At 49.5% G+C, this 57,671-nt stretch carries 53 protein-coding genes (2 of these 53 cut by a window edge); 24 read left to right on the forward strand and 29 right to left on the reverse strand.

The window, feature by feature from the left end:
* From hutH to hutC, 5 genes are all read right to left on the reverse strand, one after another.
* Window positions 1-1,233 carry the 5' portion of a histidine ammonia-lyase gene (gene hutH / locus EHW56_RS01070; protein ID WP_152795202.1) on the reverse strand. It extends 312 nt beyond the left edge of the window, so only the first 1,233 of its 1,545 coding nucleotides appear in the window; the start codon lies at window positions 1,231-1,233; the stop codon falls past the left edge of the window.
* 10 nt (window positions 1,234-1,243) lie between these two features.
* Window positions 1,244-2,932, reverse strand: a complete 1,689-nt coding sequence (gene hutU / locus EHW56_RS01075; protein ID WP_152795200.1) for a urocanate hydratase — start codon at window positions 2,930-2,932, stop codon at window positions 1,244-1,246.
* A 2-nt stretch (window positions 2,933-2,934) separates the two neighbouring features.
* Window positions 2,935-3,945, reverse strand: a complete 1,011-nt coding sequence (gene hutG, locus EHW56_RS01080) for a formimidoylglutamase (RefSeq protein ID WP_152795198.1) — start codon at window positions 3,943-3,945, stop codon at window positions 2,935-2,937.
* Window positions 3,942-5,165: an imidazolonepropionase gene (hutI, locus tag EHW56_RS01085; RefSeq protein WP_152795196.1), complete on the reverse strand. Its 1,224-nt coding sequence runs from the start codon at window positions 5,163-5,165 to the stop codon at window positions 3,942-3,944. Before hutI ends, hutG begins: the two co-directional genes overlap by 4 nt.
* 275 nt (window positions 5,166-5,440) lie before the next feature.
* A complete protein-coding gene (hutC, locus tag EHW56_RS01090) occupies window positions 5,441-6,145 on the reverse strand; it encodes a histidine utilization repressor (RefSeq protein WP_046073262.1) in 705 nt (234 codons plus the stop codon).
* Window positions 6,146-6,397: 252 nt separating this feature from the next.
* On the opposite strand from hutC, the gene thrS reads away from it, so the two are divergent.
* The 6 genes from thrS to EHW56_RS01120 all read left to right on the forward strand — a co-directional run bounded on the left by thrS (window position 6,398) and on the right by EHW56_RS01120 (window position 10,815).
* Complete coding sequence (gene thrS / locus EHW56_RS01095; protein ID WP_152798923.1) at window positions 6,398-8,326, forward strand: threonine--tRNA ligase; 1,929 nt, start codon at window positions 6,398-6,400, stop codon at window positions 8,324-8,326.
* A 3-nt stretch (window positions 8,327-8,329) separates the two neighbouring features.
* Window positions 8,330-8,875, forward strand: a complete 546-nt coding sequence (gene infC / locus EHW56_RS01100) for a translation initiation factor IF-3 (protein ID WP_077459463.1) — start codon at window positions 8,330-8,332, stop codon at window positions 8,873-8,875.
* A gap of 96 nt (window positions 8,876-8,971) precedes the next feature.
* Window positions 8,972-9,166: a 50S ribosomal protein L35 gene (rpmI, locus tag EHW56_RS01105; protein WP_025673304.1), complete on the forward strand. Its 195-nt coding sequence runs from the start codon at window positions 8,972-8,974 to the stop codon at window positions 9,164-9,166.
* 36 nt (window positions 9,167-9,202) lie between these two features.
* Window positions 9,203-9,556: a 50S ribosomal protein L20 gene (gene rplT, locus EHW56_RS01110; protein ID WP_152798926.1), complete on the forward strand. Its 354-nt coding sequence runs from the start codon at window positions 9,203-9,205 to the stop codon at window positions 9,554-9,556.
* A gap of 168 nt (window positions 9,557-9,724) precedes the next feature.
* Window positions 9,725-10,015: a hypothetical protein gene (locus EHW56_RS01115; RefSeq protein ID WP_152798929.1), complete on the forward strand. Its 291-nt coding sequence runs from the start codon at window positions 9,725-9,727 to the stop codon at window positions 10,013-10,015.
* Window positions 10,012-10,815: a PhzF family phenazine biosynthesis protein gene (locus EHW56_RS01120; RefSeq protein WP_152798932.1), complete on the forward strand. Its 804-nt coding sequence runs from the start codon at window positions 10,012-10,014 to the stop codon at window positions 10,813-10,815. The genes EHW56_RS01115 and EHW56_RS01120 overlap by 4 nt, the downstream gene beginning before the upstream one ends.
* A 63-nt stretch (window positions 10,816-10,878) precedes the next feature.
* On the opposite strand, the gene EHW56_RS01125 is transcribed toward EHW56_RS01120, so the two are convergent.
* A complete protein-coding gene (locus EHW56_RS01125) occupies window positions 10,879-12,267 on the reverse strand; it encodes a peptide MFS transporter (RefSeq protein ID WP_152798933.1) in 1,389 nt (462 codons plus the stop codon).
* 322 nt (window positions 12,268-12,589) lie between these two features.
* The gene (locus tag EHW56_RS01130) at window positions 12,590-13,618 is read right to left on the reverse strand and encodes a lipoate--protein ligase (protein WP_046073256.1); all 1,029 of its coding nucleotides are present in this window, start codon (window positions 13,616-13,618) and stop codon (window positions 12,590-12,592) included.
* A 439-nt stretch (window positions 13,619-14,057) separates the two neighbouring features.
* Here EHW56_RS01130 and pheS point away from each other — a divergent pair, with 439 nt between their 5' ends.
* The 6 genes from pheS to btuD all read left to right on the forward strand — a co-directional run bounded on the left by pheS (window position 14,058) and on the right by btuD (window position 21,192).
* Window positions 14,058-15,041 (forward strand): phenylalanine--tRNA ligase subunit alpha, encoded by a 984-nt coding sequence (gene pheS, locus EHW56_RS01135; RefSeq protein WP_152798935.1) that lies wholly within the window; start codon window positions 14,058-14,060, stop codon window positions 15,039-15,041.
* Window positions 15,042-15,060: 19 nt separating this feature from the next.
* Window positions 15,061-17,463 carry a phenylalanine--tRNA ligase subunit beta gene (gene pheT, locus EHW56_RS01140; protein WP_152798937.1) on the forward strand — a complete coding sequence of 801 codons (2,403 nt, stop codon included), beginning with the start codon at window positions 15,061-15,063 and terminating at the stop codon, window positions 17,461-17,463.
* A gap of 405 nt (window positions 17,464-17,868) precedes the next feature.
* Window positions 17,869-18,165: an integration host factor subunit alpha gene (gene ihfA / locus EHW56_RS01145; RefSeq protein WP_046073253.1), complete on the forward strand. Its 297-nt coding sequence runs from the start codon at window positions 17,869-17,871 to the stop codon at window positions 18,163-18,165.
* Window positions 18,166-18,335: 170 nt separating this feature from the next.
* Window positions 18,336-19,376: a succinylglutamate desuccinylase gene (locus EHW56_RS01150; RefSeq protein WP_152798938.1), complete on the forward strand. Its 1,041-nt coding sequence runs from the start codon at window positions 18,336-18,338 to the stop codon at window positions 19,374-19,376.
* A gap of 62 nt (window positions 19,377-19,438) precedes the next feature.
* Window positions 19,439-20,422, forward strand: a complete 984-nt coding sequence (btuC, locus tag EHW56_RS01155; RefSeq protein ID WP_046073251.1) for a vitamin B12 ABC transporter permease BtuC — start codon at window positions 19,439-19,441, stop codon at window positions 20,420-20,422.
* Complete coding sequence (btuD, locus tag EHW56_RS01160; RefSeq protein WP_052707987.1) at window positions 20,419-21,192, forward strand: vitamin B12 ABC transporter ATP-binding protein BtuD; 774 nt, start codon at window positions 20,419-20,421, stop codon at window positions 21,190-21,192. The genes btuC and btuD overlap by 4 nt, the downstream gene beginning before the upstream one ends.
* A 16-nt stretch (window positions 21,193-21,208) precedes the next feature.
* On the opposite strand, the gene EHW56_RS01165 is transcribed toward btuD, so the two are convergent.
* Window positions 21,209-21,676: a TerB family tellurite resistance protein gene (locus EHW56_RS01165; RefSeq protein ID WP_152798940.1), complete on the reverse strand. Its 468-nt coding sequence runs from the start codon at window positions 21,674-21,676 to the stop codon at window positions 21,209-21,211.
* A gap of 280 nt (window positions 21,677-21,956) precedes the next feature.
* Here EHW56_RS01165 and hrpA point away from each other — a divergent pair, with 280 nt between their 5' ends.
* The 3 genes from hrpA to EHW56_RS01180 all read left to right on the forward strand — a co-directional run bounded on the left by hrpA (window position 21,957) and on the right by EHW56_RS01180 (window position 27,640).
* Window positions 21,957-25,793 (forward strand): ATP-dependent RNA helicase HrpA, encoded by a 3,837-nt coding sequence (gene hrpA, locus EHW56_RS01170; protein ID WP_253912631.1) that lies wholly within the window; start codon window positions 21,957-21,959, stop codon window positions 25,791-25,793.
* 181 nt (window positions 25,794-25,974) lie between these two features.
* Window positions 25,975-26,610 (forward strand): murein L,D-transpeptidase catalytic domain family protein, encoded by a 636-nt coding sequence (locus EHW56_RS01175; RefSeq protein WP_152798944.1) that lies wholly within the window; start codon window positions 25,975-25,977, stop codon window positions 26,608-26,610.
* A 172-nt stretch (window positions 26,611-26,782) separates the two neighbouring features.
* Window positions 26,783-27,640, forward strand: coding sequence for a DNA ligase (locus EHW56_RS01180; protein WP_152798947.1), 858 nt, complete (start codon window positions 26,783-26,785; stop codon window positions 27,638-27,640).
* Window positions 27,641-27,710: 70 nt separating this feature from the next.
* On the opposite strand, the gene dld is transcribed toward EHW56_RS01180, so the two are convergent.
* Both dld and EHW56_RS01190 read right to left on the reverse strand, forming a co-directional pair.
* Window positions 27,711-29,504, reverse strand: a complete 1,794-nt coding sequence (gene dld, locus EHW56_RS01185) for a D-lactate dehydrogenase (protein ID WP_152798948.1) — start codon at window positions 29,502-29,504, stop codon at window positions 27,711-27,713.
* Between the two features lie 103 nt (window positions 29,505-29,607).
* Window positions 29,608-31,299 carry an L-lactate permease gene (locus EHW56_RS01190; RefSeq protein WP_152798950.1) on the reverse strand — a complete coding sequence of 564 codons (1,692 nt, stop codon included), beginning with the start codon at window positions 31,297-31,299 and terminating at the stop codon, window positions 29,608-29,610.
* 177 nt (window positions 31,300-31,476) lie between these two features.
* On the opposite strand from EHW56_RS01190, the gene EHW56_RS01195 reads away from it, so the two are divergent.
* Window positions 31,477-32,379 carry a LysR family transcriptional regulator gene (locus EHW56_RS01195; protein WP_046073247.1) on the forward strand — a complete coding sequence of 301 codons (903 nt, stop codon included), beginning with the start codon at window positions 31,477-31,479 and terminating at the stop codon, window positions 32,377-32,379.
* Between the two features lie 53 nt (window positions 32,380-32,432).
* On the opposite strand, the gene EHW56_RS01200 is transcribed toward EHW56_RS01195, so the two are convergent.
* Window positions 32,433-33,257 carry an HDOD domain-containing protein gene (locus EHW56_RS01200; protein ID WP_152798952.1) on the reverse strand — a complete coding sequence of 275 codons (825 nt, stop codon included), beginning with the start codon at window positions 33,255-33,257 and terminating at the stop codon, window positions 32,433-32,435.
* Between the two features lie 67 nt (window positions 33,258-33,324).
* A complete protein-coding gene (locus EHW56_RS01205) occupies window positions 33,325-34,044 on the reverse strand; it encodes a DUF3581 family protein (RefSeq protein ID WP_046073807.1) in 720 nt (239 codons plus the stop codon).
* A 189-nt stretch (window positions 34,045-34,233) separates the two neighbouring features.
* Here EHW56_RS01205 and cobB point away from each other — a divergent pair, with 189 nt between their 5' ends.
* Window positions 34,234-34,950, forward strand: a complete 717-nt coding sequence (cobB, locus tag EHW56_RS01210) for a Sir2 family NAD+-dependent deacetylase (protein WP_152798954.1) — start codon at window positions 34,234-34,236, stop codon at window positions 34,948-34,950.
* Window positions 34,951-35,010: 60 nt separating this feature from the next.
* Here cobB and potC read toward each other — a convergent pair whose 3' ends face one another.
* Genes potC through potA form a run of 3 tightly spaced genes read right to left on the reverse strand, consistent with a single transcriptional unit; the run spans window position 35,011 to window position 37,734 of the window.
* Window positions 35,011-35,781, reverse strand: coding sequence for a spermidine/putrescine ABC transporter permease PotC (potC, locus tag EHW56_RS01215; RefSeq protein WP_046073244.1), 771 nt, complete (start codon window positions 35,779-35,781; stop codon window positions 35,011-35,013).
* Entirely contained in the window at window positions 35,778-36,632 is an 855-nt protein-coding gene (potB, locus tag EHW56_RS01220) for a spermidine/putrescine ABC transporter permease PotB (RefSeq protein WP_152798956.1), read from the reverse strand. Before potB ends, potC begins: the two co-directional genes overlap by 4 nt.
* Window positions 36,619-37,734 (reverse strand): spermidine/putrescine ABC transporter ATP-binding protein PotA, encoded by a 1,116-nt coding sequence (gene potA / locus EHW56_RS01225; protein ID WP_069362398.1) that lies wholly within the window; start codon window positions 37,732-37,734, stop codon window positions 36,619-36,621. Before potA ends, potB begins: the two co-directional genes overlap by 14 nt.
* Window positions 37,735-38,005: 271 nt before the next feature.
* Here potA and EHW56_RS01230 point away from each other — a divergent pair, with 271 nt between their 5' ends.
* Together EHW56_RS01230 and EHW56_RS01235 are read left to right on the forward strand one after the other, a co-directional pair.
* A complete protein-coding gene (locus EHW56_RS01230) occupies window positions 38,006-38,833 on the forward strand; it encodes a hypothetical protein (RefSeq protein ID WP_227486462.1) in 828 nt (275 codons plus the stop codon).
* 30 nt (window positions 38,834-38,863) lie between these two features.
* Complete coding sequence (locus EHW56_RS01235) at window positions 38,864-39,514, forward strand: DUF2987 domain-containing protein (RefSeq protein ID WP_152798958.1); 651 nt, start codon at window positions 38,864-38,866, stop codon at window positions 39,512-39,514.
* Between the two features lie 152 nt (window positions 39,515-39,666).
* Here EHW56_RS01235 and ttcA read toward each other — a convergent pair whose 3' ends face one another.
* From ttcA to ccoN, 11 genes are all read right to left on the reverse strand, one after another.
* Window positions 39,667-40,596, reverse strand: a complete 930-nt coding sequence (gene ttcA / locus EHW56_RS01240) for a tRNA 2-thiocytidine(32) synthetase TtcA (protein ID WP_046073239.1) — start codon at window positions 40,594-40,596, stop codon at window positions 39,667-39,669.
* A 145-nt stretch (window positions 40,597-40,741) separates the two neighbouring features.
* A complete protein-coding gene (gene uspE / locus EHW56_RS01245; protein ID WP_046073238.1) occupies window positions 40,742-41,689 on the reverse strand; it encodes a universal stress protein UspE in 948 nt (315 codons plus the stop codon).
* A gap of 145 nt (window positions 41,690-41,834) precedes the next feature.
* Complete coding sequence (locus tag EHW56_RS01250; protein WP_046073237.1) at window positions 41,835-42,584, reverse strand: FNR family transcription factor; 750 nt, start codon at window positions 42,582-42,584, stop codon at window positions 41,835-41,837.
* Window positions 42,585-42,649: 65 nt separating this feature from the next.
* Window positions 42,650-43,324 (reverse strand): sulfite exporter TauE/SafE family protein, encoded by a 675-nt coding sequence (locus EHW56_RS01255; RefSeq protein ID WP_046073236.1) that lies wholly within the window; start codon window positions 43,322-43,324, stop codon window positions 42,650-42,652.
* Complete coding sequence (gene ccoS / locus EHW56_RS01260; protein WP_152795170.1) at window positions 43,311-43,526, reverse strand: cbb3-type cytochrome oxidase assembly protein CcoS; 216 nt, start codon at window positions 43,524-43,526, stop codon at window positions 43,311-43,313. Before ccoS ends, EHW56_RS01255 begins: the two co-directional genes overlap by 14 nt.
* 4 nt (window positions 43,527-43,530) lie before the next feature.
* On the reverse strand, window positions 43,531-45,909 hold the full coding sequence (locus EHW56_RS01265; protein WP_152795168.1) for a heavy metal translocating P-type ATPase: 2,379 nt from the start codon (window positions 45,907-45,909) through the stop codon (window positions 43,531-43,533).
* 2 nt (window positions 45,910-45,911) lie between these two features.
* Entirely contained in the window at window positions 45,912-46,397 is a 486-nt protein-coding gene (locus EHW56_RS01270) for a FixH family protein (protein WP_046073233.1), read from the reverse strand.
* A gap of 72 nt (window positions 46,398-46,469) precedes the next feature.
* Window positions 46,470-47,450 (reverse strand): cytochrome-c oxidase, cbb3-type subunit III, encoded by a 981-nt coding sequence (gene ccoP / locus EHW56_RS01275; protein WP_046073232.1) that lies wholly within the window; start codon window positions 47,448-47,450, stop codon window positions 46,470-46,472.
* Window positions 47,450-47,632: a cbb3-type cytochrome c oxidase subunit 3 gene (locus EHW56_RS01280; protein WP_077459068.1), complete on the reverse strand. Its 183-nt coding sequence runs from the start codon at window positions 47,630-47,632 to the stop codon at window positions 47,450-47,452. Before EHW56_RS01280 ends, ccoP begins: the two co-directional genes overlap by 1 nt.
* 12 nt (window positions 47,633-47,644) lie before the next feature.
* A complete protein-coding gene (gene ccoO, locus EHW56_RS01285) occupies window positions 47,645-48,256 on the reverse strand; it encodes a cytochrome-c oxidase, cbb3-type subunit II (protein ID WP_077459067.1) in 612 nt (203 codons plus the stop codon).
* 13 nt (window positions 48,257-48,269) lie between these two features.
* On the reverse strand, window positions 48,270-49,697 hold the full coding sequence (ccoN, locus tag EHW56_RS01290; protein WP_046073229.1) for a cytochrome-c oxidase, cbb3-type subunit I: 1,428 nt from the start codon (window positions 49,695-49,697) through the stop codon (window positions 48,270-48,272).
* 277 nt (window positions 49,698-49,974) lie between these two features.
* On the opposite strand from ccoN, the gene EHW56_RS01295 reads away from it, so the two are divergent.
* Complete coding sequence (locus EHW56_RS01295; protein WP_152798960.1) at window positions 49,975-50,394, forward strand: hypothetical protein; 420 nt, start codon at window positions 49,975-49,977, stop codon at window positions 50,392-50,394.
* A gap of 87 nt (window positions 50,395-50,481) precedes the next feature.
* Here the strand turns inward: EHW56_RS01295 and EHW56_RS01300 are convergent, their stop codons facing one another.
* A complete protein-coding gene (locus tag EHW56_RS01300; protein WP_069362409.1) occupies window positions 50,482-51,042 on the reverse strand; it encodes a hypothetical protein in 561 nt (186 codons plus the stop codon).
* A 142-nt stretch (window positions 51,043-51,184) separates the two neighbouring features.
* Here EHW56_RS01300 and EHW56_RS01305 point away from each other — a divergent pair, with 142 nt between their 5' ends.
* Window positions 51,185-52,375, forward strand: a complete 1,191-nt coding sequence (locus EHW56_RS01305; protein WP_152798962.1) for an FIST signal transduction protein — start codon at window positions 51,185-51,187, stop codon at window positions 52,373-52,375.
* 2 nt (window positions 52,376-52,377) lie between these two features.
* On the forward strand, window positions 52,378-54,498 hold the full coding sequence (locus EHW56_RS01310) for an ATP-binding protein (RefSeq protein WP_077577811.1): 2,121 nt from the start codon (window positions 52,378-52,380) through the stop codon (window positions 54,496-54,498).
* Between the two features lie 269 nt (window positions 54,499-54,767).
* Here EHW56_RS01310 and EHW56_RS01315 read toward each other — a convergent pair whose 3' ends face one another.
* Window positions 54,768-55,058, reverse strand: a complete 291-nt coding sequence (locus EHW56_RS01315; RefSeq protein ID WP_046073224.1) for a DUF3634 family protein — start codon at window positions 55,056-55,058, stop codon at window positions 54,768-54,770.
* A 31-nt stretch (window positions 55,059-55,089) separates the two neighbouring features.
* The gene (matP, locus tag EHW56_RS01320) at window positions 55,090-55,539 is read right to left on the reverse strand and encodes a macrodomain Ter protein MatP (protein WP_046073223.1); all 450 of its coding nucleotides are present in this window, start codon (window positions 55,537-55,539) and stop codon (window positions 55,090-55,092) included.
* A 183-nt stretch (window positions 55,540-55,722) separates the two neighbouring features.
* Between matP and EHW56_RS01325 the strand changes: the two genes are divergently transcribed.
* Both EHW56_RS01325 and fabA read left to right on the forward strand, forming a co-directional pair.
* On the forward strand, window positions 55,723-57,378 hold the full coding sequence (locus EHW56_RS01325) for a Lon protease family protein (RefSeq protein ID WP_152795160.1): 1,656 nt from the start codon (window positions 55,723-55,725) through the stop codon (window positions 57,376-57,378).
* Window positions 57,379-57,446: 68 nt separating this feature from the next.
* Window positions 57,447-57,671, forward strand: the 5' portion of a protein-coding gene (fabA, locus tag EHW56_RS01330; RefSeq protein ID WP_046073221.1) for a bifunctional 3-hydroxydecanoyl-ACP dehydratase/trans-2-decenoyl-ACP isomerase. The gene runs 291 nt beyond the window's last position; the window shows 225 of its 516 coding nt (coding positions 1-225); the start codon lies at window positions 57,447-57,449; its stop codon lies beyond the right edge, outside the window.

Below are 57,671 nucleotides of genomic sequence, written 5' to 3' on the forward strand. Positions count from 1 at the left end.
TGAGGTGGGTAGGCTGTCAATTGACGCTGGGTGAGCCAGGGTTTTGTTTTCACTTGCCAACGCGGCAGCAGTGACCTGTGCGATCATAAACCCAGAGTTAACGCCACCGTTGTTAACCAAAAACGCCGGGAGTTTGCTGAGGTTGCTATCGATGAGCAGTGCCATGCGGCGTTCCGATAAGCTGCCAATTTCTGCAATCGCCAATGCCAGGTTATCCGCGGCCATGGCAACGGGCTCGGCGTGGAAATTCCCCCCAGATATGATGTCGCCATCGTCTGGAAACACCAGTGGGTTATCGGATACCGCATTAGCTTCCGTAATGAGCACGTCGGCGGCTTGGCGAATTTGCTGCAAGCAAGCGCCCATCACCTGTGGTTGGCAGCGCAGCGAGTAAGGGTCTTGCACTTTTTCACAGTTTTGGTGGCTATCGCCAATTTCACTGGATTCATTCAACAGATGGCGATAGGCGGCAGCGGCATCCATTTGGGTTTGGTGGCCGCGTACGGCGTGAATGCGTGGATCGAAGGGGCGTCGGCTGCCGAGGGCTGCTTCCACTGATAATGCACCACAAACCGTGGCGGCGGCGTACAGATCTTCGGCCTCGAACAGACCTTCGAGGGCAAAGGCCGTAGACGCCTGCGTACCATTAAGTAGCGCCAGCCCTTCTTTTGGCCCCAGCGTGATAGGAGACAGCCCAGCGATTTTTAACGCGGCTTCACCGGAGATCACTTCGCCTTTATAACGCGCTTGGCCTTCCCCCAGTAATACCGTGCTCATATGCGCCAGTGGGGCAAGGTCGCCTGAAGCGCCCACGGAGCCTTTTTTGGGAATACAGGGATACACCTCGCGGTTGACCAACTCTGCCAGCGCTTTGACAACCTCAAAGCGGATCCCTGAATAGCCGCGCGCCAAGCTCGCAATTTTGAGCACCATCATCAAGCGCACGGTGGCATCGTCCATAAATTCACCAATGCCCGCCGCGTGAGACAGTACAATAGAGCGCTGGAGCGTTTCGAGATCGTCAAGCTCAATGCGGGTATTGGCTAATAAGCCAAAGCCAGTATTGATTCCATACACCACCCGTCCTTGTTCAAGGATATCGGTGACGGTGTCGGTGCTGGTTTTCATGGTGGCTTCAATGCCGTCAGCAAACGCCAGTTGAACGGGCTCTCGGCTAACTTGTCGCAGTTGATCCAGGGTGAGCTCACCAGGTTGTAGCGTTAATGTGTACATCTTGCTCTCCTTAGCGCAGCGGTTGGTTAGGTAAGTCCAACAGCGGCAGATCGAGTTGTTCTTCTTTGGCACAATCAATGGCAATGTCATAGCCGGCATCGGCGTGGCGCATGACGCCGGTCGCGGGATCGTTACGCAGCACGCGTGCCACACGTTGGTGTGCATCGTCGGTACCGTCACACACTATGACAACGCCAGAGTGTTGTGAAAAGCCCATACCAACACCGCCACCGTGGTGCAAAGATACCCAGGTGGCCCCTGATGCTGTGTTTAGCATCGCGTTGAGCAATGGCCAATCTGACACCGCATCTGAGCCATCAAGCATGCCTTCGGTTTCACGGTTCGGGCTCGCCACTGAGCCTGAGTCTAAGTGGTCACGGCCAATCACAACGGGCGCTTTGAGTTCGCCATTTTTCACCATTTCGTTAAAGGCAAGGGCCAAGCGGGCACGGTCTTTGACACCCACCCAACAAATACGTGCCGGTAAGCCTTGGAATTGAATGCGCTCTTTGGCCATATCAAGCCAGTTGTGCAGGTGTGGGTCGTCCGGGATCAGCTCTTTGACTTTTTGGTCGGTTTTATAGATATCTTCCGGATCGCCCGACAGGGCCGCCCAGCGGAACGGACCAATTCCTTGGCAGAATAACGGACGAATGTAGGCAGGGACAAATCCTGGGAAATCAAAGGCATTGTTAACCCCCATTTCGAGTGCCATTTGGCGAATGTTATTGCCGTAATCCAAGGTCGCCGCGCCGCGCGTTTGCAAATCAAGCATCGCTTTTACTTGTACGGCCATTGACGCTTTCGCCGCTTTCACGACCTCTGCTTCGCTTTCTTTGCGCTGAGCAGCGGCTTGTTCCATGGTCCAGCCCTGCGGTAGGTAACCGTTAAGGGGATCGTGGGCTGAGGTTTGGTCGGTGACCACATCAGGGGTGATATTGCGCTTCACCAGCTCTGGGAAAATATCAGCCGCATTGGCCAGTAACCCAATGGAAACGGGCTTACCAGCTTGATTGGCTTGCTCAATCATCTCCAGGGCTTCGTCAAGCGAGGTGGCTTTACGATCGACATAGCCGGTGCGCAAGCGATAATCGATGCGGCTTTCATCACACTCAACCGCAATCATTGAAAAGCCAGCCATGGTGGCTGCTAGCGGCTGTGCGCCACCCATGCCACCCAGACCACCGGTCAAGATCCAACGTCCCTTGGCTTCACCATCGAAATGCTTCTTAGCGACGGCAACAAAGGTTTCGTAAGTGCCTTGAACAATGCCCTGTGAGCCGATATAAATCCAGCTCCCCGCGGTCATTTGGCCATACATCATTAACCCTTGCTTATCGAGCTCATTGAAATGTTCCCAGTTTGCCCAATGCGGCACCAAGTTTGAGTTGGCAATAAGCACACGGGGCGCATCTTTGTGGGTCGGGAATACCCCGACAGGCTTACCGGATTGCACCAACAAGGTTTGGTCGTCATCAAGACGTTTAAGCACCTCGACAATTTTATCGAAACATTGCCAATTACGGGCGGCCCGACCAATACCTCCGTAAACAACTAAGCCATTAGGGTGTTCGGCCACGTCTGGATGTAGGTTATTCATTAGCATGCGAAGGGGGGCTTCGGTTAGCCAGCTTTTAGTATTTAGCTCTGGCCCGGTTGGGGCTTTAACCGTGCGTGAATCAAAACGTGGATCCGTCATGGTTACTCTCCTTGTTGGTGAATATGGTGCGATGCCGCGTGTAGCATGGTCCAAGCCATGCGAGCCGCTAATCGACTGGTTTGCTGGTCGCGATCGTAGTGAGGATTAACTTCAGTGATGTCGCACACGGGAACACGAACGCGCTGCCGGTCGGCTTCACTAAAAATGGATTGAATCAGTGGTTCAATAACTTGCACTGGGACGCCGATTGTTGCTGGTGCGCTCACACCTGGCGCGGCACTGGCGGGAAAAACATCCATATCGAGCGTGAGGTATAAGTAATCACATCCTTGGATGAATTCGCTTAATTTCGCTTTGAGTGCCGGTAGCGCAGCCACCTGCATGTCGGTATCTTCTTCTACCCAGCATCCAAGTTGTGCGGCTTTATCAAAGAGTGCCTGGGTGTTGCTGGTTCGGCTTACGCCTAGGCAGGCATAGTGAAATGGCCAGCCTTTTTGCTGACAAAGCTGGGCGATCTGCGCAAAGGGTGTCCCTGAGCTACCGGCTTCGCTGATCCCTTGTGGCGTGCGCAAGTCAAAGTGCGCATCAAAATTAATGATACCGATTGTTGGTGCGTGTGTTGGTGACGTGTGGCGAGAAACATAACTGGATAAGCCTTGAAAGCTTGCCCACGCCGTTTCGTGCCCGCCCCCCAGCACCAAAACATTATGCTGTAATAGTGTTTGGTGAATGTGTTGACTTAGCCCTTGCTGTGCAAGGATGAGGTCGGTGTCATCACAGACAATGTTGCCGCCATCATAGAGGGCAGGGGCGTTGTGCCAAGCTAAATTCGCCAATGCCTGCCGGATTGTATCCGGTGCCAGAGCTGCCCCCTGACGACCTTTGTTACGAGCGACACCTTCATCACAAGCAAAGCCGTAGATCACCACGCCGCCTTGTTCACACGACGGCGTGTACGAGGTAACCGTTTGGTGCAAGCGCAGTCCGCGCTCGCCGTCCTCTGGGTCAACGCGCCCTTGCCACACACTCATGTCTGCAGGTAGATGTTTCATCCTCGTACCCCTTGATTGTCGTACCATGTTCCGCCAACGATGCGCCCGGCAAGTGGCGCGGTGCCCACCATGTAGCTAAGCTCAGCCGGTGAGTCGCAGTGCCAAACAGCACAGTCCGCGTCAAAGCCAGGTGCTATTTGGCCTTTTTGGCTCAACCCCATCGCTTGCGCGGCATGGCGGGTTACGCCGTAAAGGTTCTCTTTGGGCGTCAAGCTAAAAAAGGTGGAGGCCATATTCATCATCAGGGTTAAAGACGCAAACGGTGATGTGCCCGGATTAAAATCGGTGGCGATCGCCATTGGCACATGATGATCACGAAGTGCTTGAATAGGTGGTTTCTGGGTTTCTCTCAAAAAGTAAAACGCGCCAGGAAGCAAGGTCGCAACCGTGCTGAACGCGGCCAAAAGCTGAGCATCAGCTTCTGACAAGTATTCAATATGATCAACGGACAAGGCGCCTGCCTTTGCGGCTGCCACACTGCCGCCAAGGTCACTGAGCTGCTCGGTGTGGGCTTTAATGTTTAAGCCATAGGCATTGGCCGCGGCATACACCTTTTCTGCTTGGTCGACGCTAAAGGCTATTTTTTCACAAAAGACGTCTACGGCGTCAGCCAGTTGCTGTTCTGCCGCGGCGGGGATCACCGAGTGACAAACATAATCAATATAATGGTCGGCATCGTGTTGATACTCAGGCGGTAATGCATGCGCCGCTAACAAAGTCGTTGAGATATTGATAGGCAAGTGCTGTTCAATGGCTCTTGCTACACGCAACATTTTGAGCTCGTCTTCGAGGGTAAGCCCATAGCCTGATTTGATTTCGATTGTTGTGACACCGTCACGCATTAACGCCTCTGCCCGAGGGAGAGCAAGCGCCAGTAATGTCTCTTCGCTGGCCGCACGGGTGGCATTCACGGTCGATAAAATCCCCCCACCTTGTTTTGCAATGGTTTGATAGGGCACACCGTTGAGGCGCTGCTCGAATTCATCGGCGCGGTTACCTGCAAACACGAGGTGGGTATGACTGTCGATCAGTCCCGGGGTGACGAGACACCCTTTTAACGACTGCGTAGGCCAATCGAGCTGCTTGGCTTGCTGTCCTACCGCAACAATTTTGCCGTTCTCGACGGCGATCGCTGTATTGGGTTGGCACTGGTAGCCAGTACTGTCACGAATATCGCTCGCCATACTGACCACATTTGCGTCGGTAAATACCTTCTTCATGGCGAATCCCTTGCTGCTTCATAAATGTCTATACAAATGTATAGACAAATAAGGGCACGAGCACAAGAGGGATTGTAAAGGTTTTGTGATCGGCTCGATCGTTTTGGCGAGATTAGAGAGATTAATGGCGCGGAAAGCGAACCGTTAGTCGTAAGCGCCGTTTTCAAAATCCGCGATCAGTTCATCGTAGCGTCCGGATTGATGCAATTGTTGTAAATCTTGATTTAGCGCTGAGAGGTATTCATCCAACAAGCATCGCCTAACGAGACGCTAGGCTATCTGTCTGTACGTGATGTTAGCTTATAACGTGAACCAGGATGGTAGAGTAATGCGGCGCTGACCAGCGTTTGCTGACTCCAGGTGCGGCGGTGGAGTAAAAGGCAGGGCTCATCAGACTTCATCGCCAATGCCTCTTTGACTGCTGCTGATGGATTAATCGCTTCGACACTATGCTCAATGGTGTTAACTGGGCATACTGAAGACAAGTACTCATTGGGGGTGGTCTGGTTGAAGTCTTGTTCCAGATAGGCAGGCGCAAGCGCCGGGTTCACCCAGCGCTGCTCGAGCTGGAGCGGTATCTCATCACCGTAGTGGACAATTTCGCTGTAGTAGACGTCGGTGCCTAACATCACACCCAAGCGCATTGCCACATCAACGGGCGCAGAGAGGCGTTTCAATGCATGGATGACGCTGTGATAGTGCTGACCGCGTGCAGTGACTTCATCGGCAATATTGCGAATGTCCATCAACGGTGATTCCGCTTTGGGTTCAGTAACAAACGTGCCTAGCCGCGGCGTGCGTTCGAGTAGCCCATCAGTCACCAAGTCACGAACCGCCTTATTGACCGTCATCCGGCTAACGTTAAATAGATCGCACAGCTCGTATTCGGTGGGGATACGCGTACCAACCGGCCAAACCCGTGTCTCAATTTTTTCTTCAATGTAGGCTTTGATTTGTTGATAACGAGGCGCGTTGGCCATACGGTTTCCTTGTCAAAATTGTGTATACAAATCAGGATTGATGAAGTCTCGCGTAAAATCAAGTGAATGATAGAAACTTGATTGTTTATCACGCTGATTCTCGCGCAGAAATTATTGTTGGGATGACTTGCATCACAAATGCGGGATCTTCATAATCGTCATTCTACTCGCACTGTGCGGTTACTTACTAATCGCCAAAATACACTTCATGTGCCACTTGGTGTGTGGCACCACTGAGAAGGATTGTTATCAATGCCTCTAATTACTCTCCCTGACGGCAGTCAGCGTGCTTTTGACCATCCGGTTTCTACTTACGATGTCGCCAACGATATTGGTCCAGGCCTTGCTAAAGCTTGCATTGCCGGCCGTGTAAATGGTGAACGTGTTGACGCGTGTGATCTTATCGAGCAAGACGCCCAACTGGAAATCATCACTGCGAAAGACGAAGACGGGTTAGAAATCATTCGCCACTCATGTGCGCATCTTTTAGGTCATGCGATTAAGCAGCTTTTCCCTGACACTAAGATGGCGATTGGCCCAACCATCGACAACGGTTTCTATTACGACATAGACATGGATCGCTCGCTCACCCAGGATGACCTGGACGCCATTGAAAAGCGTATGAAAGAGTTGGCGAAAACTAAATATCAAGTCGTGAAGAAAAACGTGAGCTGGCAAGAGGCGCGCGACACGTTTGAAGCGCGTGGTGAGTCATACAAGATAGAGATCTTGGATGAGAATGTATCACGTGACGACCGTCCGGGCTTGTACCACCACGAAGAATACATTGATATGTGTCGTGGCCCACACGTGCCAAACATGAGCTTTTGTCAGAACTTCAAAGTCCTGAATGTGGCTGGCGCTTACTGGCGTGGGAATAGCGACAACAAAATGCTACAGCGTATCTACGGCACAGCATTTGCGGATAAAAAACAACTTAAAGCACACCTGGTGCGCTTGGAAGAGGCTGCCAAACGTGACCATCGTAAACTGGGTAAGCAACTTGACCTGTATCATATGCAGCAAGAAGCGCCGGGTATGGTCTTCTGGCATCACAACGGCTGGACGATTTTCCGTGAGCTAGAGCAGTTTATTCGTGACAAACTGGCTGAGTATGATTACCAAGAAGTCAAAGGGCCGCTCATTATGGATCGCGTGCTTTGGGAGCGCTCAGGCCATTGGGACAAGTATGCGGATTACATGTTCACGACGAATTCTGAGAACCGTGAATACGCACTCAAGCCAATGAACTGCCCTGGTCATGTCCAGATCTTTAACCAAGGCCTTAAGTCGTACCGTGACCTGCCGTTACGTATGGCTGAGTTCGGCAGTTGTCACCGTAACGAACCATCAGGCGCATTGCATGGTCTGATGCGTGTTCGTGGCTTTACCCAAGATGACGCGCACATTTTCTGTACCCCAGAACAGGTGCAGCAAGAAGTCAGTGCGTGTATCGAGATGGTCTATGAGACCTATCAGACCTTTGGCTTTAACAACATTGAAGTCAAGCTGTCGACACGCCCTGAAACACGTGTTGGCTCCGATGACATGTGGGACAAAGCCGAGCAAGCCTTAAATGAAGCGTTAACGGCAATGGACATTCCGTTTGAAATTCAAGAAGGTGAGGGCGCATTCTACGGACCTAAGATTGAATTTACCTTGCATGATTGTCTCGATCGTGCATGGCAATGTGGTACAGTGCAGCTTGACTTTGCGTTGCCCGAGCGCCTAAGCGCGACCTATGTAGGGGAAGATAATGAGCGGCACACACCGGTCATGATCCACCGTGCTATCTTGGGCTCACTAGAACGTTTCATCGGTATTCTTATCGAAGAATACGCGGGACACTTCCCCGCGTGGTTATCACCACAACAAGCCGTTGTGATGAATATCACGGATAAACAAGCAGATTACGCGCAAGAGATTGCGAAAAAACTGCAAAAAGCTGGATTTAGAGCCTCTGCGGACTTGAGAAACGAGAAGATTGGCTTTAAAATCCGCGAACACACTTTGAAGCGTGTTCCGTATATGTTGGTTTGTGGTGACCAGGAAATGGAAGCTGGCGAAGTCGCAATACGGACCCGTAAAGGTAAAGATTTGGGTAAAATGAAGATTGATGACTTCTTAGCGCAGTTGCAGCAAGAAGTGCAAGATCGAACACTCAATATTGTGGAGGAATAAGGTATTAAAGGCGCAAGAAAAGCCCCGGCAAAGAAGAACGCTCATCGTCTAAACAACGAAATTCGTGGTGTTAAGGAAGTACGTCTGACTGACGCCGACGGTGAACAAGTGGGTATTGTCCCATTTGATGAAGCACTCGCCAAAGCAGAAGAGGCGACTCTTGACTTGGTAGAGATCAGTCCGAACGCTGAGCCGCCGGTTTGTCGTATTATGGATTACGGCAAATTCCTTTACGAGAAGAGTAAAGCTGCGAAAGAGCAGAAGAAAAAACAAAAGACTATTCAGGTTAAGGAAGTCAAATTCCGTCCTGGCACAGATGTAGGCGACTACCAGGTAAAACTACGCAACCTGGTTCGCTTCATTGAAGAGGGCAATAAGGTCAAGGTCACTATCCGATTCCGCGGTCGCGAAATGGCGCACCAAAGCATCGGTGTTGACGTGCTGAACCGCTTGAAAGAAGACACTGCTGAAATTGCTTCAGTAGAAAGCTTCCCTTCACGCATCGAAGGCCGTCAGATGATCATGGTTCTGGCCCCAAAGAAGAAGTAATTCTGGCTTCCAAGTAACATGCGGCTGCGCCCGTTGGGTGCAGCCGCTTTGTTCGCCAAATTGCTATGTTATTAATACAATGCGGAGTTATTCATCATGTCTAAGATGAAATCCAACAAAGGTGCTGCTAAGCGTTTCAAAAAAACAGCTGGTGGCTTCAAGTACAAGCGTGCAACCAAGCGTCATATCCTGACTAAACGTACTACTAAGAACAAGCGTCAGCTTCGTCCAAATGCGGTTCTTCCTGCGTGCGAAAACGCGCAAGTAGCTCGCATGCTGCCATACGCATAAGTTTTTAGTTTTATTATTTAGTTTAGGAGAGAGACAATGGCTCGCGTAAAACGTGGTGTACAAGCTCGTGCACGTCACAAGAGTGTAATGAAGCAAGCGAAAGGTTACTATGGTGCGCGTTCACGCGTATACCGCGTAGCTTTTCAGGCGGTAACGAAAGCTGGTCAATATGCTTACCGTGACCGTCGCAACAAGAAACGCCAATTCCGTCAACTGTGGATCGCACGTATCAACGCTGCGGCTCGCCAAAACGGTATGTCATACAGCCGTCTGATTAACGGTCTTAAAAAGGCATCTATCGAAATCGATCGTAAGCTCCTTGCCGATATCGCGGTATATGACAAAGCAGCATTCTCTGTGCTGGTAGAAAAAGCGAAAGCTTCACTGTAATTTTTACAGTAAAGAATTGCTGAGAAAGGAGAGCTTCGGCTCTCCTTTTTTATTATTTATCCCTGCCTAAGTAATTTAATTCTGATCATACAAAAGTGTGCACGGCTAACGCCTACCCATTACTCGTATCATGATATAGTGTCTGAAAATACCATTAGGGACATAACGATGAACCAATACGTCTTCTTTTGTCAGCCTAACCACTGTGACCAGTTTACTTATTTGATCAAAGAAGCCCCCAACTACCTTGCCGAAAAAGAAGCATTGTTAGAGCAGGGGTTGATCATCGAAGGGGATGTGATTGTTGCTGATTGTGCGGAGACTGCGATTGAAAAATTCCGCCAGATTAATCTCAATGCAATCGAGGATTACATACAGTACGATCCTACCGTTGGCTTTACGACTTTTATCGTGGAAATGTATCATTCGCTGCGTCGCCGGTTTGGAATGAAATCATGATTGTTGATATTTATCAGGTTGATGCCTTTAGCGCGTCATTGTTTCAGGGAAATCCGGCAGGGGTGTGTATTTCGGCGTCCATGTTGGATGAAGCAGCCATGTTGGCCATTGCCGAGGAAATGGCGCTCTCTGAAACCGCATTTCTTGCCTTAGATACCATGTCCTTACGCTGGTTTACACCGAAAGTTGAAGTCGCACTCTGCGGTCATGGCACACTCGCCACAGCTCATATTTTAGCTGAGCGTGGTGATGTTAAGATGGGTGACAATGTCACTTTTTATACGCAGTCTGGGCCTCTTGATGTGACAATTCAACGCGAGGGTATAGCCATGGCCTTTCCTGTTCCAGAGCTGGTAGAGGTAACGCCAAATCCATTGCGGCTAGAAGGTTTAGGTATACATGGCTCTGTTATCCGCGCGAGTTATTCTTTTGGCGAAAAAGAGCTATTGGTGGTTAATTCTGAAGACGATGTAAAAGCGCTGTCTCCTGATTTTGCTGCGCTAACTACGCAGCCTGGACGTGGCGTGGTGGTGACTGCAGCAAGCTCTGATAACACGGTCGATATTGTCTCTCGCTACTTCGCCCCTTGGGTAGGGGTGAATGAAGATCCCGTGACGGGTTCGGCGCATTGCGCGTTGGCAGTGTATTGGTCACAAGCGTTGAGTAAAAAGCAGCTTATCGGTTATCAAGCATCCGCACGCGGTGGGTATATCAAGATGACGCTTAGCGAAGACCATGCGTTGCTACAAGGCCAAGCAGTAACCGTATTTAGCGGAACGCTGGATTTAAGTAAGATCTAGCAATAATCAGCGCAACTAAAAAAGAGGCCAAATGGCCTCTTTTTCAGTGGTGAAGTGGGCGTGTTAAGCCACTTGCACTTGTTGTTGTTCGATTTCTTCACTTGGTGTGGCGCCGGACTCAGCGCCATGCATCCAACGAATCAGCGTGCCGGATAGCGCGAGTAAGATCACACCGGAAATCGCAGCGGTTGCCGCGATACCACCGAAGATGGCCAAGGCGCCATAATCACCGACATGTGAGCCAATGATGCCGGCCACATAGTTGGCAATCGCGTTGAAGCCGAACCAGGCGCCCATCATCAATGAGGCCAAGCGTAGCGGCGCGAGCTTAGTAACCAAGGATAAACCGATCGGCGAGAGGCAAAGTTCGCCTAACGTGTGGAAGAAGAACGCGCCCACTAGCCAAAACATCGACGTCTTCACTGCGGTATCACCGCCTTGCTCTAACACCGCGCCAATCATGCACACAAACCCCAGTGCCAACATAAATAGCGCCATGGCGAACTTCACGGGCGAACTGGGCTCTTTAGGGCCTAGGCGTACCCACAGCGAGGCTGCGATGGGTGCACAGACAATGATGAAGAAAGGATTAAGTGATTGGAACCAAGCCGCTGGTATCTCAAACCCACCCACCATGCGATCCGTGTACTCCTGGGTGTAAATATTCATCAAGCCACCAGCTTGTTCAAAGCCGGCCCAGAAAATGATCACGAACAAACCCATCAATAAGATAACTTTAAGGCGATCGATTTCTTGCTTAGTCAGTGGGGCATTGGTCTTGGAATGATTGGCGTCTCGCGCTTGCTGTGCGGCTGGGACTCGGCCTATTTCACCTAACCAAGAATTGGCCATGGTTAGCTGGATCAGCAAGCTGAACACCATACCCACACCGGCGGCAAAGAAGCCATATTGCCAGCCGTAAGCGCTGGTCACAGAGCCAGAGACGAAGCCTGCTAACAATGAGCCAATGTTGATGCCCATATAAAAGATGGTAAACGCACCATCACGACGATGATCGCCTTCATCATAAAGGTCACCGACCATCGTCGAAATGTTGGGTTTTAACAGGCCACAACCGGTGATGAGCAACGCGAGACCGGCGTATAACGTATGAACAATGTCTAAACCGTATTGTTGAGCAGGGAAAGCTAAGGTGAATTGTCCAATTGCCATCAGTGCACCACCGACAACGACAGCGCGACGTTGGCCAATGAAGTTATCGGCAATCCAGCCACCAATCAGTGGCGTGATATAGACGAGGCCAGTGTAGTAGCCATAAAGTTCGAGTGCGTCTTTGGTTGACCAGCCTAAACCACCGTTAATGGTTTGATCGGTCAAATAAAGAACGAGGATGGCACGCATTGCGTAGTAGGAAAAGCGCTCCCAAAGCTCAGTGCCAAAAAGTAAGAACAGTCCCCGAGGGTGACCAAGTATTGTTTTTTGGTTTTCCATAACTATCTAATTATTCGTTGAATGATTGTTGGGTCTGCATGGGGCTAGCCGGGTGCAGGGTGTTGGCGTTAACGCCTTTGTAAAATGGCCTCCTGTATTTTGTAACAAAATATGTAAAGCTAGCGTAATGGTTTTTTACCAAAATTAAAAACTATTATTCAAGCCAAATTAGCGTTGATAATAACAGTCTGTCTATTACATGTGGGACATATGACCAGAAGGTGCCTGTCACCTATAGTGACGTGACAGGCGTTTGCGTCTTTGCGTGGGATCAAAGGAGAGGGGATTATGTGATAAAGGTCACTCTAGCCGTGTTCAGCGATCAGGCGATGGCTTGACGTAACCACAGGGCAATATCTTCGTACATCACTTGATGACTTTGGTCTGCGTCGGCCCAGCTCATCACAAAGTGGTAAAGTTTTTCCGGGTGGTAGGCTTGTCCGACCAATTGATTAGCCAGGGTTTCTAGCGGGCCTGGCGTTAAACTATCAGTGAATAACTGGCAATCGATGATTTCTCCATGTTTCACATCCAAGTGCAGCTCAACGCCTCCCCATTCAAAACGCTCATCAAACGTATGCATGAACTGCGGGCTGTTACCGAAATTCCATGCCCAACTGCACTGTTTTTCATAAATCGCGTCAAACCCCTCGACATCGGGCTTGGCGTCGGGAGAAATATACTCAATCTCAGTGGTATGGCCGTAATGGCGGAAAAAGGCGGTTTTAATCGCGTCACACACGCGTTGGTGATCAACGTCTGGGACAAAGTCAGCGATATTGGCCACGCGGGCACGTACAGATGAAATCCCCTTGGCTTGTAGCTTTTTAGGATCAGGGTTGAGGTAGTCACCCAGTCGCGACAAGTTGGCATTAATCAAGAGCGTACCATGGTGAAAGCCGCGATCTTTGGCCTCTTTGTAGGCTGAGCCCGATACTTTTCTTGGGCCGTCGGGTGTATCCATAGTGAGGTCATTTCGGCCACTGGCTGACGCACTGATCCCGAGCGTTTTCAGGGCATCGAGTACAATTTGCGTTGATACTGACTTATCATAACCTGGTTTACCCGCCATAAAGGTAAAATTGGTGTTACCCAAATCGTGAAACACCGCGCCACCGCCGCTTTGTCTCCTCGCCAACACCACGGCATCTTGTTCCATTTTGCGCGTATTACACTCGCGCCATGGGTTCTGTCCGCGTCCAATGACCACCGTATTGTCATTACGCCAGAGGAACAGGACGTTCTGCTGCGAGGACATGGTTCGAAATATGGTGTCCTCCACGGCGAGGTTGAACCAAGGGTGGGTCGACGTCGAAACAAACACACGTAAGGGACGACTGGTGTCTTGCATACTGGCTCCAAGTGTTACGAAAACAAGTTATTAGGGATACGCGGTCGGAGGCCAAGTAGAGAGTGGCCACACAAGCTTGTTTGGCAATATAGGCGCTAGAATACCAAACAATGCTTAGCGAGTTATTCGATCAACGCCCATATGCTCGATTTTTACTGGATTGAAGCGCTGAATGACCAATCTACCACCAAAATGACGCCCCTTGTGACCGGATGGCAAGGAAAAATCGCGTAAATGCTGTTTAGCGTTTGGCATTAGTCGTGGCATTAATTAGTATGTAAGGTCAATTTATTACCTGTTCTCTCAGTCAATTGGCATTGAGGCGTATTATTGAGGCGACTCTGTCAGTTTGCTTAGACAATGGGTGAAACCATGATGTCAGCAGGTATTGTCACGCACCTACCTGATTTGGACTGCCCAACGGGTCGACGAGGAAACAATGCAACAATTAGAAGAAATTCTTGCGAATGCAACCAGTGCGGTGGCCGATGCCGCCTCTGTGGCTGCATTGGATGAAGTCCGGGTTAAATTCCTAGGGAAGAAAGGCGAGCTAACCGCACAATTACAGGCGTTGGGCAAACTGCCACCGGAAGAGCGCCGCGAAGCGGGTCAAAAGATTAACCAAGCGAAGCAAACCGTACAACAAGCGTTTGCTGAGCGTAAAAATGCGCTTGAGCGCGCCGAGTTGGAAGCGAAGCTTGCCGCAGAAACCATTGATGTAAGCTTGCCGGGCCGTCGTATTGAAAACGGTGGTATTCACCCCGTGACGCGTACCATTGAACGTATTGAGCAATTTTTCGGTGAATTGGGCTTCTCTGTCGCTTCTGGACCAGAGGTTGAAGACGGTTTTCATAACTTTGATGCGCTGAATATCGCCCCAGATCATCCTGCACGTACCGATCACGATACTTTTTTCTTTAACCCTGATTTGATGTTGCGTACGCATACCTCTGGCGTACAAATTCGTACCATGGAAGCGGGTAAACCCCCATTCCGTATTATTGCCCCCGGTCGCGTTTATCGTAATGACTATGACCAAACGCATACCCCGATGTTCCACCAAGTGGAAGGGTTATTGGTCGATAAAGACATCACCTTCGCTGATCTCAAAGGGATCCTCAACGACTTCTTACGTAACTTTTTCGAGGAAGATCTGGAAGTGCGTTTCCGTCCCTCTTACTTCCCGTTCACAGAGCCGTCTGCTGAAGTTGATGTACGCCGCAAAGGCGGAAAATGGCTCGAGATCTTAGGCTGCGGCATGGTTCACCCGAACGTACTACGTGCGGTGAATATCGATCCAGAGGAATATCAAGGCTTTGCCTTTGGTATTGGCGTAGAGCGCCTAACCATGCTGCGTTATGGCGTGAATGATCTCCGTGCGTTCTTTGAGAACGATTTGCGCTTTTTGAAACAATTTAAGTAATCAGTGGGGCAAGGTAATAATGAAATTCAGTGAATCTTGGTTGAGAGAGTGGGTAAACCCAGCAAACGACACCGACGCGCTTGCCCATCAGATCACCATGGCCGGCCTCGAAGTCGATGAAATTGCACCCGTTGCTGGCGACTTTAGCGGTGTGGTTGTGGGCGAAGTGGTTGAGTGTGGCCAGCATCCAGATGCAGACAAGCTGCGTGTCACCAAAATCAATGTCGGCGAAGATGAATTGCTTGATATCGTTTGTGGTGCACCAAACTGTCGTCAAGGCCTAAAAGTCGCGGTCGCAATGGTTGGTGCGGTATTGCCAGGTGACTTCAAAATCAAAAAAGCGAAGCTGCGTGGTCAACCGTCTTTCGGCATGCTGTGCTCATTTACTGAGCTAGGGATTGATGTCGAAGCTGACGGCATTATCGAGCTGCCTGCCGATGCACCGATTGGTGCTGATATTCGTGACTACCTCGCGCTAAACGATGTAACCATTGATGTCGACTTAACCCCGAACCGTGCTGATTGCTTGAGCCTGCGTGGTTTGGCGCGTGAAGTCGGCGTATTGAACCGCGCTGATGTCACCGAGCCGACCATCACTCCGGTCGCTGCCAGCATTGAAGATAAGGTATCCGTGCGTATTGATGCGCCACAAGCGTGCCCACGTTATTTAGGGCGTGTGGTAAAAAATGTGGATCTTAATGCCCAGACCCCGCTGTGGATGCAAGAGAAATTGCGCCGCAGTGGCATTCGCGCTATCGACCCTGTGGTGGATGTCACTAACTATGTAATGCTTGAGCAAGGTCAGCCGATGCATGCCTTTGATCTTGGCAAGCTTGAGGGTGGCATTGTGGTGCGAATGGCAAAAGAGGGCGAAACGCTCACATTGCTCGATGGCAACGAAGCAACACTCAATGCGCAAACCTTGGTCATTGCCGATGAGAACAAAGCCTTGGCGATGGCCGGAATTTTTGGCGGGCAAGACTCTGGCGTCACCACAGACACGCAAGATATCTTACTCGAATCAGCGTTTTTTGCCCCTGATGTGATCCGCGGCCGTGCACGTAGCTATGGGCTACATACAGATTCCTCTCACCGTTTTGAGCGTGGCGTCGACCCAGCTTTACAAGCAGCGGCGATGGAGCGGGCGACTGAACTGCTATTAGCGATTTGTGGTGGTGAAGCGGGAGAGATTGTTACCGCTGAGTCGGCAGAAACACTCCCCACCCGTGACACCGTCACTCTCCGTCGAGAGAAGTTAGATGGCCTATTGGGTCATTCTATCGATAACAGTGATGTACAAGCCATTTTGTCTCGCCTTGGCTGTGCGGTAACGGAAACCGAGAAAGGGTGGCAAGCAACGGCACCTAGCTGGCGTTTTGATATTGCCATTGAGCAGGATTTGATTGAGGAAGTCGGGCGTATTTACGGCTACGACAACATTCCAACCCGTGCGCCTAAAGCGGCACTGACGATGCGCGAATACAAAGAAGCAGCGATGCCACTGAAACGTGTCCGCGATTTGTTGGTTGACCGTGGCTTCCACGAGGCGATTACCTACAGCTTTGTTGAACCTAAACAGCAAGCGCTGATTGCTCCCGATGTTGAGCCGCTGATCCTGCCAAGCCCAATTTCTGCAGATATGTCAGCCATGCGCCTGAGCTTGCTTCCTGGGCTTTTAAACACGGTTGCCTATAACCAAAAGCGTCAGCAGCCTCGTGTGCGTCTGTTTGAATTTGGTTTACGCTTTACCCCGGAAGGCGAGGTCGGTGGTGCCGTTCGTCAATCGAGCATTCGCCAAGAAAGCATGCTTGCGGGGGTGATTGCAGGTCCTGGCAGTGAAGAGCATTGGGATCTGGCGAGCGCGACCGTTGACTTTTTTGATTTGAAAGGCGACCTAGAAGCGGTACTGGAACTCACAGGCAAGTTGAAAGACTTCCGTTTCGTGTCAGCATCTCATCCTGCCATGCACCCAGGTCAAACCGCCGCGATAGCGTTTGACGGCAAAGTGGTGGGTCACATTGGTACCCTGCACCCTGAGCTTGAGCGTGAGTTTGGCTTAAATGGCCGAACGGTGGTGTTTGAGCTAGAGTGGCAGGCCATTGACGAACGCTTTATTCCCGAAGCGGCAGGACTGTCTAAATTCCCTGCTAACCGCCGGGATATCGCGGTGATTGCTGATCAATCGCTTGCTTCTGGCGATGTGGTGGACGCATGTTTGCAAAGCGGCAACCCCTTGCTTAAGGACGCACAGCTTTTCGACCTTTACACCGGCAAAGGTGTGGAAGAGGGCAAGAAGAGCTTGGCGATCGCACTGACCTTGCAATCTGATTCGCGCACGCTTGAGGAAGCCGATATCAGTGAAGCCGTGTCTGGTGTTGTCAGCTATTTATCAGAGAAATTAGGCGTTACCTTGCGTGACTAACCTAACGTCATCCCAAAAAGCAGCGGAAACGCTGCTTTTTTTATGCCTAAATGGCCTAACATCTATCCATTTGAAAAACTAAATAAATTCACTATATTTGATGAGAAAGCGTTCAGATATTGATAAAAAAGCCTAATATTAAGCAGCTTAGCCGTCTATTGACTATGCTGGTTGAGAAAACCCTTGTAACATCTTGGTTTGAAAGGTCAATTTTTTGGACATTGTTCTTGCTTTTTTAATGTAAAAAAGTTGGCGCAAATCAGCCAGTTGGCATACACTTGTTTTGAGCTGGCCTTCAAATATCCCTAAAATACAAGGGCTAAAGGCGTATGGGCCAAGTGTAGAATGGTGGTGTCGATACTGCGGTATTGCATATGTGTTCAACAATTCTTGAGGGAAAAACCTATGGCGCTCACTAAGGCCGATTTGGCTGAGAACCTGTTTGAAAATATCGGGATTAGCAAACGGGACGCCAAGGAGACAGTCGAAGCGTTTTTCGAAGAGGTTCGGAAGGCGCTCGAAAGTGGCGAACAGGTCAAGTTATCAGGGTTTGGTAACTTCGACTTGCGAGACAAGAATGAACGTCCCGGTCGAAATCCTAAAACAGGGGAAGATATTCCGATCACGGCGCGCCGCGTCGTGACATTTAGACCGGGCCAAAAACTCAAAGCGCGAGTTGAAAACGCAGACGTTGAAGAATAACGCTGTGTGACCCCGACAGTGGTGACGACACCACACTAGAAAGCCGTGTGCCGATGTGCCACGGCTTTTTAATTTGTCTATACATGATCACATTGTGAGGGGAAAACACTGGGTTTATTGGTTATATCGCTGTAACGTTTTGTTGTCTAGTTGTAATAAAAGGAAGCATTATGCTGACAGCACGCCCAGGTGCCTTTATTGATGCCGCACTCACCGCCCCCCATGCCTTTACGCCAGACTCATGGCGAGTGGGCTCGCTCACCGTCAATCACAGTGCCACCGGTATTATTTCTATACAGCCCGACGTCGCCAAGGTTTCGCGTTGCGTCGTATTGTCATCAGGCATTCATGGTGACGAAACCGCGCCCATCGAGCTTATTGACCGCCTACTCGCCGATATTTTGTCAGGGACATTTATCCCCAATGTGCCGCTATTACTGATTATTGGTCATGCCGAAGCGATTAAAGTGCACACTCGCTTTATTGAAGATAACCTTAATCGTCTATTTGGTGGCTGGAATGAAGAAAAGAATGAAGAGCACTACCTAGCCAATCAGTTGCAACAAGCGGTAAGCGATTTCTTTTCTGCTCAACCGGACAGTATGACTCGTTGGCATCTTGACTTACACAGTGCCATTCGCGAGTCCTATCATTATATGTTTGGCGTGATCCCAACGACGCCAACCCAAAAGGATGTACGTTCATTGGCGGCATTACTCAATGACGCCAAAATGGATGCGACTATTCTGTCTCAATCACCATCACCGACTTTCAGTTGGTATAGTGCCAACCACCATGATGCACTGGCTGCAACCTTAGAAATGGGCCGTGTCGCGCCTTTGTTTGAAAATGATATGCGAGAGTACGAGCCACTTGATCGCACCTTACGAGGCTTACTCAAAGCCGCTACGTTGCCGACTGAATTAGCGCCGATGCGCTTTTATCGTGTGACCCGAACCTTGACCAAGCACACGGAGCAATTTGCCCTCACGTTCCCTTCATCAGCTAAAAACTTCACACCGTTCGAGAAGGGGGCATTATTGGCCACCGACAAGGGACAAGAAATCTATGCCGAGCATGAGGGGGAAGTGGTGATCTTTCCCAATGCCAATGTCCACCTAGGTCATCGGGCTGGATTACTCGCCACGCCCTTTGACCCTAATGTCAATCAGCCACTCTTTGTGCACGCACCACAAAAAGCCTCGGCGTAGCGCTTTTCAAGCTGGCAATCAGTCGGTAAAGTGCGTCACAGTATTGGTTTAATGGATGACGCATGCGAGTGTCAGAACTCACCGCCCGCCAACAGAGCCGTTGGCGGCGCGCGTTACTTACTTTCTCGGCTTTACTGCTGTTGGTGTGTGGGCTTGCGCTGAGTGTGGGCGAGATATGGATCAATCCGTTCGCGCCTGACTCAATATTAGAGCAGCAGTTACTCTTACAGCTTCGCCTCCCTCGTGTACTGGTCAGTGTGATGATAGGGGCCTCACTGGCAATGGCCGGGGCAAGCCTACAAGTGCTATTGGGTAACCCACTCGCGGAGCCCGGTGTCTTAGGCATTTCCGGTGGCGCAAGCATTGCTGTGGTCTTACTGTTATTACTCGCACCAGCTTGGGCGTCGAGTGGCAGTATGGCGGTCACTGCCATGCTGGGCGCGAGCTTGTTTACCTTTATATTAGTGATATTAGCCCGTCGCGCTCTAGCGACGGCACGCATTTTATTGGTCGGTGTTGCTCTGAGCATTTTGGCGGGGGCAGGCGTTACCTTGGCCTTTTATTTCAGTACTGACTTTAATTTGCGCCAGTTAATGGTCTGGTTAATGGGATCACTGTCCGGCATGCGATTGGAGCATGTGGGTATACTGACAATGACCTTACCTTGCATTGCGGTATTGTGGCGATACGGACATAAGCTTGACCAGCTTATGCTAGGAGAGTCTCAGGCGCAGCAGTTAGGGCTAGATACACATCAACTACGTTGGCAATTGATCGCCTTAATTAGCGTTTTGGTCGGGGTATCTGTGGCTGTTGCGGGTGTTATTGGCTTTATTGGCCTCATTGTTCCTCATTACTTACGCCTGTGGCTTGGTAGCCGCAACCGTACCTTGTTGCCCATGTCTGCGTTGGCTGGGGCGCTATTATTGGTCAGCGCCGACACCGTTGGTCGACTTATCCTTCCCTCAGCGGAACTTCCGGTGGGGGTGGTCACCAGTGTGCTTGGTGCCCCATTATTTATTTGGATGTTGGTGAGGGCGGGATGATCGTTCACGCTAAAGATTTGAGCTTATCGCCACGTTTACTACCGATGTCCTTATCGGTTGATGCCGGGCAAGTGGTACACCTTATCGGTCCCAACGGAAGTGGCAAAAGCACCTTACTGGAACTCTTGTCGGGCTTGGAAGTGCCGCAATCGGGGAGTGTTTGGCTGCAAGGCCAACCCGTATCAGGACAAACCCGATACGATTTGGCGCAAGTGCGGGGATACCTAATGCAACAACAGCGCCCTGCGTTTGTCATGGCGGTATTTGAATACCTCAATCTCGTGCTCGATAGTGTGCAATTGGCAACCGGTGAGATTCGAGACAAGACGGTCGCGGACGTGGTGTCTCGTTTGGCCATCAGCGACAAGCTGCACCGAAGAATAGACAGCTTATCGGGCGGAGAGTGGCAACGGGTGCGATTGGCGGGCGTCATGTTGCAAGTTTCAAAGGCGTTAAATCCACATGCGCGTTTGCTTTTGCTTGACGAGCCGTCAACCGGACTTGATGTCGCGCAACAGGAAGTGATTTACCAAGAAATGACCGCCTTGGCGCGAGAGCAGGAAATCGCAGTTATCATGGCTAATCACGACTTAAACCGCACCCTAGAGCACGCGGATACGGTTGTGGTGCTTAAACAAGGTCGTGTTGTGTCACTAGGCCCACCGAAAGCGGTATTGACGGATCAGCTGCTCTCAGATGTTTTTGCCACGCCACTGGAACAGGTATCAACCGCCAATGGCCCAGTGATCATGCGCGCGTCCTCGGCATGAGTTTGAACGTTTTGACCTAACTTTCGCTGTCGTCGTTCTCAATCACGTTAAGCTTGGCGCGAATAAACTCGGCATGATCCACATAAAGCAGCTCGGCGGTTTTACGGATCACCGCTTCTTCGAGCGGGTCGATATTTTCATCGGCATACGCGACTGACCACATCGCCTCGATTAACGCTATCCGGGTTTGTGGGTCAAGGTCGCGTAATTTATCCGTATATTCATACAACGAGGTCGCATGCTCGCTGTGTTGTCTCGCCTCCTCAAGTAATTGCTCGGCTTGTGTCACGTCGAGTGATAGCAACTGGCAAATACGGTTGCGTTTGGTTGTTCTCTCTCGCTCATCAATATCGTGATCGGCCATCGCCACTTCACTTAATAGCCCCGCCATCGCTTGGTGAAGGGATAGCCCGGATTGCTTACCGTTTTGGCCGGTTTCAGCGGCGAGGGCGGATTCGAGTTTTTTAAAAAGCTGTTTTAGCATGGCTGCTCTCCCAAACTGCGGGGTTTGTTGGCCGTCATTATGCGTTTATACGCGACGAACGGCCAATGCGTTTACTTTACGCTGCCACGTTGGTGGTGAGCGCGTGGCTGGCGCGACTTTGATTCTTTTTACTTTGTGATAGGATGCGACACCAATCAACCTTATTTATCGGCTGTGACACTGATAAACGCCTTAAAAGATTAAGCAGTAAGCAGGAATCGCCTTGAGTTCACGTCATCACAACACGCCAGAGACACTGTTTGCAGCGCTAAACGATTGTATGCTGCAAGACCGTTTTCGTTTTAAAAAGCGCATCCATGGCGCGCAAAAAATCAAAAAAGACGACGCCAAACAGGCGGTGTACGATCAAATCGCCGCGGAAATGGCGCAGAGTATGCAGCGTGTGCTCGCCCGTCGTGCCAATGCGCCAACCGTTCGCTATCCAGAAGAACTGCCTGTTAGTCAGAAGAAAGATGACATTGCCGAGGCAATCGCGAACAACCAAGTGGTGATCATTGCGGGGGAAACGGGCTCAGGTAAAACCACTCAGCTGCCCAAAATCTGTATGGAGCTTGGGCTAGGCGTCGGCGGTACCATAGGCCACACTCAGCCACGTCGCTTGGCTGCGCGCTCGGTCGCCTCACGGATTGCTGAAGAGCTTGACGTCGAGTTAGGCAGCAGCGTGGGCTATAAAGTGCGCTTCAACGACAAAGTTTCAGAGTCGACGCAAGTCAAACTGATGACGGACGGGATCTTGCTGGCCGAAATCCAGCACGATCGGTATCTGAATCAGTACGACTGCATCATTATCGACGAAGCCCACGAGCGCAGCCTAAACATCGATTTTATTCTTGGCTATTTGCGCGAGTTATTGCCCAAGCGTCCCGATCTCAAAGTCATCATTACCTCGGCAACTATCGACCCGGAGCGTTTTTCTAAGCACTTTAATAACGCGCCTATGATAGAGGTGTCTGGCCGAACGTATCCGGTGGAAGTGCGCTACCGTCCATTGGTGGAAGAGGACGATAGCGATCGTGACCAGCTGGAAGCGATCAGCGATGCGGTCGATGAACTGTGTCAGGAAGGACCGGGTGATATCCTGATCTTTATGAACGGTGAGCGTGAAATTCGCGACACCGCCGATCATCTTCAGCGTCGTCAACTGCGCGATACCGAAATTTTACCCTTATACGCGCGGCTTTCTGCTGGCGAGCAAAATCGTGTATTCCAATCTCACTCGGGGCGCCGGATTGTATTGGCCACCAACGTCGCCGAGACCTCGCTAACCGTGCCGGGCATTAAGTATGTGATTGATCCCGGCACGGCACGGATTTCTCGCTATAGCTACCGGACTAAGGTGCAGCGACTGCCGATTGAGCCGATTTCACAGGCCAGTGCTAATCAGCGTAAAGGGCGCTGTGGCCGTGTGTCAGAAGGCATTTGTGTGCGTTTGTATAGCGAAGAGGACTTTTTAGGCCGTCCGGAATTTACCGATCCAGAGATTCTGCGGACGAATCTAGCTTCAGTGATCTTGCAAATGACGGCACTAGGGCTCGGTGATATTCAAGCCTTCCCGTTCGTTCAGCCGCCTGATAGCCGCCATATCAAAGATGGTGTCCGCTTGCTTGAAGAGCTGGGGGCGATTAAGCCCGGCCAAGCCAACGACAAACGTAAATTGACCGCCATCGGTAAGACCTTGGCCAAACTGCCAATTGACCCGCGTTTGGCACGCATGGTGATTGAGGCACCTAAGCATGGTGCCTTACATGAGGTGATGGTGATTGCCGCGGCCTTGGCAATCCAAGACCCGCGTGAACGACCTGCCGATAAGCAGCAACAAGCGGATGAAAAACATCGTCGTTTTGCCGATAAAGAATCGGACTTTTTAGCCTATGTAAACCTTTGGGATTACGTTAAAGACCAGCAAAAAGCGCTGTCGAATAACCAGTTCCGTAAACAGTGCAAAAAAGACTATCTCAATTACCTGCGCGTGCGAGAGTGGCAAGACGTCCACTATCAAATCACCCAGGTGATGAAAGAGCAGAAGGTGCAATTTAACCAAGAGCCCGCCAGTTATCAGGCCATTCATATGGCACTGCTTGCCGGGCTATTGAGCCACATTGGCCTGAAAGACCAAGAAAAGAATGAATACCAAGGCGCGCGGAATGCACGATTCCATATTTTCCCAGGCTCTGGGCTTTTCAAAAAGCAGCCTAAATGGGTGATGGTTGCCGAGCTGGTTGAAACCTCGAAACTCTGGGGGCGAATTGTCGCGCGAATCCAACCCGAATGGGTAGAGCCACTGGCGCAACATTTGATTAAGCGCAGCTACAGTGAACCACATTGGTCACGCAAGCAAGCCGCTGTAATGGCCAGCGAGAAGGTCACGCTATACGGGATCCCGATTGTGGCTAGCCGTAAAGTCAATTATGGCGCCATCGACCCGGTGCTTAGTCGTGAGCTGTTTATTCGTTCGGCATTGGTTGAGGGGGATTGGCAAACCAAGCATGCCTTTTTCCGCCAAAATCAAAAGCTGCTGGCGGAAGTGGAAGAGCTTGAGCTGAAATCTCGCCGGCGCGACATTTTGGCAGACGACGATACCTTGTTCGACTTTTACGATCAGCGCCTCGATCATAGCGTCGTCAGCGGGCGTCACTTTGATACGTGGTGGAAAAAGGCACGTCAAGACAATCCCGACCTGCTTAACTTTGAAAAAGCCATGCTACTGCAAGGGGACGCCAGCCATGTCACGGAGCTGGATTACCCCAATTTTTGGCATCAAGGCAACTTGAAACTCAAGTTGAGCTACCAATTCGAGCCAGGCCAAGACCACGATGGGGTGACGGTACATATCCCGTTGCCGATCCTCAATCAGGTGTCAGAAGAAGGTTTTGACTGGCACGTTCCCGGGCTACGTCACGAGCTGATTGTCGCGCTGATTAAATCGCTACCTAAGCCGTTACGTCGTAACTTTGTACCCGCGCCAAACTATGCTGAGGCAATCTTACAGCGCGTGACGCCGATGGAGGCACCTTTGCTCGATAGCATGGAGAAAGCCTTGAAGCAGATGTCCGGTGTCACCATTGAGCGTGACAGCTGGAACTTCAGTCAACTTCCCGAGCATTTGCGTATTCAGTTCCGTGTCGTCGACGATAAGAATCGAACCTTGGCTGAAAGCGAAGACTTAAATGCGCTTAAAGTCTCTCTGAAAGACAAAGTACAAGCGACGTTATCGGATGTGGCGGATGATGATATCGAGCAGCAAGGGATTACCCAATGGAGTTTTGGGGCTTTGCCCCAGTGCTATCAGCAGAAAAAACACGGCTTTGAAGTCAAAGCCTATCCCGCATTAGTCGATGAAAAAGACAGTGTTGCCATTCGTCTGTTCGAAACCGAAGATCAACAATATAAAGCCATGCAAGCGGGGCAGCGTCGGCTTATCTTGCTCAATGTGCCATCACCGATTAAATATCTGCATGCACACTTGCCCAACAAGTCCAAATTGGGGCTCTATTTCAATCCGTATGGTCGCGTGTTGGATTTGATTGATGATTGCATCGCTTGCGGGATCGATAAGCTTATCGAGCAACACGGTGGCTTAACCTGGGAGGCGCAGGCATTCGAATCGCTTAAAGAGACGGTGCGTGCTGAGCTAGGCGATACCGTGGTGGAGATAGCGCAACAGGTCGAGCAAATATTGACGCACGCGTTCAATATCAACAAAAAGCTCAAAGGCAAAGTGGATCTTTCCATGGCGTTTGCGATGTCGGATATCAAAGCCCAGCTAGAGGGGCTTATCTACAAAGGCTTTGCCACCGAATCAGGTTGGCAGCGGCTGCCTGATATTCTTCGCTACATGAAAGCGATCGAGCGACGATTGGAAAAGCTGCCTGTGGATCCAACCCGCGATCGCAACCACATGCTCAAAATTGAATCTGTGATGAATGAGTACAAGGCGTTGCTGAACAAGCTGCCTAAAGGAAAGCCTGTGCCTGATGAGGTGAAAGCGATTCGTTGGATGATTGAAGAGCTACGTGTGAGCTACTTTGCGCAACAATTCGGCACGCCTTACCCTGTTTCGGATAAGCGGATTAAAAACGCCATTGCGGCGGTTTAAATGCGGCAAGCTTATGCCGCTACGGATTAGATGAAGACGGGTAAAACGTCGATGTGAGATAATTTATATAAATATCAATAAATAATCAAAACCGTGTCACATGGCACGGTTTTTGTTTTTGTCAATACGAACGACAGACAGCTTGGTGGTGCGTGTTGCCGTGGCAAGAAAGGAGCAAAAAATGAGACAAGCAGGTGTGGCCCCTTGGTATCGGGTAGTTTTGTATGTATTGGCGCTAAGCATGCCAACCTCGGTTTGGGCCAGTTTTAAAGATGAGGTCAGTGGATTATATCAATCACTCAATCTCGCTGGAGAGGTGTCGTACCAAGCCTTTTCTGATGCGTATCGCCATTTTAAGCACAACCCAAGTAGCAAGCCGGTGATGACACTAATTGATTACGGAAAACCGTCGTCAGAAAAGCGGTTTTGGGTGATCAATGTGAAAAAACGCCAAATGCTATTTCGCTCTTATGTCTCTCATGGCAAAAATAGCGGCGCTTTATATGCAAAGCAGTTTTCTAACAGAATCAACTCGCTAAAAACATCATTGGGGGTCTATCGCGCGGCTGAAACCTACCATGGCAAACATGGCTATTCATTACGCCTCGATGGTTTGTCAAAGGGGTTAAATGACAATGCACGTGAAAGAGCGATTGTTATTCACGGTGCCGATTATGCCCATCCGAACGTGATCAAACAAAGTGGCCAACTCGGTCGAAGTTGGGGCTGCCCAGCGCTACCTAGCTATTTATCGGCCCGCGTGATTGATGCGATAAAAAACGGCACTTTTATCTATGCGTTTGCCAGCCAAGCTTGATGATCAAAGATGTCATAGCGGACGGGCTTTCACGAGTCATTTCACGGTGAGCGATGTAACATCTGCGCATTGTTCACCGTGAACACGCGTTCTCTACCAAGAAAAAATAAAGGCATGTTGATACGCCTTCTATCGCGCTAGCGTATGCTCCTTACCACTAAGGAGCAATGCCATGGCACGCCTAAATCCTTTTACTCTATGCTTACTCTCCGCCTTTACCCTGTTTCCTACCAGTGATGCTGATGCTGCACCGTCGGCGCCAGCGTTGATGCATGGTATTGACGGACAGATTGCCGAACAAGACTATCGTGGTTATTGGGCCAGTGAAAAGCTCGATGGGATCCGTGCTTACTGGACAGGATCTCGATTATTGACGCGGCAAGGCAATCCTATTCATGCCCCTGAAGCGTTTATCCAATCGCTTCCCCAGACACCCTTAGATGGCGAGTTATGGGCAGGACGAGGAGAGTTTCAAGCGGTATTACGCACTGTGCTTGATGATACGCCGGATGAAGATGCGTGGCAGCGTATTCGCTTTTATGCGTTTGATATGCCCGATCATCCAGGCCAATTCTCAACACGCTATACAGCGTTAAAACAGATCGTATCTAAGACAGCATCGCCGCACTTAGCGTATGTCCCACAGAAGCCTGTGACGAGCAATGAAGCACTTAAGGAGAGGTTGGCTACCATCGATGAAGCAGGCGGTGAGGGCTTGATGCTGCATCATCCTGATAGTGTGTATGTGGGTCAGCGGGTAGAAAGCGTCGTTAAGTTGAAAACCTATCAAGAAAAAGACGTGACTGTGGTAGGGATGAATCCTGGCAAAGGGCGGTTACAAGGTTTGATGGGCTCTCTGGTGGTACGCCTGGCTGACGGCACCGAGTTTAGCGTGGGATCTGGCTTTAGTGATGCGCAGCGGGCTGATCCGCCACAGGTTGGTAGTACTATCTTGGTGCGCCATAACGGTGTCACCCAAAAAGGCATTCCACGTTTTGCGCGTTTTATTCGCGAGAAGCCGTCCCTGTAATGAAACCTCCGCCAACGGAGAGTGATACTCACCGTTGGCGGTGTTGCCGCTCCCCGTTAACGATTAGCGCTCACGAATGCGCCTGAGTGACGGAAGAGGAGGAAGCACCTGTCTGTTGGCGCAATTGATGGTCCAAGCACTGGCAATCAGCGCTGTATTTTTGTTTCCCCGTTTTACCGATCCCTGGATTAAAACTATTGGTAGGATCTAACTGGTGATAAAAGTTAGCTAAGTCCGGCTCCGCCGCATAGAGGTGACCTACGTTATGCTCGGCAGGATACTTAGCGCCTCGTTCATTGAGTAGCGCCAGCATTTTCGCCTTAATCGCACTCACATCCGCACCTTTTCTCACCACATAGTCTTGATGGAAGACGTGGCAGAAAAAGTGCCCGTAATAAAGCTTGGCGACCATCTCTTGTTCTATCTCGACGGGCAAGTGCTCTTCCCACTCGGTCTCGTTGCGCTTAAGGGCTATATCTAACGCGAGAATGTCTTCCACATCGCGACTGTGCATCGTGTGGTAGCGAATCGCCGCACCGGCTGCGGCAAAGCGGTGAAGCATGGCTTTTTTCGCTTCATCCTCACTACAGGCAAAGTAATCACTGTCTGCGTGTTCGGCAAAAAAACGGCTTAAAAACGCCGAAGCCTCCTCGATTCCTTCCTCTGAGGCTTTGAATATTAGGTGGTGCTCAAACCTATCGCGAAATGCGAGCATACGTTTGGGCAAGTGCTGCGGAAAAAGCTGACTGGCGTATTGCATCACTTTATCGGGTAATGCGTTAGGTAGTAACGGCACCTTATCTAACCAAGTTGTTATTTTTGCTTTCAAAGCAAACATTTTCGGGATTGAATCCGTGCCCAGTCGACCAATCGCTAAAAACACATCTTTTCCGTAACGCTCAGCGATATCAAAGGCGTCACGGTGCATATATTCCGCCACTTCAGGCAAGTGAGAAAGCTCGGTGAGCACACGGCGGCGCAATGTATTGAGCACATCTGGGTTGTTAGTGCCAATGTAAAAGACTTGCTCACGTTCAGGGATCGGGTAGGTATCAAGGCGCACGGCAAAGACAGCCAGTTTCCCTGCACAGCCGCTCACTTCATGTAAGCGGTGTTTGTCGGCGTTATAGCGCGCGGGGCTGTCAGCATCGACATCACGCAAGATTTGCTCGTAGTCATCTGCAGACGCCTTACGCGCGTCATAGGTGATATCATCGGCGGTGTAATCACCACGCTCAACGCGCGAAAGAATGGTTTCTGTATCATCACCCAAGGCAATGCCTAAATGATTCACCAGCGTTAGCTCACCATCCTCATTTAACTGTGCAAATAATGAATATTCAGTATAAGCCGGGCCGCGTTTAACCAATGCACCACCGGAATTATTGGCCACACCACCAACAATCGATGCGCCAATGCACGACGAACCGATGACCGAATGCGGCGCGCGCTTAAGAGGCCTGAGCGTCTGCTCTAGCTGATGCAATGTTGTACCGGGAAAACTCAGTACCTGCTTACCGTTATCGATAAGCTGTAATCCGTCTAAGCGTGTGGTGTTGATTATTACCACATCACGATCGTAGTCGCTGCCTTTGGGGGTTGAGCCTTCGGTTAAGCCCGTATTCGCGGCTTGCATGATCATCACCACATCCGCGTCGACACAGGCTTGGAGCACCCGCCATTGCATCACTAAAGAGGTGGGAAAAATAACGGCGAGCGCAGGACCACCTCCCGAGCGAAAGCCAGTCCGATAATGTTGGGTCTGGTTTGTCTCAGTGAGTAAGTTATTCTTGCCTACGATGTCGGTTAAGGTGGAAATAAATGCTTTTTGCTGTGATGACGACAAACGTGATGGGGTGTTCATAAGCGTTCCTTTCCTTTACGTTACGACAAAGGCTGGGGTCAGCCTAGCTGGCCCGCTTGTGGAGAGAAAGGCCGAGAGGGGGCTCGGCCAATAACATGTAAGATTACGCCCCGGAGAGGACATCGGCAAACTGCAACACGTTGACCAAGACAATGCCGATGACAGCGGCGGCAATCAGGTAATAAAGCGTGGGTAAGACGGTTTTCCGCAGGGTCACGCCCTCACGGCCGAGTAAGCCGACCGTCGCGGATGCGGCGACCACATTATGGATGGCAATCATGTTGCCAGCTGCGGCACCGACGGCCTGCAGGGCAATCACCACTACGGTCGATGCGCCTAAGGTTTGTGCCACTTCAAACTGAAACTGGCTAAACATCATATTGGACACCGTATTGGAGCCTGCAATAAAAGCGCCCAACGCCCCAATAGTGGCGCTTAACGCTGGGAAGCCATTTCCCACTAAATCGGCCGCAAAGCGTGCGGTTATGACTGGCATACTCACCAAATCAGCACCATTAACGCCTGAGTTAATAAAAATCCGTACCATAGGGATGGTAAACACCAAGACAAATCCTGCGCCAACCAGTGTTTTACTCGATTCACGCGCAGCCGTTACCAGCGGTGACAATTGACGCGCTTGCAGCAACACGGCTAATAAAGCCACGAACGCAAGGATGCCGCCCGGTAGATAAAGTGGCTGAATGGCGGCATTAACCCCTGTTTCACCAAACAAAGAGGAGAAACCGAGGCTGACATCGGTCAGTGCCGTCTTGACCGTCGGGCTAACGCGGCTGATCACCAAGAAAACCGCCAACAAAATATAAGGGGTCCAGGCCATGGCCATGCTCATCGGCTTTTCTTGAACCTTAAGATCCATCTTCAGCGAGCCCAGCCAATGGGTTGGCCACGTCGACTCGTCATCAAAGTCCCACTGGTTTTTCGGCACTAAAAAGCCTTTACGTGCCGCGGTGGTCACAAGCACAATCCCTGCTAGACCTCCGAGTAATGAAGGGAATTCGGGTCCTAACAACCAGCCGGTGAGGGCATAAGGAACGGTGAATGCTAACCCGGCGAAAATCGCAAACGGCGCCACCTCTAAGCCTTCTTTCCAGCTCTTGTTCTTGCCGAAAAATCGGGTCAACATCATTGCCATTAGCAAAGGCATCAGTGTGCCAATCACCGCGTGAATAAACGACACTTGCGTGGTAATAGACTGCAGGTAGGTCGCCCAATCACTGCCATTGGCGGTGAGTGTTTGCCCAATTGCATGGCTGTCTAACCCTTTGTTTACGCCCACGATAATAGGTGTGCCCACTGCGCCGAAGGAGACAGGCGTAGATTGAATCATCATCCCCACCACAACCGCGGCGAGAGCAGGGAAGCCAATGGCGACCAATAACGGCGCCGCAATGGCAGCGGGGGTGCCGAAGCCTGATGCCCCTTCAATGAACGAGCCAAAGCACCATGCAATGATGATGGCCTGAATACGTCTATCATCGGAGATGGTGGTAAAGCCGTTGCGAATTACGGTAATCGCGCCAGTGTGCTTTAAGGTGTTGAGCAAAAGGATGGCACCAAACACGATCCAAAGTACGGCTGCTGTAATGATTAAACCTTGTGCGATGGAGGCCGATACGCGTGCCGCACTCATCTGCCACTGGAAGAGTGCGATTAAGACTGTCATGATAAAGGCAACGGGCATCGCCTTCTTGGCTGGCCAATTTAAGCCGACCAGTAAGATAGCCGCGACCACTATGGGTGAGAACGCGACGAGGGCGTATAGGGTATCTGTCATAAAGGTTCCTTATTAGGTGTCTCTTCCGTTGAATCACGTTGAATAAACAAGTCACCAATGTGTTGTTATTTTGCTGACAGCTCGGTGACTCGATGTTAACCGTATGTGACATTACGCGTTTGCATTTTTCTGATATATGGAAATAATGAAAATAATTACTTCCATAATTGACATAATATGCCGAAAACAGATGATCTTGTCCTCTTTGCTCAAGTCGCCGAATTAGGCTCTTTTAGCAAGGTAGCGGAAATAAATTCCCTGACAAATTCCGTAGTTAGCAAGCGGATTAAAAAGCTCGAAGAGGGGTTGGGAGTGCAGCTTTTGTATCGCACCACGCGTAAGCTGACACTGACTGATGCCGGACGTACCTTGTATCAAGGTGCAAAAAATGTGAAGCAGGCCGCTGATGAAGCCTTTGATGCGGTCGCAGGGTTTGGGGAGGCGATAACGGGCCAAATAAAAATTTCAGTGCCGACCATTTCTGGGGAACTGTTGTTGGCCGAAGCGGTGGCGGCGTTTTGTGGGCAATACCCTGGTCTCAACATCGATATGTCGTTGGACAATCGCTTTGTTGATTTAATTGATGAGGGGTTTGATCTGGTTATCCGCACCGGCTACCTCGAGGACTCTAGCTTAATTGCTCGCCATATTATCGACTCACAATGGGTGGTATGTGCGGCGCCCAGCTATATTGCGCGTCATGGGCGGCCACAACATCCTATCGAGTTAAAACAGCATAATTGTCTGCAATATGCCTACCAAACCACGGGAGCCAGTGACTGGGAGTTTAAAGGCGAGCATAAAAACCAAGTGATTAAAGTGGCCGGCAACTTTTCGACCGATAACCCCATCGCCCTACGACAAGGTGCGCTAAGTGGCCATGGCATCGCGTATGTACCGCGTTGTTTGGTGTATGACGATTTGATGCAGGGCGTATTGGTTGATCTTTTTCCTGACCAAGTGGGCAAAAAACTCGGGATTTATGCGGTATACCCATTCACTCGCCAGCCGCCTAAAAAAGTACGTTTGCTGATAGAGCACATCCGCAATAAATACCTTGCGATTCAGCATTGCTTTTAGAAAGCACCACGTGGTTCATATACTGCGCCCACGTGGTGATAGAGACGCCATTGTTATTTAAGCATTCTGGCCATTTCACGCCCTGAGCCAATGACATCGTCGATATTAGCGACCACGGTTTTAGGCAAACCGAGAATGTTGTACTCGAGCTGCTGGTCGAGCCAATCAAGCTTAGAGTCGGTGGTAACAAACTCGCCCCAAGCGGCGTCAATTTTGTTGGCTAAGCGAAGTATGCCCGCCAATGGCGAAAACTGCTCATCGTGTACGGGAGAAAACTGATAACGAATTGCATCGCTTAAGCGCTGGGGAAAGTTCCAAGTTTGTGCGAGCTCTCCACCTAACTCGGCGCTGGTGATCCCCAAGATAAGCTGCTGAGCTTCTTGCTTGGGCTTACCCGCCTCCATGTGCAGATTGATACGGTCCAGCTTATCGTAAGCGGTGGTCATGATCAGCAGCTCACCGAGATTATGGAGCATGCCGACGGTAAATGCTTCGTTATCGTCCATTCTTAATGCGTTTGCTAAGGCTTTACTCAAGGTTGCAATTTCGAAAGTGTGTTGCCAAAACGCATCCATATCCACTTCGTCATCGACGTCAAAGGCACTCATCAGTGCACTAGACACCACCAGAGTTCTCACAGGGCCTAGACCTAGCCGGATAACGGCCTCGTTGACAGAGCCTACGTTTCGGGCGCGGCCAAAATAGGCTGAATTAGACAAGCGAAGCACTCGCGCGGAAATGACCTGGTCGTAGGCGATTTTTTCGGCGATTTGATTAAGCTCAGCGTCATGGCTGTTGACCAACTCAATCAACTCTTGCACGACTTTGGGGATTTTCGGGAGGCGATCGATAAGCTCGACCAAGCTATTGGATTCCATAACAACTTCCTTCAGCGTTGGCTCTGATTTAACTATAGATCAGAGCCTAAGGCTTCAGGGACGAAAATTACTCCGTGGCGGGCGTAGCGCAGTAGGCCTGTTTTCTGGCATTAAAACGCTCTACTAGGTTTTGAATGGCCTCTTCGCAGTAGGGGCGCAAACCACTGGCAACCATCGTTTTACATCCGTGTCCCACACGCCGCCCATCGACAATAAAATCAAAAGCAAGATCGACTTTTCCGCGTTTGCCACTCACTTGCATCACCGAATCCGATAAAGCGACATCGGCAGAGTTGATTGAGAGATCATCAAACGCCAAGCTCATTTTCTCGTACATGACGAGTGGACGTTCAGTGTTAATCATCATTTGTTGCTCCCGCATTAGCGGCACCATGATATGCGGGAAGTTCTTACCGGAAAACTGCACGTAGTGCTCGGCGATCTCTGTTGCTAATGCTTTATCGTGACGTGTTTGTCCATGGCGTGTCATGGTGAGATAAAGCTTTTGATTATCGTCGACGACGGTAACGCCATCGTCTGTTTCGATAATCGACAAGGGCGTGTTGGCACTGATCATGCCATTGAACTGAATCTCGATTTGCTCGCTGATCCCTGTTTTGGCCAATAAGATAGAAAGCAGCAAATCCCCGGGCACACAGAACCGTGAAGCGTCTGTGTCATGAATCGGGTTAAAGTCGCCGGCGATACGTTTAGCAAAGTCACTTGCTTGCTGGCGAGTAAAAATCAGTTTGCCATCTTGCTCAGTGTAATAATGTTCTAATTTCATAATGGATAACAGATGCGAGAAATAAGCCGACATTGTAACCCAAGCGACGCGCGGCATTGGTCTAGCCAGTCGTTGCATTATCTTTTTGTGATTAGAGTCAACGACTAAGGTCTAAACCCTTACTACTTCAATGGTAAGCGTGAGAGTGTTATAAAATAAATAAACAGGTCACTTGCATAGGAACGGCGTATGGCATTCCCTTATCGACACATCGTAGTTTTGACAGGCGCGGGAATATCTGCAGAGTCAGGGATTAGAACCTTTCGAGATCAAGATGGCCTTTGGGAGGAGCATCATATTGAAGACGTTGCAACGCCTGAGGGCTTTGAGAGAAACCCGACCCTTGTTCAGCAGTTTTATAATGATCGTCGGCGCCAGTTACAAGGAGAGATCATCCCCAATCCGGCCCATGAGGCACTGGCACGCCTAGAGCAGGAAACCGAGGCCAGTGTGCTTGTTGTGACCCAAAACATTGATAATCTTCACGAGCGCGCGGGCACACACAATATCATTCATATGCATGGTGAGCTGTTAAAGGCGCGTTGTAGCCACTCGCAGCAAACCATCGATTGGACCGGTGATATTCAGGTGTCCGATCACTGCCATTGTTGCCAGATGCCCGCTCCGCTGAGACCACACGTGGTGTGGTTCGGAGAGATGCCTCTGGGTATGGGGGAAATTCATGATGCCCTTAATCAAGCGGATTTGTTTATTTCTATTGGCACCTCTGGGGCGGTGTATCCAGCGGCGGGGTTTGTGCACGAAGCGGCGATGCATGGTGCGCACACTATTGAAATAAACTTGGAGCCCAGCGCTGTGGAAAGTGAATTTAATGAACGGCGTTACGGGAAGGCGAGCACGCTCGTGCCGAAGCTGGTGGAGGAGATTCTGGCTCTGGAGCAGTAACGCAAGAGGATACAGATAGAAAAAAGGGCTGCTGGTGGAATAGCAGCCCTAGCGCAAGGGTTACTTTAACCTGTCTTTCGCGAGCCATTGCGAGCACATGACCAACACTAACGACACCAATAACATGATAGTGGCAAGTGCATTCACTTCGGGTGATACGCCCACTTTAACCATCGAATAAATCTTTAAGGGCAAAATTTCATAGCTTGGCCCGGTCACAAATGAGCTAACGATAACGTCGTCCAGCGAGAGGGTAAAACTCAGTAGCCAACCGGCACCGACCGCAGGAGCCGCCAGTGGCAAAATAATCTTGGTGAGGATCACCCATTCGCTCGCGCCTAAATCACGCGCGGCTTCAAGCATTTTAACGTCAAAGCCATTTAAGCGACTGTATACCGTGACGACCACGAATGGTAGGCAGAAAGTAATATGAGAGAGCAGTAGGGTTAAAAATCCCAGTTGCGCGCCCATCAACACAAATAGCGCCAATAACGAAATAGCCATCACAATGTCCGGGGACATCATCACCACAAAAAGCATGCCATTGACAAACTGTTTACCGCGAAAGCGGTAGCGAAAGAGGGCAACGGCAGTCAAGCTACCAATAATGGCGGCAGCACTAGCAGAAAAGACCGCAATGGTTAATGAGTTACCCGCCGCTTGCATCAGGCTATGATTATTGACCAGCTGCCCATACCACTCCCAAGTAAAGCCTTTCCAACTCATGCCAAATTTGCTGGCATTGAACGAGTTAACGATCAACACCAGAATTGGGATGTAAAGGAAGGCGTAAACCAAGGAGAGAAAACTATTCCTTAGCCACCGGATCATGATAAGGCCTCCTTGCGATTCATCCACTTACCCACACGCCAATATGCAAACAGCAACAGGCCCATTAACACCGTCAGAGAGATACTGGCGGCTGAGCCAAATGGCCAATCACGAACGTTCAAAATCTGGCTCTTAATCACATTGCCGATCAGTAGGTTTTTCGCTCCCCCCAGCAAATCCGAGACGTAGAACATGCCTAGAGCGGGAAGAATGACCAGCAAACTGCCAGCAATAATACCGGGTGTGGTCAATGGCAGGATCACACGCACAAAACACTGGAATTTGTTGGCGCCTAAATCACGCGCCGCTTCAAGGTAGCTGCGATCGAGTTTCTCGATGCTCGAGTACAAAGGCAGGATCATAAATGGCAGCAAAATATAGACAAGGCCAACCATCACCGCATACTCGGTGTACATGATGCGAACGGGGCGTTCTATCAAGCCAAGCCACATCATGCTTTCATTGAGTAGCCCACGGGTACCAAGAAATATTTTTAGCCCGTACGTGCGGATCAAAGAGTTGGTCCAAAAGGGGACAATCACTAAAAACAGCATCAAAGGTCGTGTGCTTTTCGGCATTTTGGCAATAATAAACGCGAATGGATAGCCAATCAGTAGGCAAATCAGGGTCGCCAAGGCCGCCATGTAGAAAGAGTGCCAGACCACTTTGGCATAAAGTGGATCGAGCAGTTTTGCATAATTGCTCAGCGTAAAGGTCATCTCTATGAGATCAGCGTCATCGCGGGTTAAAAAGCTGGTCGCGATAATCATTAGGTTGGGTAAAAAAACAAAGACCAGCAACCAACCCACGACCAAACCTACGATGGCGGTTTGCAGATTAAGCTTTTTCATCGGCCAATACCACCTCCCAGCTTTCTACCCAGGTCAGAGCGACTTTCTGATCGATGGAGTGATCAACGTCAGGATCGTCTTCATTAAAGAACTCGCTCACCATCACGGTTTGCCCTGATGGCAGCTCGAGGACCGAGTCGAGGGTCATGCCTTTGTAATTTCGCTCGCGCACATAGCCCACAATACCATTGGGTTCGGCATTGCCATGAATTTCTTCTAAGCGGATGTCTTCAGGGCGAAGCAATACCTTGATCGCGTCACCCGGATGCACATCGAGCTTGCAATAAACCTCACACTCACGAGATTCAACCCGGGCCCAAATACGCTTGTCATCAATGTGTTTGATGACAGTGGCATCAAACACATTGATTTCGCCAATAAAACGTGCCACGAATAAATTCTTAGGCTCTTCATAAATCTCACGCGGTGAGCCGTCTTGCTCGATTTCGCCATCACGCATAACGATAATACGATCTGACATCGAGAGGGCTTCTTCTTGGTCGTGGGTGACAAAGATAAAGGTAATCCCAAGCTTGCGCTGCAGCTGTTTCAGCTCCATCTGCATTTGTTTGCGCAGTTTGTAATCGAGTGCAGAAAGGGATTCATCCAGCAAGAGCACGCTCGGTTTATTCACCACGGCTCGCGCGATTGCGATACGTTGCTGCTGTCCGCCAGACAATTGATGAGGTTTACGAGAGGCATAATGGTCAAGTTGTACCATTCGCAGCGCTTCCATCACTCGAGGTTCAATCTGGTGATGATCCACGCCCTGCATGCGTAGGCCAAAAGCGACGTTTTCAAACACTGTCATGTGTGGGAAAAGGGCATAGCTTTGAAAGACAGTGTTTACATTGCGTTTTTCTGCTGGCAGGTTAGTGACATCTTTACCGTCGATAACGACAGCGCCACTGTCGGCATCTTCGAGCCCCGCAATCAAACGGAGCACTGTTGTTTTGCCACAGCCTGAAGGGCCAAGGATAGTAAGGAATTCTCCGTTATTGACCGTTAGGTTGAAACGGGAGATGATTTCTTTGCCGTCGAAGCTTTTGGTTAGTGACGCGAGCTCGACAACCGGTTTGTGAGATACATTTGCGTGCTTCAATGGTTCGTTCTCTCTCTACCTGGCAAATTGTCTTGTACATTCGTACCCATAAAACAGACGGCGCATAATAGACGCGTGGCAATCGAAGTTAAAGCAGTTTTTCGCGCGTGTTGGCACTTGAGTCTCTGTTGTCCATTAAGGTATCCAGCCTAAACCAGACCATTATCTACGCAAAGCCAATCTGGTTATTTTTCCTTATTTGTCAGAATGGTTTTTGGCTATGGGTTACAGTCAGATATACTGGGTGCATTAGTCATGATAGATAACGATTATGAGTCAACAAGAATACAATAATGCTTTACATATCGGTGGGTCGGTAGAAACGGCGCTAAACGGTCGCTACCGTCTCGATCCATTTGAGATAATCAAAGAAGCCTTCTCTCAGACATTCAAGCATTTCTGGTCGTTTTTGCCCGCCACCTTGTGCCTATTCGCGGCTCAAATAGGTATTTTAATGCTGATGCTGACGTTGTTGTTGGGGGCACCGTCGCATTTATTTGAGGCATTGGTCGGTCAACGTGAGCTGACCACAGATATGATTTCATCCGTGTGGTTGGCGAATTTTACTTCTGAGGTTCTGATTGCGCCATTATATGCGGGGGCGAGCTTAATGGGCTTGAGTCACGCTATAGGGTTTCGTTCTAAACCACGCCATTTGCTAAAAGGGCTGGTATTTGCGTTGCCCGTGACGGTGGTGATCTGCCTGTCAGCGACACTGCAAAGTGTGGCGAGTATGATTTTTCCATTACTGAGCCTTTATGTTGCGATGGCGTTTTCCATGTCGCCGTTATTGATTTGTGAAAAGCGTCTCACGCCAGTTAAAGCACTTACCGTATCCTTTCGAGCGGTAAACAAGAAATTGTTCCAAATGGCAACCATCTATGCGGTTGTAGGCGTGCTATTTCTCATTTCTTTTGCCACTGCTGGCTTTGCCTTGGTTTGGGCGTTACCCTTTCTCTTCAACGTTAAAGGTGTGATTTACCGAGAAATGTTTGGCGTTGGTGTCGAGGTGACAGTGTCACAAAATGAGAATAAAGAAGGGGCGTCACGTAGTACGACTAACTCGTCGTCATCTGACCAAGACACCTTTGACGCCTAATTCCGCTTTAAGCCTGCAACTGGAGTTCTGATGAAAAAACTAGCCAGTGTACTGGTTATGCTGGGAATGGTGAGTGTCCCGGCCAGTGCCGATACATACCGTTTTAGCTATAGCAAGCTATTTACTCAGCTTAAACATAACGTAGAAGAAGGACACCCTGATATTGGCGTGGCGTACTTTATGGTCTCGGCCGAGTCGGGAGAGGTTTGCCCGATTTCTCGCGCATGGATGAGCAAGGAAGAACATTATGAAGCGTTTGATATCCCAGCCTCTCAAGCGTTACCGCTTCCTCTTGATAACCAGCTCCGCAAAGTGAATCCGGATGTTTTTGTTGAAACGCCCGCCGATCGAAACTGTGATATCTCGTTCCAAGTGTTGGTTGATAAGCCCGTAGGAAAGCAATTAACTAGCCAGCAGATCCAGGGTTGGTTGCCTCAGATGGACACCATGATGGAAAATTTAGGCGGGATGTTTGCTTCTTGGTTTATGCCTAAGGCACAGGGCGTGGTTCTACATTTTGCGCCCTCGGTGACTGGTGCGGTGACTAGCAGTGAGGGAACAAAATACCCAATCGATGCTCACCAAGCCATTATAGATGTCAATCATCTTGGCGATAGCACCACGTTAACGCTGCCAGACGCTCCCATCAAGGTGTCGCCTTGGTTGCCGAAAAACGGATAAACGGAGAAAGACTTTAAGTCTGCACTGAGCTTCAAAGACATAATGCGCACGATGTAGAAGGCTGAAACGACAAAAAACGCCCACTGTTTAAAGTGGGCGTTTTTGTTAGCAGGCCATTTAGGGCCAACGACAATTCTGTCATGCTTCAAACACTATGTGCCGACATTGACCACGTCGAGTGATAAGTTGGGGTCAACCTCGACAGGGCTCTCTGAAACGGGCGCCGGATCGGTAAAGTTTTCCTTATCGAATGCGGTATCACCATCCCCCTCAAACGCCATACCCGCTGCGACGGATTTAAAATCAAACAGCTCGGTATCGGCCATATGCGAGGGGACGATATTTTGCATGGCTCGGAACATCGTCTCAATACGGCCTGGATACCGCTTATCCCAATCTCGGAGCATATCTTTGATCACTTGGCGTTGTAGGTTGGGTTGTGAGCCACAAAGGTTACACGGAATGATCGGGAAAGCCTTTTGCTCTGAGTAACGCTCAATGTCTTTTTCTCGACAATAGGCCAGTGGACGGATCACCACATGTTCGCCGTTATCAGAGACGAGCTTCGGTGGCATGCCTTTCATCTTGCCGCCATAGAACATGTTCAAGAACAAGGTCTCTAGTATGTCATCTCGGTGATGGCCCAATGCAATTTTGGTCGCACCCAGCTCTTTTGCTGTGCGATATAAGATACCGCGGCGAAGTCGCGAGCATAGTGAACAGGTTGTCTTGCCCTCAGGCACTTTCTCTTTGACGATAGAGTAAGTGTCTTCTTCAACAATTTTGTACTCGACGCCCAAGCCCTCTAAATACTCTGGCAAAATGTGCTCAGGAAACCCAGGTTGCTTTTGATCTAAGTTGACCGCAATGAGTTGGAATGAAACTGGCGCGCTCTTTTGCAGGCTTTGCAACATATCAAGCAAGGTATAGCTATCTTTGCCGCCTGATAAGCAAACCATGATGCGATCGCCATCTTCGATCATATTAAAGTCGGCAATCGCTTGTCCGGTGTTGCGACGAATGCGCTTTTGCAGTTTATTAAATCCGTATTTTTGTGCTTTGCTCAGCTCTTCGGTGCTCATAAGTACTATCGCGTTGTCAGGCAAGGTAAACGCATTACACTGCCAGTGTGCATGAATGGCGGGTATGATACGGATTTTGACCACAAATGCCAGTCACCCGCAGGCAGTGAATGCCACTGCCTGCTGTATGATGGAATGAGAAAGGTTAATCGTTAGCGCGAGGGTCGAGTGGGCTAATGTAACCATCAGGTTTGATGGCAAGTAAGTCACAGTCGAGTTGATCAATCATATGCTCTGCGGTATTCCCAATGAACACCGCGGATAAGCCAGTGCGCCCTGTGGTCCCGAGAATGACAAGCTCTGCATCCAGCTCCCGGGCAATGTTAGGGATAACATCTTCCGGCAATCCTTCTTGGACATGCGTGCGTGTTTCTTCGATGTGATGGCGCTGACGCAGGGCTTTCATTGCGGTGAGGTGATGGCCTCGTACCGCATCGGTATACGATGTTGGATCAAAGTCAGGCAGCTCGATAGTAATATTCACCGGCGTAGCAGGGTAGGCGTTAGCCAGGTGCAACTCAGCCCCTAGCATGGCACTCATGATATTCCCTTCATCGACCAATTTGTCGTTGAGCTCAGCGTGAGTTTCGGTTTCAGATGCCACATGAACAGAGGCGACTATCTTGCCTTTATCTGGCCAACCATGATCTTTAACTAATAACACTGAACTTGGGCATTTGCGTAACAAGTGCCAATCGGTGGGAGTAAAGATGACAGAGCCTAGTGTGTCGTGCTGGTGTGTCGCTTTAACCACCAAATCGTGGTGGTGGCTCAGCACGCGTTCGACAATCGCTTCGTAAGGGCGGTTATGCCATACCACGACTTTTTCGATCTCACATTCTTGAGCTTGGTGCGTTTGAATAACCTCATTCATCCATTCTTCACGCTGGTGCATCACACCTTGGCGCATTGCTTGCCGCTCATCCGATGAGAGCATAGATGTCATTTCGTATGAAAAGTCATAAATGGCAAGAAAGAGGGTGAGCTTAACCTTTGCATCACTTCGCTGGCTAAGCGTGACCGCACGTGAAAGTGCAGGTTGTTGTTCTTGGGAAGGATCAATGACGACGAGCAGGTTCGTGTACCTAGACATATCTGCCTCCTTTGCACAGATGCATCGGTTAATTTCACTTTAACCTACTTAGTCCGTTCACGCGAAAGAAATTGTTCACCATTGAGCAAAAAAGAGAAATGGCGCATAAAGCGCCATTTATTAACAACTTATTTACTTTTATTCGCTAAACAAAGCACTCTTCATCCGCAAGACGTGCAAGCTCTTCTAAGTCTAGAACCGTAATGTATTTACCTTTGACGGCCAATATTTCTGACTTTTGGAAGCGGCCCAATAAGCGACTGATAGTTTCAACGGTGAGACCTAGGTAGTTACCAATATCACCTCGTGTCATGGTAAGGCGGAACTCTCGCGGAGAGAATCCACGCTGAGCAAAGCGCTTCGAGAGGCTATAAAGGAAAGCGGCCAGACGTTCTTCAGCTGTTTTCTTCGATAACAGCAAAATCATATCCTGATCACCTTTTATCTCATTGCTCATTAGTCGCATGATTTGTTGGCGAAGCTTGGGCATTTTCCCAGAGAGGTCATCAAGTGTGTCGTAGGGGATCTCACAAATCATTGACGTTTCTAGCGCTTGAGCAAAGCTGGGGTGCTCACTATCGTTAATAGCGTCAAAGCCTACTAAATCGCCGGCGAGGTGGAAGGCAGTTATCTGCTCATCACCTTGTTCTGTGATTGTGTAGGTCTTAACCGTACCCGAACGAATCGCATACAACGCTCGTAGATTATCACCGGCTTTGAACAGTTCTTGGCCTTTCTGAATAGGTTTTTTTCGCTCAATGATGCTATCCAGTTGATCCAACTCTTGCTCATTTAACGTAAAGGGAATACACAGTTGGCTAATACTGCAATCTTGACAATGAATTGCGCAGCCGCCTGACTGAACCCGCCGAGTGATGATCTTATTCGACACCATACACCTGCCTAAAATTGATAAACGTCAATATACATATTACACCATGATTGTGTGCTAGGTCGACCTTATATCAGGAGTTTGAGGGCGGAATAAGCCGTATAAAAACCATAAAGCGCCAACATTGTGGCACATATCAAACGCAGTGCGTGGTTGTTAAGAATTGGCTTTATCCGCTCGGCAAGGGCACCAACGGTTAACATCGCCGGTAGTGTCCCTAATCCAAACCCAAGCATCACAAGGCCGCCCCCGGATGCGCTGCCAGCAACAGCGGCCCAACTCAGCGCGGAGTAAACCAGCCCACAGGGGAGCCAGCCCCACACAAGGCCAAAAGGATAGGCATATAATGGCGAACGCAGTGGCATCAGCTTGGACGTTAGCGGAGAAATAAATCGCCAGAGTTTGCTACCCAGCCGTTCAATATAGCTAAGGCCATTCCATACTTGAGCCATATAGGCAGCCAATAGCAACATCATAATGGCCGCAAACAGCCGCAATACCGCAAGATGCTGTGTTAAATCAGACAAAGCAAGCAATGAAGCCACGGTACCACCGATCATTGCGCCGGCAAGGGTATACGAGCTGATACGCCCCAAGTTATACAAGACAAGATACGGCCACTTGGCTTTTTGTGGCGGAATGCCAAGCGACATAGCCGCTGCGACCCCACCACACATCCCTAGGCAGTGGCCCGCCCCCAACAAGCCAATGACGAGGGCACCAATAAAATCAATGTTTGTCATCTTGCGTCGACGTGTGAGGTTCGGTTGGTTGGCTTGATTGTGATCCGGCGTCTTTCTCCGGTTCTTCTTCATCAAAAAGGATCGAAGAGCCCTGTCGTTCTAGATCCTCGAATTGATCGGATTTGACGGCCCAGATAAACACGACGGCCGCCACGCAAACCAGCATAATGGCGATGGGGATCAAAATATACAAACTAGCCATAACGCTAATCCTCTTTTTTGTTAAGTAGGCGCAGCGAGTTAGACACGACAATGATTGAGCTTGCTGACATACCTACCACCGCTATGTAAGGGGCGACATAGCCCATAACCGCCAAAGGGAGAATGGTGATGTTGTAGCCTAAAGCCCAAATTAAGTTTTCGCGGATAATACGGCGAGTTTGCTGGGCAAGCTGCCTGGCGGTCAGTAGTTTTTCCAAATCGTCACTCAGCAACACCATATCGGCGGACGATTTAGCGATATCAGTGCCTCCTCCCATCGCAACCGACAAGTGGGCACCGGCTAAAACGGGGGCATCATTGACGCCATCACCCACCATCAGGGTCACGGTATCATCATCAAGGCTTTGAAGGTACGCCAATTTTCCTTGAGGAGATACCCCTGAAATCACAGAATCAATGCCGAGCTGGTTAGCGACCTGTTCAACATTTCGCGATTGATCACCGGTTAGCATGGTGGTTTGGATCCCTGCTTGTTTAAATGCGGCTATCAAGCGTGCGCTACTGGGACGAATCGGATCGGTCAGTGAAAACGCGGCCTCCACTTGCCCCTCGCAACTGAGCACGACGGGATAGGAATCATAGTGAGTTTTAGGCGAGGATAGAGCAAACGCCGCCTTGCCAATACGCCAATGCTGGCCATTGATCTCGCCGCTTACCCCTTGACCAATATGGTTGTCCGCCGCTTTGACTGTCAGAGACTCAGTCGCTTTTGATTGGAACGCGTTGGCGATAGGATGATTGGCAAACTCTTCTAAGCTGGCCGCAATGTTCAAGGCCGATTGTTCGCTAATGTCAGCAGCAAACACGTGGACTGAATCAATTTTCACCTCACCCTCGGTCAGTGTACCTGTTTTATCAACCACCAATCGATTCACCTTGGTTAAGGTTTCTAAGACGTGACCTCGGCGTAACATGATGCCGAGCTGGCCAAAGGTCGATGTTGAGCAAGTCAGGGCCGTGGGGGTGGCGAGTGATAATGCGCAAGGGCAGGTCGCAACAAGCACGGATAGCATGATCCAAAAGGCATCGTCAGGTTGAACAAAATGCCAATAGAGCCAAGTCGATGCGGAAATAATTAAGATGGCGGCGACAAAGTAACGCGCGATATGGTCTGCCAACACTGCCACCTTGGGTTTTGCCATTTGAGCTTCATCTTGCAAACGCACAATATGAGCCACGAGAGATTCTTTGTGATTACTCGTTACACAAATATCGACATTCCCTTCCACATTCATGGTGCCGGCATAAACGGCATCACCCACTCGCTTAGTCTGAGGTAGTGACTCGCCTGTCAGCATGGCTTCATCGACAGAGGTTGTGCCAGACAATATTTGCCCATCGGCAGGGAAGGGCTCACCGGGCAATACGCGAATGTTGTCGTCTATTTTAAGACTGTTAGCTGGCACGGCTTCACCGTTAAGACGGCGCGCCATTTTGGGAACCAGTTTTAACAAGTTGGCGCTGGCTGCTGCTGCCGTGCGGCGTGCGCGCATTTCCAGAAAACGCCCGAGCAATAAGAAGAAGGTAAACATTGCCACCGATTCAAAAAAGACTTCGCCCTTTCCAGTGACAGTCGCGTACAGGCTTGAGAAGTAGGCAAATAACAGGGCAATAGAAACGGGGACATCCATTCCCAGTGTGCGTGCCTTAAGGTTCCGCCAAGCATTGGTGTAAAAGGGCAACGCAGAGTAAAGCAAGACAGGCGTCGCGAAGATTAAACTTATCCAACGGAAGTAATTCCGAAAGGTTTCATCCATATCGCCAAACACTTCGAAGTACATCGCCACGGCTAACATCATGACCTGCATAGTGGCCAAGCCAGCAATCCCCAATCGGTATAAGTACTGCTTCATGTTGCGATGGTATTGTTGCTCTTGTCTGTCAGCCTCAAAAGGTGCCGCTTTATAACCTAGGTGATGAATGCGTGTGAGTATTGTACTCAGGGAAGTTTCACTCTCATCCCAACGCACTTGGGCGCGGTTAGTAGTGGTGTTGACCTGAATATGTGTGACGCCTGTTGTGCGTTGTAACTGCTTTTCAATCAGCCACGCACAAGCAGCGCAGGAGACACCGTCAAGTGACAACGTCACCTCTTTTTGGTCTGCCACATTGCGGACAAACTCTTGTTGTACATCTTGATTATCGTATAGCGTCAGTGATTTGAGCTCTTCGGGGACGAGGTCGGCCTTATCGGCGTTCTCTGTACGATACTGATAATAAGAACTCAAACCACTGTCTACGATCGTGGTTGCCACGGCTTGGCAGCCAGGGCAACACATAAGGCGGGGTTTATCGAAAATCACTACTTGGTAGGTGTCTCCTGTTAGTACAGGATCACCACAGTGATAACAAGGCGTGGTCATGGTTACTGCTTACCGGTTAACGTCAGGGGAGTTGAGACAGGGAAATTGATACGACCGTGCACTTTCCATTGTTTATCGAATGAAGTGATTTCGATAAACCAGGGTCCGGATATTGGCTCAGCAAGATCGATATGATAAATCCCCGCTTGGTTTGGGTTTACCATGACGTTCACATCTTTTCGCTCGAGCGTACGGTGCTGAATATGCACCTTGAGCGCAGGAAATGACGCGAGATCGCCCTTATCTAGTGCTATCGCGATTGCCTGGTTGTTTGACGACAATTGCGCTGAAACACCCAGCTGGGCCGCGACTTTCAGTTTGGATAGATCAACATTGATCGCCTTGCCTTTCTTGTAATAGTCCTCTGCCACCAGAGACACAGAATTCATCGAAAAGACGGTCACAGTTAACAAACTCGCGACGACAACAGAAGCGGGAAGGGCAATCAGGAACCAAGGCCAAAACTGCTTGTACCAGGGTGTTACCATCAGAAGCTCCTCGGTTTGAGCATTTACATTTAAGAAGCCCCTGCAAGCAGGGGCTGTATCACACCTAAGTGCTTATTCTACCTCAGGATTACTCAAGCGCCATACATAGGCAGAGAGTATCTGGATTTTTTCTTCGCCAAGGTGAGCTTCCCACGCGGGCATCACGCCTTGACGGCCACCACGAATGGTTTGCTCAACGGCGCGGCGAGAGCCACCATATAGCCAGATATTGTCAGTTAAATCCGGCGCACCAAAGGCAGGGTTACCTTTGCCGTCCGTGCCGTGACATGCGGCACATACAACAAAGCGAGATTTACCCTTAGCAGCCATTTGCGGATCGACTTTACGACCTGACAAACTCAGTGCATAAGCGGCGACTTCTTTAACGCCTTCTTCACCCATGGTATCTAACCAAGCCGGCATGTTGCCTTTTCGGCCATGGAGAAGGGTGGCTTTAATGGTTTCAGGCTCACCACCATACAACCACGCATCGTCCGTAAGGTTCGGGAAACCAGCCTGACCGCGCGCATCCGACCCATGGCAGGCCGCGCAGTTTTGGCTAAACAAACGTTGACCCACTTTCAAGGCTTCTTCATTACGCGCGATTTGGGTAATCGGACGCAATGATTTGCCATCTTCTTGGTACGCCAGTTTGCGGAATGCTTCACCAAACACCTTGTCAGCTGCCTCGAGCTCCATCGCATATTGGTTAATATGCTGCGCTTCTTGCGCTTTTGCCATTAACTCACGCGACTCCTCGACACTGCTTACGTCTTGGTACGAACTTTTCCAACCTAATACGCCAGCAAAGTTACCCAGCCCCGGATAGAGGATGAGGTACCCCAAACCAAACACCAAGGTCGCCCAAAACATGTACGACCACCACTTAGGCAGTGGGTTGTTGAGTTCACGAATACCATCATACTCGTGACCCATGTCATCGCCTTCTGCGACGCCCATTTTATCTTTGGTTGTCCAAATGATAAGAGCAGCACAGCCAGCAATCGTGCCGAGTACGATGACTGTTACGAAGATACTCCAAAACGTACTCATTAGCGATTATCTCCTGTCTTGTGATTGGACTTATCCTGATTGTTCTCCTCATCGTCGAAAATCAGGTTAGCCGCTTCATCAAAGTGCTTTTTGCGACGTTTGCTATAAGCCCAAACAACGATCCCAATGAAGCTCACAAATAGGACAACTGTCCAGATACTATGAAAGGTGCCGATATCCATAGGCCCTCCTTATTACTTCATTGCGTGACCTAGTGACTGAAGATAAGCAATCAACGCTTCTATCTCCGTTTTACCTTCAACCGCTGCCTTAGCATTCTCAATGTCCTCATCGGTGTATGGCACACCAAATTGGTCACGGAATAACTTCAGCTTCGCGGCCGTTGTTTCCCCATCCAGCTTGTTCTCTGCTAACCAAGGGAAGCCAGGCATGTTCGATTCAGGTACTACGTCACGTGGATTAATTAAGTGAACGCGGTGCCATTCGTCAGAGTAACGATCTCCAACTCGGGCAAGGTCAGGACCAGTACGCTTAGAGCCCCATAAGAAAGGGTGCTCCCAAACACTTTCTCCTGCGACGGCATAGTGACCGTAACGCTCGGTTTCAGCACGAAATGGACGAACCATTTGACTGTGACAAACGTTGCACCCTTCACGGATGTAGATGTCACGTCCTTCCATTTCTAACGCTGTATACGGACGAAGGTTATCTACCGGTTCAGTGGTTTGCTTTTGGTAAATCAATGGCGTTATCTCCACCAATGCACCAAAGCTGATTGCAACGATGATCAAAATCGCTAGCAAACCTGTGTTTTTTTCTACTATCTCGTGGCGATTTGAACTCATTTAATCGTCCTCCTTACACCGCAGGCTCAAGCGACTTCAAGCTAGCTTCAGGCGCACGAATTGTTTTATATGCGTTGTAAGCCATCAAGAACATACCTGATAGGAAAATCGCACCGCCGATAAAGCGGACGAAGTAGAACGGGTAGGAGGCTTCCAATGACTCCACAAAGCTGTATGTCAACGTACCGTCAGTGTTGACAGCGCGCCACATCAGACCCTGCATCACACCAGAAATCCACATAGCAACGATGTAAAGCACGGTACCAATCGTGGCAAGCCAGAAGTGTACGTTCACCAAAGACACTGAGTACATACGCTCTTGACCAAACAGTTTTGGAATCAAGTGGTAGATAGAGCCGATAGAGACCATTGCGACCCAACCGAGTGCACCAGAATGAACGTGACCGATTGTCCAATCGGTATAATGCGACAGGGCGTTAACTGTCTTGATCGACATCATTGGGCCTTCAAACGTAGACATGCCATAGAATGACAAAGACACGATAAGGAAGCGCAAAATGGGATCATAGCGAAGTTTATGCCACGCACCTGACAACGTCATAATACCGTTAATCATCCCGCCCCACGAAGGTGCAAACAAGATTAACGACATCACCATCCCCAGTGACTGCGTCCAATCGGGCAGAGCCGTGTAATGAAGGTGGTGAGGACCCGCCCAGATATAAAGCGAAATCAATGCCCAGAAGTGGACGATGGAGAGTCGATACGAGTAAACAGGGCGACCCGCTTGCTTAGGAACGAAGTAGTACATCATGCCCAAAAAGCCTGCTGTCAGCAGAAAGCCAACTGCGTTATGCCCGTACCACCACTGTACCATCGCATCAACTGCGCCAGCATAGATGGAGTAAGACTTCATCGGTGAAACAGGGATTGCCATGCTGTTAACGATGTGTAACACCGCGATGGTCAGAATAAAGGCACCGAAGAACCAGTTGGCCACATAAATATGTGACGTTTTACGCTTGATAAGCGTGCCAAAGAACACGATAGCGTATGCGACCCATACCACCGCGATGGCGATATCAATTGGCCACTCTAGTTCAGCGTACTCTTTAGAGGTGGTGTATCCCATTGGCAGCGAGATGGCTGCAGAGAGGATGATGGCTTGCCAACCCCAGAAGGTGAACTCTGCTAACTTCCCTCCGAACAACCGTGTTTGACAAGTTCGCTGCGCAACATAATAAGAGGTTGCAAACAACGCACTGGTACCGAATGCGAAGATCACTGCGTTAGTATGCAGTGGACGCAAACGGCTATACGTCAAATACGGAATATCAAAGTTCAGTGCAGGCCACACTAATTGAGCGGCAATAAGTACACCTACAGCCATGCCCACAATACCCCACAAAATCGTTGTTAGGGTAAATAAGCGGACAACGCGGTAGTTGTAGTCTTGTTCAAGCTGCTTAACTTGGCTCATATTGCATGCTTCCACTTTTAGTTAACTACACTCACGTTTGATACGGACGAAGCCTCCGCTTCGCCTGTTAACATACCATTTTTAAGAAAACGCCCCGTTGCGTATGGTTTTTAACCACTTTACACACTCCGTTGCTATTTCTTTGTAAAAATGGCATTTTCGACCAGAATCATACTGTAGATACTGGTTAAAAAACAGGGTCTAACCCACACACTTAGTGCGGCTTACCTACCTTTCTTATAAAACTTTGACCTCTGTAACACGGAGAAAGCGACTCATGGCAGCAGAAAAACTCACTCGAGGACGACTCGCGCAAATTATCGTTATGCTTACACTTTTAGTGGTTGCTTTCTTCTGGAGGACGCTGGTCTATACACCCGGATTGACCATTATAGACTGTGAAGGGGAGCGTGGATTTTGTGGCACGTCACAATCTCAGCAAGCGATAGCGTTCTCATGGAGAAAAGAGCAAGATAATGTAACTTTTTCAGCCACTTCAGACCAAAAGCCACACTTGGCTTATTGGGGAGAGGAAGGGAATAAGCAGATCGAAATTAGCGATCAGCAGGACCGAGATGGGGAGAAGATCACGCTGACTTGGCAATGGAAAACACAAGATTTACCTCGCGACGCCATGAGCTTTAACCTTGTCTTTGATCAATATCAATTTAAATTTAATTACCCTAAAAGCGAGTGAAAAACTGCGGTTTAAAGCTTATTTTTTCTCGTTTATGACGATTACAAAAGGAAATGCTTATTTATGAGTGTTTCCTTTTTTGTTTCTTTACAGCTTAATCTTAAACTCTTGATCATTAATGCTATTTGACTCATCACTCAAAAGAAAGCATACCAAAGGAGATAAAACTTCGCTCTTTTTACGCGACGGTAATGTTTCCACATCAGTGTTAATATTGTGATCCGACCAGAAACTTATACTGTTAATCCGTTGCAGGCGATTTGTAGCCGGCTTGTCATTGAGAGACACGCTACCCAGATGCCTGTTTGTAGCAATAACGACACAACGAGCCTCCACCTGACAAAACGCATCTAACCCATCAATCCCCAGCGATTGTATATAGGCATGCCCGAGCTCAGAGACGATAACAGCACCGATAAAAGGGGAGAGTTGTGCAGTACACTGATCAAGCGTGACTTGGAGCGTATCTTGCGTGAGCGCAGGGGCTTCTTTAAACCTGACTCGGGGATCATGAGCGACAATGTCGAGCGCTGTCGTTTGATTATGATCGATAATAACAGGGGTATAGCCTTTCGCGGCTAATTGATAGGCGATAGTGGCACCTAAGGTGCAGGCCCCACCGAATAACGCAACGGGTCGACAATCCATGTTGAGCGCTCTAGCGATATAAATGAAGTAATAGAATACGTGATTTCAAGCGCGATTTCAGTGGGTAGCGCAATGATTTGATTGCCTGATACAAGTATCATTAAAATCGTGATAAATAGCGAAAACAATAACGAACGTTAAGATGAAAATAGCCACAGCATGCACACAGCAACCAGACGCAGTGGACGCCGCGCAAACACTGGCGCGCACTTTATTGAGCCGTCTAAAGGCACCTAAGCTTTTAATGCTCTACTGCACGGAGCAATACGATGTTGATGCACTTCAGCGAGCAATGGTTGCGCTCTTTCCTGGCGTGCCATTGATAGGTTGTACGACCTGCGGTGGTGTCATGACGCAAGCCGGTTATATCGAAGGGCCAACAGCCGCAGTGTGGGCTTGCAATGATGAAAAGGGGAGTTACGGTACATCCCTTGTGCCACATCAAGCCCATCGTCCTATACGCGATTCAGCGCGCATTGCGCTTAATCAAGCGATAGAAGAGAGCGGCCGTTGTGGCGAGCTCCCCAAACTCATCGCTTTACACAGTACACCGGGTGATGAGGAAACGACGTTAGCCGCCATTCGAGAAGAGTTGGGCGTATCGGTCCCAGTGATAGGTGGCTCCGCTGCGGCCGACACCGTCGGCGGACGATGGGCCATTTTCGATAATGAGCAAACCGCGCAATCTGGCATCGCAATCAGTGTTTTTTATCCAACCGCACGGGTGAGTTATTCATTCCACTCTGGTTATGCGTCCACCACCAAGAAGGCCGTCGTCACAGAGGTACGTGGTCGCACCTTAGTGAGTTTGGACCATAAACCCGCATCGGCGGTATATAAAGACTGGTACGAAGAAGAAACCGGGCAAACGCTAGATTTAGGCGACTCGCTGTTCGCACGATCAACCTTGTATCCGCTTGGGACACAAACGGGCAAGATACACGGCTTACCTTATTACACCTTGTCACACCCCATGTTTGTTAACCAAGAAGGGCACATGGAACTCTTCTCCCAAATAGTCGTAGGGCAAACCGCGCACTTTATGACAGGCACCAGTGAAGGGTTGATTGCCCGTGCAAGTCGAGTCGTGGAATCGGCAAACGATCATGCGCTGCGAACGCCTCAACCTCTCGGTGGACTGGCGATTTATTGTGCGGGGTGTATGCTTCATGTCAAAGATCGCCTTGACCAAGTCGCCGACAATATCAACACGGCCTTATACACTGCGCCGTTTGTCTGCCCGTTTACCTTTGGTGAACAAGGCTTGTTTAAAGGTGGGGAACTGTCCCATGGTAATTTAATGATCTCGGCTGTGTTATTTCATAAGGATTAATCATGACGTCGAAACGCGTATCGGCCTCTGAACGTTCAGACTCTGAATCTTTACAAGAAACCTTATTTGAACTCAGTCGTGTTGAAGCAAGAGAAAAGCGTTTAAGGGAAGAAAACGACGCGATTTTGTCGGCAATCTCAGCCATGACGGAAGCGACGTCAAAAACTGATATTTTTGCTTCCTTACTTGATGTGATCCGCCGGTATGTCAGCTTTGATAGCGCCGTGGCGCTAAGCCGTAACCGAGAAACAGAAGATGCGTTTCGCTGTCTCGTATCGACTGAACGCTTACTGGAAACAGTCACTTGGCAAACAGGCGATGTGTTCCGCCGCTGTGTAAGTGGTGAAACGGTTGCTATCTATAAACCTGGCATGGTGAAAGAGATGCATTGCTTAACGCATCAATACGCCAGTTATTTACAAGGTACTGCGCTGATTAGCGGATTAACGGTAAATGACAGCGAAGTCATGCTTATTTTGCTGTCACACCGCCGCGATGCATTTAATAACGAAGCCCAGCAAGTCATCGACCGATTTCGCCCCTTGATTGAACGCACCATTATGGATATCGACTACCGTCACCGTCTACATGCATTAGTGGGGAGTCGCACTCAGGAACTAAATGCTAGCCGGCAACGCTTTCAAGACTTTGCCCAAACAGCCAGTGACTGGTTTTGGGAGCTCGACAACCAATTTCAACTGACTTACCTGTCATCACCCAATACTGATACCGACATCGATGCTGAAGCCCTGCTGGCAAAGCTCAAATCAGACGCCGAATTAAAAACGAAATTAGAAGAGTACATATACACAGAAGAAGCCTTTAGCGATATTGAATGGCATATAGAATCTCGTCACCATGACTACTGGGTAAGCCTCTCAGGCCGTCCTTGCTATAATAAGCGCGGTGAGCTCGCCGGTTATCGAGGGACGGCTAAAGATATCACTGCGACCAAGCGTCGTGTTGTCGAATTGCAACAGGCTCGTCAGCAAGCTGAGTTAGCCAATAATGCCAAATCGCAGTTTCTTGCCGTTATGAGCCACGAAATCCGCACGCCGCTCAATGCTGTTTTAGGATTGATCGATGCATTGCAACACTCTTCATTAACGCAAGAACAAAAGCAGTGGGTAGGGCAAATGGATAAATCTGCTCAGCTATTGCTAACATTGATCAGCGATGTTCTCGATCTATCTAAAATTGAGTCCAACCGTTTTTCGCTATCTCCCTCATTGATGAAGCCCAGCGATAGCGTATCGAATGTCTATCAACAATTGATTGAGCGGGCCGATAAAAAGCGCATTAACCTCTCTGTTAGTGTCTCTTCTTCTGTGCCCAACACCTTGTTTATGGATGAGAACCGCTTTACGCAGATACTCCTTAACTTGGTGGCCAATGCCTTAAAATTCACGGAACGCGGCGGGGTGACAGTGTCACTTGACGCTCATGATGATGTACTCGAGTTATGGGTGAAAGATTCAGGAATCGGCATCGACGAAAAACAGATTGGTCGAATCTTTGAGCCTTTTACTCAAGCGGATGGCAGCATTACTCGCCGCTTCGGCGGTACTGGCCTTGGATTATCCATTTGTAAAAAGCTGGTAGAGATGATGGGAGGCAGTATTCATGTGGAAAGTGAGCCTTACCAGGGAACTGACTTCTGCGTTCGTTTGCCGATTGTCGAAACACCTCAAGATGCACAAAAACACCAAGCACAACCAAACGTCTCGGCCGACGCCGTGCAGGCTATGTCGATATTGGTCGCCGAAGATAGCCGTGCTAATCAAATGGTGGTTAGGTTAATGCTGGAAAAACAGGGTCATACCGTCGTATTAGCATCCAATGGTGAAGAAGCACTGGCACAGGTTAAACAAACAGAATTTGATCTTGTGCTGATGGATATGTCGATGCCTGTCATGGACGGCATCGCTGCCACCAAAGCGCTGCGTGCTTCAGGGTTTAAACGACCGATCATTGCGCTGACCGCCAATGCAATGGATGAGGATAAACAGCGCTGTGTCCGTGCCGGCATGGATGACTTTGTTACCAAGCCCATTAGGGCGGCAAGCCTTAACGCCGTACTGCATGCTCATCAGCCATTAGATCTTTCCACTAATTACCGCTGACTTGAATCGACTTAGGCCAAGCAACTCTTGGGGTAATGACGATTCAAGGAAGTAGTAATTAGCTATTTTATGGTAAATAGCTAATTACGTTTAATGACAAAAAAGGAAGAGTGCTAGGCGAGCAGAAACAGTATCCAACATCAGACCTCAAACTTGAATTTAACATAATCTATATAATGCGCACTGATGGGTACGAGTCAATATAGGAGCGATATCGCTTTTCTCGCTTATCATATCGCTCCTTGTCCAGCATGGCTTGTAATCTGATGCTATTTGAATGACTGATGTGGGAATACGTTTTTGATGCGTTGCTGAATGCGGTTATCAATGCTGCGCGACATCACCACCTTCGCGGGTTTAAAGCGGTTGCTATACACTTTCACTGTGCCCGTGAACGGATGACGCTTCGCAATGTCTTGGCAGTCATGTAAGAAACCTTTCGGCACTTTCCCTTTGTGACGCACTAGCTGGCCATCTTTAAACGCAATCACGATCAGTGGCCGGTCAATCAACATAAATGCGAGAAAGATGGCAAAAGAGATAAGTAAAAAATAGCCCATACTGCGATGCTCGCTTATCGGTCAAACGGTTCTACATACCCAGCAAGTTACTCAGATCTTGCTTTAAGGTGTCTACCTGCTTATTAGCACTCTCTGAGCGATTAGCCTCAGAAAGTAAATATTCAATGGTATCTGACAAGGTCGCGTCAAGCTCGTGTGCTTTTTGCGAGAGCTTCTCCCACACACGATAATCCAAATCGATAGATTTTTTCCGCGTTTGCTCTTGCTCGGCGTTAAAGTGACGCTTCCGCTTGGCACGAATCGCTTGTTTTAGTTTCTTCTCCAATGAAGGTGACATGTGCTTTTCAATCCATTGATGTACACGCGTTGGTTCATGCTCCAGCGCTAACAAGGCGTCAACGGCCGTCTGAGCCTCATCGCTATCAATGTATTTTGTGACAGCGTCACCGTCTTTCCACTTTTTCACTAGGTAGGCCCATTTCCAGCCTGCCTCAAGGTTCTCGAGTTGTTGATATTTCATATGCCAAGCTTCAGTCACGCCATGTGGTGACAGCGTAACACTAACTCGCTGTCTGTTCAATTATCGCACACCTCAAAGATACCGCGTACGCCAGTGGACGATCCTATGGCCGCACTATCCTATTACCACAGTGTGTTATCCTTTATACTCTGTCCATTCTAATCTTAGTCAGTAATCATAGACATGCATGAAGTTGATTGGCGTGATGCCAAACCACATTATTCTCAGTTTTCTCTCGACATTGCACAATTCGCGCATTTAGAGGCGGCCTCACTGTTATCACTGCAATCGCGCTTAAAAAAGGCACTGACTTGGTTAATGTCACCTTCGTGTCCAACGGCTTGTCTTACCGTGATGTCAGCTGACTTGCCTCAATATCTTAATGCCTATCAAGCAGAATTAGTTGCACAGTACCCAGAGATGCCGGTTGTGATCGGTGACGCATTTACCGAATCAACACTGTTTGGCTTTGCTTATGATGCGAATAAAAATGTGACAGCGTCACAAAAGAAGTACGGTTTACTGCATCAAGCTCACGATGGCGTATTGATTTTAAAAGTGGCGGATGTACTGCAGCAGCCACGCGTCTGGGTGCGCCTCAAGCAGTTTTTATCATCAGGCAAACTCGCCTGGCAAACCGCCCGTGCCGATCAAGTAACGGATTTGCCCGATGAGGCACTGAACGTACGTTTGGTGTTAGTCGGCGACAGACAGTGGCTGGCCGACTTTGAAACCAATGAGCCTGATCTCTACGAAGGTCTGTCAGCTTATGCCGAATATGAGCAAGATATTGCGCTCGACTCGGCCACCATTGTGCCCTACTTTGCTTGGCTTAAAGGCTTGGTCACCGCTCAAACGCACTTACCCATGACAGAATCAGGCTTAGTGCGTTTATTACAAGCAGGGGCACGAGAAAGCGAAGATCAATGGCGGATGCCCTTGTGTCCAGTTTGGTATCAGCAACTACTGGCTGAGTCTGTCATAACGGCGTCGGATGCGCTCGACAAAGCCGCCATTGATGCCGCTATCTGTCAGCGTTACCAACGTGCTGCCTATCTCCCCGAGCGTGCGATTGAAGATATCCACAAAGGACAGGTTTTTATTGATACCCGTGGCGAGCATATCGGCCAAATCAACGGTTTAACTGTGATCGAAGTGCCTGGCCATCCGATGAGTTACGGTGAGCCAGCGAGAATTTCTTGTGTTGTTCACTCCGGTGATGGCGATATTGCTGATGTGGAGCGCAAAGCCGAGCTTGCAGGTAACATTCACGCCAAAGGCATGATGATTATGCAAGCCTTTGTGAGCGTGGCGCTAAATCTTGATGACCCTTTACCCTATTCGGCTTCCATTGTATTCGAACAATCGTATAGTGAAGTGGATGGTGACAGTGCATCCTTGGCCGAGTTGTGTGCCTTTGTGAGCGCGCTATCTCAACAACCGATTAATCAAGCCATTGCCATCACTGGTGCAGTTGACCAATTTGGTCGCGTACAAGCGGTAGGCGGGATTAATGAAAAAATTGAAGGCTATTATCAAGTTTGCGCGCATCGAGGATTAACGGGTCAACAAGGTGTCGTGTTACCTAAAACGAACCTCTCATCCTTGTGTCTACGGAACGACGTTGTTGAAGCGATTAAAGCCGGTCAATTTCATATTTGGGCGGTGGATGATGTCGAACAAGCCTTGCCGCTTGTGACAGGTCTCCCATTCTCCGGAGACGATGAGGAGACATTGCTAAGAAAAATATCTAATCGAATAAATCATTTTCATACTGATGAAAAACAAAGCTGCAACAGTTTGTTTAAACGCTTAAAAAACTGGTTTGGCCAGTACTGATCCGAGTTGTTTGGCGTACACGTGTACGCTAACCTGCTCGCAATTGAATAAGGAGCAGTTTAGATATAATGAAACGCCAAAATTCCTATAACCGCGACGATTTACTCGCATCTAGCCAAGGTGAGCTCTTTGGCCCGGGACGTCCACAGCTTCCGGCACCAAACATGCTGATGATGGACCGTATCACCAACATTACCGATCAAGGCGGTGACTTTGATAAAGGCGTGATTGTCGCTGAGTTGGATATCAACCCAGATTTATGGTTTTTCGACTGCCATTTCCCAGGTGATCCA

It is taken from the genome of Salinivibrio sp. VGrn1 (genome assembly GCF_009377995.1).
In the GTDB taxonomy this organism is placed as follows: Bacteria; Pseudomonadota; Gammaproteobacteria; order Enterobacterales; family Vibrionaceae; genus Salinivibrio; species Salinivibrio siamensis.

Excerpts from the sequence above, each read along its gene's own strand:
- EHW56_RS01310 (WP_077577811.1), top strand. The coding sequence starts at position 52,378 with ATGACGTCGAAACGCGTATCGGCCTCTGAACGTTCAGACTCTGAATCT.
- EHW56_RS01230 (WP_227486462.1), top strand. The coding sequence starts at position 38,006 with ATGAGTCAACAAGAATACAATAATGCTTTACATATCGGTGGGTCGGTA.
- hrpA (WP_253912631.1), top strand. The coding sequence starts at position 21,957 with ATGCTGCAAGACCGTTTTCGTTTTAAAAAGCGCATCCATGGCGCGCAA.
- cobB (WP_152798954.1), top strand. The coding sequence starts at position 34,234 with ATGGCATTCCCTTATCGACACATCGTAGTTTTGACAGGCGCGGGAATA.
- EHW56_RS01120 (WP_152798932.1), top strand. The coding sequence starts at position 10,012 with ATGATTGTTGATATTTATCAGGTTGATGCCTTTAGCGCGTCATTGTTT.
- ccoO (WP_077459067.1), bottom strand. The coding sequence starts at position 48,256 with ATGAGTTCAAATCGCCACGAGATAGTAGAAAAAAACACAGGTTTGCTA.
- EHW56_RS01250 (WP_046073237.1), bottom strand. The coding sequence starts at position 42,584 with ATGGTGTCGAATAAGATCATCACTCGGCGGGTTCAGTCAGGCGGCTGC.
- potC (WP_046073244.1), bottom strand. The coding sequence starts at position 35,781 with ATGATCCGGTGGCTAAGGAATAGTTTTCTCTCCTTGGTTTACGCCTTC.
- EHW56_RS01165 (WP_152798940.1), bottom strand. The coding sequence starts at position 21,676 with ATGCTAAAACAGCTTTTTAAAAAACTCGAATCCGCCCTCGCCGCTGAA.
- rplT (WP_152798926.1), top strand. The coding sequence starts at position 9,203 with ATGGCTCGCGTAAAACGTGGTGTACAAGCTCGTGCACGTCACAAGAGT.
- uspE (WP_046073238.1), bottom strand. The coding sequence starts at position 41,689 with ATGTCTAGGTACACGAACCTGCTCGTCGTCATTGATCCTTCCCAAGAA.
- hutI (WP_152795196.1), bottom strand. The coding sequence starts at position 5,165 with ATGAAGAAGGTATTTACCGACGCAAATGTGGTCAGTATGGCGAGCGAT.
- EHW56_RS01265 (WP_152795168.1), bottom strand. The coding sequence starts at position 45,909 with ATGACCACGCCTTGTTATCACTGTGGTGATCCTGTACTAACAGGAGAC.
- ccoN (WP_046073229.1), bottom strand. The coding sequence starts at position 49,697 with ATGAGCCAAGTTAAGCAGCTTGAACAAGACTACAACTACCGCGTTGTC.
- EHW56_RS01255 (WP_046073236.1), bottom strand. The coding sequence starts at position 43,324 with ATGACAAACATTGATTTTATTGGTGCCCTCGTCATTGGCTTGTTGGGG.
- rpmI (WP_025673304.1), top strand. The coding sequence starts at position 8,972 with ATGTCTAAGATGAAATCCAACAAAGGTGCTGCTAAGCGTTTCAAAAAA.
- EHW56_RS01150 (WP_152798938.1), top strand. The coding sequence starts at position 18,336 with ATGCTGACAGCACGCCCAGGTGCCTTTATTGATGCCGCACTCACCGCC.
- EHW56_RS01325 (WP_152795160.1), top strand. The coding sequence starts at position 55,723 with ATGCATGAAGTTGATTGGCGTGATGCCAAACCACATTATTCTCAGTTT.
- btuC (WP_046073251.1), top strand. The coding sequence starts at position 19,439 with ATGCGAGTGTCAGAACTCACCGCCCGCCAACAGAGCCGTTGGCGGCGC.
- ihfA (WP_046073253.1), top strand. The coding sequence starts at position 17,869 with ATGGCGCTCACTAAGGCCGATTTGGCTGAGAACCTGTTTGAAAATATC.
- hutC (WP_046073262.1), bottom strand. The coding sequence starts at position 6,145 with ATGGCCAACGCGCCTCGTTATCAACAAATCAAAGCCTACATTGAAGAA.
- EHW56_RS01315 (WP_046073224.1), bottom strand. The coding sequence starts at position 55,058 with ATGGGCTATTTTTTACTTATCTCTTTTGCCATCTTTCTCGCATTTATG.
- potB (WP_152798956.1), bottom strand. The coding sequence starts at position 36,632 with ATGAAAAAGCTTAATCTGCAAACCGCCATCGTAGGTTTGGTCGTGGGT.
- EHW56_RS01195 (WP_046073247.1), top strand. The coding sequence starts at position 31,477 with ATGCCGAAAACAGATGATCTTGTCCTCTTTGCTCAAGTCGCCGAATTA.
- EHW56_RS01130 (WP_046073256.1), bottom strand. The coding sequence starts at position 13,618 with ATGCAAGACACCAGTCGTCCCTTACGTGTGTTTGTTTCGACGTCGACC.
- hutG (WP_152795198.1), bottom strand. The coding sequence starts at position 3,945 with ATGAAACATCTACCTGCAGACATGAGTGTGTGGCAAGGGCGCGTTGAC.
- pheS (WP_152798935.1), top strand. The coding sequence starts at position 14,058 with ATGCAACAATTAGAAGAAATTCTTGCGAATGCAACCAGTGCGGTGGCC.
- ccoS (WP_152795170.1), bottom strand. The coding sequence starts at position 43,526 with ATGGCTAGTTTGTATATTTTGATCCCCATCGCCATTATGCTGGTTTGC.
- pheT (WP_152798937.1), top strand. The coding sequence starts at position 15,061 with ATGAAATTCAGTGAATCTTGGTTGAGAGAGTGGGTAAACCCAGCAAAC.
- EHW56_RS01295 (WP_152798960.1), top strand. The coding sequence starts at position 49,975 with ATGGCAGCAGAAAAACTCACTCGAGGACGACTCGCGCAAATTATCGTT.
- EHW56_RS01180 (WP_152798947.1), top strand. The coding sequence starts at position 26,783 with ATGGCACGCCTAAATCCTTTTACTCTATGCTTACTCTCCGCCTTTACC.
- EHW56_RS01115 (WP_152798929.1), top strand. The coding sequence starts at position 9,725 with ATGAACCAATACGTCTTCTTTTGTCAGCCTAACCACTGTGACCAGTTT.
- EHW56_RS01300 (WP_069362409.1), bottom strand. The coding sequence starts at position 51,042 with ATGGATTGTCGACCCGTTGCGTTATTCGGTGGGGCCTGCACCTTAGGT.
- EHW56_RS01190 (WP_152798950.1), bottom strand. The coding sequence starts at position 31,299 with ATGACAGATACCCTATACGCCCTCGTCGCGTTCTCACCCATAGTGGTC.
- EHW56_RS01270 (WP_046073233.1), bottom strand. The coding sequence starts at position 46,397 with ATGGTAACACCCTGGTACAAGCAGTTTTGGCCTTGGTTCCTGATTGCC.
- btuD (WP_052707987.1), top strand. The coding sequence starts at position 20,419 with ATGATCGTTCACGCTAAAGATTTGAGCTTATCGCCACGTTTACTACCG.
- EHW56_RS01125 (WP_152798933.1), bottom strand. The coding sequence starts at position 12,267 with ATGGAAAACCAAAAAACAATACTTGGTCACCCTCGGGGACTGTTCTTA.
- matP (WP_046073223.1), bottom strand. The coding sequence starts at position 55,539 with ATGAAATATCAACAACTCGAGAACCTTGAGGCAGGCTGGAAATGGGCC.
- EHW56_RS01305 (WP_152798962.1), top strand. The coding sequence starts at position 51,185 with ATGAAAATAGCCACAGCATGCACACAGCAACCAGACGCAGTGGACGCC.
- EHW56_RS01235 (WP_152798958.1), top strand. The coding sequence starts at position 38,864 with ATGAAAAAACTAGCCAGTGTACTGGTTATGCTGGGAATGGTGAGTGTC.
- ccoP (WP_046073232.1), bottom strand. The coding sequence starts at position 47,450 with ATGAGTACGTTTTGGAGTATCTTCGTAACAGTCATCGTACTCGGCACG.
- dld (WP_152798948.1), bottom strand. The coding sequence starts at position 29,504 with ATGAACACCCCATCACGTTTGTCGTCATCACAGCAAAAAGCATTTATT.
- hutU (WP_152795200.1), bottom strand. The coding sequence starts at position 2,932 with ATGACGGATCCACGTTTTGATTCACGCACGGTTAAAGCCCCAACCGGG.
- thrS (WP_152798923.1), top strand. The coding sequence starts at position 6,398 with ATGCCTCTAATTACTCTCCCTGACGGCAGTCAGCGTGCTTTTGACCAT.
- EHW56_RS01280 (WP_077459068.1), bottom strand. The coding sequence starts at position 47,632 with ATGGATATCGGCACCTTTCATAGTATCTGGACAGTTGTCCTATTTGTG.
- EHW56_RS01200 (WP_152798952.1), bottom strand. The coding sequence starts at position 33,257 with ATGGAATCCAATAGCTTGGTCGAGCTTATCGATCGCCTCCCGAAAATC.
- EHW56_RS01205 (WP_046073807.1), bottom strand. The coding sequence starts at position 34,044 with ATGAAATTAGAACATTATTACACTGAGCAAGATGGCAAACTGATTTTT.
- EHW56_RS01175 (WP_152798944.1), top strand. The coding sequence starts at position 25,975 with ATGAGACAAGCAGGTGTGGCCCCTTGGTATCGGGTAGTTTTGTATGTA.
- ttcA (WP_046073239.1), bottom strand. The coding sequence starts at position 40,596 with ATGAGCACCGAAGAGCTGAGCAAAGCACAAAAATACGGATTTAATAAA.